The sequence below is a fragment of the Petrotoga sp. 8T1HF07.NaAc.6.1 genome (genome assembly GCF_016772115.1).
GTDB lineage: Bacteria > Thermotogota > Thermotogae > Petrotogales > Petrotogaceae > Petrotoga > Petrotoga mobilis.
Window position 1 is genome coordinate 115,343 of sequence record NZ_AUPG01000003.1, and the last position, 57,671, is coordinate 173,013.

59 protein-coding genes, 2 tRNA genes and 1 pseudogene (2 of these 62 running past the window's edge) are annotated in these 57,671 nt (G+C 32.1%); 37 read left to right on the plus strand and 25 right to left on the minus strand.

The window, feature by feature from the left end; all coding sequences use genetic code 11:
* The 9 genes from NAAC61_RS03205 to NAAC61_RS03245 form a co-directional block, all read left to right on the plus strand.
* On the plus strand, nt 1-863 hold the 3' portion of the coding sequence (locus tag NAAC61_RS03205; protein WP_443146881.1) for a protein-glutamate methylesterase/protein-glutamine glutaminase. It extends 163 nt beyond the left edge of the window; the window shows 863 of its 1,026 coding nt (coding positions 164-1,026); its start codon lies off the left edge, out of view; its stop codon occupies nt 861-863.
* Nucleotides 860-2,227: an N-acetylmuramoyl-L-alanine amidase family protein gene (locus tag NAAC61_RS03210; protein ID WP_202695275.1), complete on the plus strand. Its 1,368-nt coding sequence runs from the start codon at nt 860-862 to the stop codon at nt 2,225-2,227. The genes NAAC61_RS03205 and NAAC61_RS03210 overlap by 4 nt, the downstream gene beginning before the upstream one ends.
* 331 nt (nt 2,228-2,558) lie before the next feature.
* Nucleotides 2,559-5,183, plus strand: coding sequence for an O-antigen ligase family protein (locus NAAC61_RS03215; RefSeq protein ID WP_121959346.1), 2,625 nt, complete (start codon nt 2,559-2,561; stop codon nt 5,181-5,183).
* Complete coding sequence (locus NAAC61_RS03220; RefSeq protein ID WP_103065370.1) at nt 5,183-5,434, plus strand: hypothetical protein; 252 nt, start codon at nt 5,183-5,185, stop codon at nt 5,432-5,434. Before NAAC61_RS03215 ends, NAAC61_RS03220 begins: the two co-directional genes overlap by 1 nt.
* A 43-nt stretch (nt 5,435-5,477) precedes the next feature.
* Nucleotides 5,478-7,823, plus strand: a complete 2,346-nt coding sequence (gene recG / locus NAAC61_RS03225; RefSeq protein ID WP_103065369.1) for an ATP-dependent DNA helicase RecG — start codon at nt 5,478-5,480, stop codon at nt 7,821-7,823.
* A 28-nt stretch (nt 7,824-7,851) separates the two neighbouring features.
* The gene (gene lgt, locus NAAC61_RS03230) at nt 7,852-8,745 is read left to right on the plus strand and encodes a prolipoprotein diacylglyceryl transferase (protein ID WP_202695276.1); all 894 of its coding nucleotides are present in this window, start codon (nt 7,852-7,854) and stop codon (nt 8,743-8,745) included.
* 7 nt (nt 8,746-8,752) lie between these two features.
* Complete coding sequence (locus NAAC61_RS03235) at nt 8,753-9,715, plus strand: calcium/sodium antiporter (protein ID WP_202695277.1); 963 nt, start codon at nt 8,753-8,755, stop codon at nt 9,713-9,715.
* A gap of 10 nt (nt 9,716-9,725) precedes the next feature.
* Nucleotides 9,726-10,577 (plus strand): hypothetical protein, encoded by an 852-nt coding sequence (locus NAAC61_RS03240; RefSeq protein ID WP_147429942.1) that lies wholly within the window; start codon nt 9,726-9,728, stop codon nt 10,575-10,577.
* Nucleotides 10,578-10,595: 18 nt separating this feature from the next.
* Nucleotides 10,596-11,798 carry an alkaline phosphatase gene (locus NAAC61_RS03245; protein WP_012208045.1) on the plus strand — a complete coding sequence of 401 codons (1,203 nt, stop codon included), beginning with the start codon at nt 10,596-10,598 and terminating at the stop codon, nt 11,796-11,798.
* Between the two features lie 188 nt (nt 11,799-11,986).
* On the opposite strand, the gene NAAC61_RS03250 is transcribed toward NAAC61_RS03245, so the two are convergent.
* The 9 genes and pseudogenes from NAAC61_RS03250 to NAAC61_RS03290 all read right to left on the minus strand — a co-directional run bounded on the left by NAAC61_RS03250 (nt 11,987) and on the right by NAAC61_RS03290 (nt 19,353).
* Nucleotides 11,987-12,535: an RsmD family RNA methyltransferase gene (locus NAAC61_RS03250; protein ID WP_012208044.1), complete on the minus strand. Its 549-nt coding sequence runs from the start codon at nt 12,533-12,535 to the stop codon at nt 11,987-11,989.
* Nucleotides 12,536-12,586: 51 nt separating this feature from the next.
* A tRNA-Gly gene (locus tag NAAC61_RS03255) sits at nt 12,587-12,662 on the minus strand.
* Between the two features lie 73 nt (nt 12,663-12,735).
* The gene (locus NAAC61_RS03260; RefSeq protein WP_103065366.1) at nt 12,736-13,851 is read right to left on the minus strand and encodes a tetratricopeptide repeat protein; all 1,116 of its coding nucleotides are present in this window, start codon (nt 13,849-13,851) and stop codon (nt 12,736-12,738) included.
* Nucleotides 13,852-13,862: 11 nt separating this feature from the next.
* Nucleotides 13,863-16,223, minus strand: coding sequence for a hypothetical protein (locus NAAC61_RS03265; RefSeq protein ID WP_123821391.1), 2,361 nt, complete (start codon nt 16,221-16,223; stop codon nt 13,863-13,865).
* Nucleotides 16,224-16,291: 68 nt separating this feature from the next.
* Nucleotides 16,292-17,158 (minus strand): polyprenyl synthetase family protein, encoded by an 867-nt coding sequence (locus tag NAAC61_RS03270; protein ID WP_202695278.1) that lies wholly within the window; start codon nt 17,156-17,158, stop codon nt 16,292-16,294.
* 27 nt (nt 17,159-17,185) lie between these two features.
* Nucleotides 17,186-17,710 (minus strand): bifunctional nuclease family protein, encoded by a 525-nt coding sequence (locus tag NAAC61_RS03275; RefSeq protein ID WP_202695279.1) that lies wholly within the window; start codon nt 17,708-17,710, stop codon nt 17,186-17,188.
* A gap of 29 nt (nt 17,711-17,739) precedes the next feature.
* Nucleotides 17,740-18,516 carry a lysophospholipid acyltransferase family protein gene (locus tag NAAC61_RS03280; protein ID WP_202695280.1) on the minus strand — a complete coding sequence of 259 codons (777 nt, stop codon included), beginning with the start codon at nt 18,514-18,516 and terminating at the stop codon, nt 17,740-17,742.
* A gap of 30 nt (nt 18,517-18,546) precedes the next feature.
* Nucleotides 18,547-18,804, minus strand: a pseudogene (locus NAAC61_RS11320) (tRNA uracil 4-sulfurtransferase ThiI); the annotation flags it as partial.
* A gap of 15 nt (nt 18,805-18,819) precedes the next feature.
* Nucleotides 18,820-19,353, minus strand: coding sequence for a THUMP domain-containing protein (locus NAAC61_RS03290; protein WP_202695281.1), 534 nt, complete (start codon nt 19,351-19,353; stop codon nt 18,820-18,822).
* A gap of 379 nt (nt 19,354-19,732) precedes the next feature.
* On the opposite strand from NAAC61_RS03290, the gene NAAC61_RS03295 reads away from it, so the two are divergent.
* The 17 genes from NAAC61_RS03295 (at nt 19,733) to NAAC61_RS03375 (ending at nt 36,914) form a co-directional block, all read left to right on the plus strand.
* Nucleotides 19,733-20,326 (plus strand): TetR/AcrR family transcriptional regulator, encoded by a 594-nt coding sequence (locus NAAC61_RS03295; protein ID WP_202695282.1) that lies wholly within the window; start codon nt 19,733-19,735, stop codon nt 20,324-20,326.
* Nucleotides 20,327-20,338: 12 nt separating this feature from the next.
* Nucleotides 20,339-21,784: a radical SAM protein gene (locus tag NAAC61_RS03300; RefSeq protein ID WP_202695283.1), complete on the plus strand. Its 1,446-nt coding sequence runs from the start codon at nt 20,339-20,341 to the stop codon at nt 21,782-21,784.
* A 248-nt stretch (nt 21,785-22,032) separates the two neighbouring features.
* Nucleotides 22,033-22,995 (plus strand): 1-phosphofructokinase family hexose kinase, encoded by a 963-nt coding sequence (locus NAAC61_RS03305; protein WP_012208036.1) that lies wholly within the window; start codon nt 22,033-22,035, stop codon nt 22,993-22,995.
* A 7-nt stretch (nt 22,996-23,002) separates the two neighbouring features.
* Complete coding sequence (locus NAAC61_RS03310; protein ID WP_443146878.1) at nt 23,003-23,470, plus strand: CBS domain-containing protein; 468 nt, start codon at nt 23,003-23,005, stop codon at nt 23,468-23,470.
* On the plus strand, nt 23,460-24,764 hold the full coding sequence (mtaB, locus tag NAAC61_RS03315; RefSeq protein ID WP_202695284.1) for a tRNA (N(6)-L-threonylcarbamoyladenosine(37)-C(2))-methylthiotransferase MtaB: 1,305 nt from the start codon (nt 23,460-23,462) through the stop codon (nt 24,762-24,764). Before NAAC61_RS03310 ends, mtaB begins: the two co-directional genes overlap by 11 nt.
* Nucleotides 24,754-25,569, plus strand: coding sequence for an aminotransferase class IV (locus NAAC61_RS03320; RefSeq protein ID WP_012208033.1), 816 nt, complete (start codon nt 24,754-24,756; stop codon nt 25,567-25,569). The genes mtaB and NAAC61_RS03320 overlap by 11 nt, the downstream gene beginning before the upstream one ends.
* Nucleotides 25,570-25,600: 31 nt before the next feature.
* Complete coding sequence (locus NAAC61_RS03325; protein WP_202695285.1) at nt 25,601-25,891, plus strand: DciA family protein; 291 nt, start codon at nt 25,601-25,603, stop codon at nt 25,889-25,891.
* A gap of 23 nt (nt 25,892-25,914) precedes the next feature.
* Nucleotides 25,915-27,840, plus strand: coding sequence for a DNA gyrase/topoisomerase IV subunit B (locus NAAC61_RS03330; protein WP_012208031.1), 1,926 nt, complete (start codon nt 25,915-25,917; stop codon nt 27,838-27,840).
* Complete coding sequence (locus NAAC61_RS03335) at nt 27,840-28,328, plus strand: hypothetical protein (protein WP_012208030.1); 489 nt, start codon at nt 27,840-27,842, stop codon at nt 28,326-28,328. The genes NAAC61_RS03330 and NAAC61_RS03335 overlap by 1 nt, the downstream gene beginning before the upstream one ends.
* Nucleotide 28,329: 1 nt before the next feature.
* A complete protein-coding gene (locus NAAC61_RS03340; protein ID WP_012208029.1) occupies nt 28,330-29,643 on the plus strand; it encodes a cell division protein FtsA in 1,314 nt (437 codons plus the stop codon).
* A complete protein-coding gene (gene ftsZ / locus NAAC61_RS03345) occupies nt 29,633-30,760 on the plus strand; it encodes a cell division protein FtsZ (protein WP_012208028.1) in 1,128 nt (375 codons plus the stop codon). The genes NAAC61_RS03340 and ftsZ overlap by 11 nt, the downstream gene beginning before the upstream one ends.
* 8 nt (nt 30,761-30,768) lie before the next feature.
* Nucleotides 30,769-31,875: a GspE/PulE family protein gene (locus NAAC61_RS03350; RefSeq protein ID WP_012208027.1), complete on the plus strand. Its 1,107-nt coding sequence runs from the start codon at nt 30,769-30,771 to the stop codon at nt 31,873-31,875.
* Nucleotides 31,876-31,903: 28 nt separating this feature from the next.
* Complete coding sequence (locus tag NAAC61_RS03355; RefSeq protein ID WP_103065363.1) at nt 31,904-33,115, plus strand: hypothetical protein; 1,212 nt, start codon at nt 31,904-31,906, stop codon at nt 33,113-33,115.
* A gap of 57 nt (nt 33,116-33,172) precedes the next feature.
* Nucleotides 33,173-34,063 (plus strand): DUF5685 family protein, encoded by an 891-nt coding sequence (locus NAAC61_RS03360; protein ID WP_103065362.1) that lies wholly within the window; start codon nt 33,173-33,175, stop codon nt 34,061-34,063.
* On the plus strand, nt 33,993-34,223 hold the full coding sequence (locus NAAC61_RS03365) for a hypothetical protein (RefSeq protein ID WP_041533992.1): 231 nt from the start codon (nt 33,993-33,995) through the stop codon (nt 34,221-34,223). The genes NAAC61_RS03360 and NAAC61_RS03365 overlap by 71 nt, the downstream gene beginning before the upstream one ends.
* Before the next feature lie 543 nt (nt 34,224-34,766).
* A complete protein-coding gene (locus NAAC61_RS03370; protein ID WP_103065360.1) occupies nt 34,767-35,888 on the plus strand; it encodes a KamA family radical SAM protein in 1,122 nt (373 codons plus the stop codon).
* Between the two features lie 66 nt (nt 35,889-35,954).
* Nucleotides 35,955-36,914 carry a P1 family peptidase gene (locus tag NAAC61_RS03375; RefSeq protein WP_103065359.1) on the plus strand — a complete coding sequence of 320 codons (960 nt, stop codon included), beginning with the start codon at nt 35,955-35,957 and terminating at the stop codon, nt 36,912-36,914.
* Here NAAC61_RS03375 and NAAC61_RS03380 read toward each other — a convergent pair.
* From NAAC61_RS03380 to NAAC61_RS03395, 4 genes are all read right to left on the minus strand, one after another.
* Entirely contained in the window at nt 36,901-37,416 is a 516-nt protein-coding gene (locus NAAC61_RS03380; RefSeq protein WP_103065358.1) for a chromate transporter, read from the minus strand. The genes NAAC61_RS03375 and NAAC61_RS03380 overlap by 14 nt on opposite strands.
* A complete protein-coding gene (locus NAAC61_RS03385) occupies nt 37,413-37,976 on the minus strand; it encodes a chromate transporter (protein WP_103065357.1) in 564 nt (187 codons plus the stop codon). Before NAAC61_RS03385 ends, NAAC61_RS03380 begins: the two co-directional genes overlap by 4 nt.
* A 15-nt stretch (nt 37,977-37,991) precedes the next feature.
* A complete protein-coding gene (locus NAAC61_RS03390) occupies nt 37,992-38,696 on the minus strand; it encodes a GntR family transcriptional regulator (RefSeq protein WP_103065356.1) in 705 nt (234 codons plus the stop codon).
* Between the two features lie 402 nt (nt 38,697-39,098).
* Nucleotides 39,099-39,569 (minus strand): ribonuclease H-like YkuK family protein, encoded by a 471-nt coding sequence (locus tag NAAC61_RS03395; protein ID WP_103065355.1) that lies wholly within the window; start codon nt 39,567-39,569, stop codon nt 39,099-39,101.
* Between the two features lie 141 nt (nt 39,570-39,710).
* On the opposite strand from NAAC61_RS03395, the gene NAAC61_RS03400 reads away from it, so the two are divergent.
* The 3 genes from NAAC61_RS03400 to NAAC61_RS03410 are packed head-to-tail and all read left to right on the plus strand — an operon-like array spanning nt 39,711 to nt 41,882.
* Nucleotides 39,711-40,562 carry a DMT family transporter gene (locus NAAC61_RS03400; RefSeq protein ID WP_233186692.1) on the plus strand — a complete coding sequence of 284 codons (852 nt, stop codon included), beginning with the start codon at nt 39,711-39,713 and terminating at the stop codon, nt 40,560-40,562.
* A gap of 18 nt (nt 40,563-40,580) precedes the next feature.
* A complete protein-coding gene (gene ltaE, locus NAAC61_RS03405; RefSeq protein ID WP_121959328.1) occupies nt 40,581-41,612 on the plus strand; it encodes a low-specificity L-threonine aldolase in 1,032 nt (343 codons plus the stop codon).
* 6 nt (nt 41,613-41,618) lie between these two features.
* Nucleotides 41,619-41,882: an EscU/YscU/HrcU family type III secretion system export apparatus switch protein gene (locus NAAC61_RS03410; RefSeq protein ID WP_012208015.1), complete on the plus strand. Its 264-nt coding sequence runs from the start codon at nt 41,619-41,621 to the stop codon at nt 41,880-41,882.
* Here NAAC61_RS03410 and ispE read toward each other — a convergent pair.
* The 12 genes from ispE to NAAC61_RS03470 all read right to left on the minus strand — a co-directional run bounded on the left by ispE (nt 41,875) and on the right by NAAC61_RS03470 (nt 49,962).
* The gene (ispE, locus tag NAAC61_RS03415; RefSeq protein ID WP_103065352.1) at nt 41,875-42,648 is read right to left on the minus strand and encodes a 4-(cytidine 5'-diphospho)-2-C-methyl-D-erythritol kinase; all 774 of its coding nucleotides are present in this window, start codon (nt 42,646-42,648) and stop codon (nt 41,875-41,877) included. The genes NAAC61_RS03410 and ispE overlap by 8 nt on opposite strands.
* A gap of 12 nt (nt 42,649-42,660) precedes the next feature.
* Complete coding sequence (lysS, locus tag NAAC61_RS03420; protein WP_121959327.1) at nt 42,661-44,169, minus strand: lysine--tRNA ligase; 1,509 nt, start codon at nt 44,167-44,169, stop codon at nt 42,661-42,663.
* Between the two features lie 46 nt (nt 44,170-44,215).
* Nucleotides 44,216-44,695 carry a transcription elongation factor GreA gene (greA, locus tag NAAC61_RS03425; protein WP_012208012.1) on the minus strand — a complete coding sequence of 160 codons (480 nt, stop codon included), beginning with the start codon at nt 44,693-44,695 and terminating at the stop codon, nt 44,216-44,218.
* A 35-nt stretch (nt 44,696-44,730) separates the two neighbouring features.
* Nucleotides 44,731-45,183 (minus strand): transcriptional regulator NrdR, encoded by a 453-nt coding sequence (nrdR, locus tag NAAC61_RS03430; protein WP_012208011.1) that lies wholly within the window; start codon nt 45,181-45,183, stop codon nt 44,731-44,733.
* 27 nt (nt 45,184-45,210) lie between these two features.
* On the minus strand, nt 45,211-46,131 hold the full coding sequence (gene whiA / locus NAAC61_RS03435) for a DNA-binding protein WhiA (RefSeq protein WP_121959326.1): 921 nt from the start codon (nt 46,129-46,131) through the stop codon (nt 45,211-45,213).
* Entirely contained in the window at nt 46,119-47,054 is a 936-nt protein-coding gene (locus NAAC61_RS03440) for a gluconeogenesis factor YvcK family protein (protein ID WP_121514386.1), read from the minus strand. The genes whiA and NAAC61_RS03440 overlap by 13 nt, the downstream gene beginning before the upstream one ends.
* Nucleotides 47,055-47,087: 33 nt before the next feature.
* Nucleotides 47,088-47,942: an RNase adapter RapZ gene (gene rapZ / locus NAAC61_RS03445; RefSeq protein ID WP_158245203.1), complete on the minus strand. Its 855-nt coding sequence runs from the start codon at nt 47,940-47,942 to the stop codon at nt 47,088-47,090.
* A gap of 25 nt (nt 47,943-47,967) precedes the next feature.
* Nucleotides 47,968-48,735, minus strand: coding sequence for a glutamate racemase (gene murI, locus NAAC61_RS03450; RefSeq protein ID WP_158245422.1), 768 nt, complete (start codon nt 48,733-48,735; stop codon nt 47,968-47,970).
* A 14-nt stretch (nt 48,736-48,749) separates the two neighbouring features.
* Nucleotides 48,750-49,064, minus strand: a complete 315-nt coding sequence (gene zapA, locus NAAC61_RS03455) for a cell division protein ZapA (RefSeq protein WP_012208006.1) — start codon at nt 49,062-49,064, stop codon at nt 48,750-48,752.
* A 34-nt stretch (nt 49,065-49,098) separates the two neighbouring features.
* Nucleotides 49,099-49,419, minus strand: coding sequence for a coiled-coil domain-containing protein (locus NAAC61_RS03460; RefSeq protein ID WP_012208005.1), 321 nt, complete (start codon nt 49,417-49,419; stop codon nt 49,099-49,101).
* Nucleotides 49,420-49,558: 139 nt separating this feature from the next.
* Nucleotides 49,559-49,822, minus strand: a complete 264-nt coding sequence (locus tag NAAC61_RS03465) for a stage V sporulation protein S (RefSeq protein ID WP_041534184.1) — start codon at nt 49,820-49,822, stop codon at nt 49,559-49,561.
* 63 nt (nt 49,823-49,885) lie between these two features.
* Nucleotides 49,886-49,962: transfer RNA gene (locus NAAC61_RS03470), tRNA-Arg, on the minus strand.
* Nucleotides 49,963-50,063: 101 nt separating this feature from the next.
* On the opposite strand from NAAC61_RS03470, the gene NAAC61_RS03475 reads away from it, so the two are divergent.
* The 8 genes from NAAC61_RS03475 to NAAC61_RS03510 form a co-directional block, all read left to right on the plus strand.
* The gene (locus NAAC61_RS03475) at nt 50,064-50,627 is read left to right on the plus strand and encodes a 3'-5' exonuclease (protein WP_121514411.1); all 564 of its coding nucleotides are present in this window, start codon (nt 50,064-50,066) and stop codon (nt 50,625-50,627) included.
* Between the two features lie 2 nt (nt 50,628-50,629).
* On the plus strand, nt 50,630-51,916 hold the full coding sequence (locus NAAC61_RS03480) for a PhoH family protein (RefSeq protein WP_202695286.1): 1,287 nt from the start codon (nt 50,630-50,632) through the stop codon (nt 51,914-51,916).
* Nucleotides 51,917-52,070: 154 nt separating this feature from the next.
* Complete coding sequence (locus NAAC61_RS03485) at nt 52,071-52,325, plus strand: DUF4911 domain-containing protein (protein ID WP_121514384.1); 255 nt, start codon at nt 52,071-52,073, stop codon at nt 52,323-52,325.
* Nucleotides 52,300-53,364: a YqeG family HAD IIIA-type phosphatase gene (locus tag NAAC61_RS03490; protein ID WP_012208000.1), complete on the plus strand. Its 1,065-nt coding sequence runs from the start codon at nt 52,300-52,302 to the stop codon at nt 53,362-53,364. The genes NAAC61_RS03485 and NAAC61_RS03490 overlap by 26 nt, the downstream gene beginning before the upstream one ends.
* 284 nt (nt 53,365-53,648) lie before the next feature.
* Nucleotides 53,649-54,641: a LacI family DNA-binding transcriptional regulator gene (locus tag NAAC61_RS03495; protein WP_202695287.1), complete on the plus strand. Its 993-nt coding sequence runs from the start codon at nt 53,649-53,651 to the stop codon at nt 54,639-54,641.
* Between the two features lie 34 nt (nt 54,642-54,675).
* On the plus strand, nt 54,676-55,887 hold the full coding sequence (locus NAAC61_RS03500) for an ABC transporter substrate-binding protein (protein WP_121514382.1): 1,212 nt from the start codon (nt 54,676-54,678) through the stop codon (nt 55,885-55,887).
* Nucleotides 55,888-55,977: 90 nt separating this feature from the next.
* Nucleotides 55,978-57,141, plus strand: a complete 1,164-nt coding sequence (locus NAAC61_RS11180) for a carbohydrate ABC transporter permease (protein ID WP_041533988.1) — start codon at nt 55,978-55,980, stop codon at nt 57,139-57,141.
* A gap of 10 nt (nt 57,142-57,151) precedes the next feature.
* On the plus strand, nt 57,152-57,671 hold the 5' portion of the coding sequence (locus NAAC61_RS03510) for a carbohydrate ABC transporter permease (RefSeq protein ID WP_012207997.1). The gene runs 374 nt beyond the window's last position; only the first 520 of its 894 coding nucleotides appear in the window; its start codon is at nt 57,152-57,154; its stop codon lies off the right edge, out of view.

Here is a 57,671-nt window from a genome sequence, read left to right on the forward strand (position 1 = left end):
GTGAGATAATGTTAAAATCTCCAACAAGGGTTATTATGGTGAGCAGTTTAACTTCAAAAGAGGCCTCTATTACGATAGAATGTTTAGAAAAGGGAGCTTTTGATTTCATTCAAAAACCGGCTGGGAGTACTTCTTGGACTATCAGAGACGTTCAGGATGAATTATTGAGAAAGATAAGAGAAAGTATGAATGTCTCAATAGAAAAATTGAAAAGTATTCATTTTGTCGAAACCAAAAAAGTAAAGAAAAGTAATAGAGTAAATATCTTGGGAGAAAAAGTTTTATTGATAGCAAGTTCAACAGGAGGTCCTCGTTCTTTAGATGTTATAATTCCGCAACTACCTGAAAATTTAAATGTTCCTATAATTATTGTTCAACATATGCCCGCAGGTTTCACAGCTTCTTTAGCTTATAGATTAGATAAAATTTCAAATTTAAAGGTGAAAGAAGCCGAAGATGGTGAATTTTTACAAAAGAATGTTGTATACATTGCTCCAGGGGATTTTCATTTAGGTTTAAAGCAGGAGGATCATAAAATTAAGTTGTTTTTAGATCAAAGCGATAAAATTAATAACGTAAGGCCTTCCGCTGATTTTACTTTTGATTTAGCTGCTGAGATTTTTAAAGAAAATTCAGTCGCGGTTATTTTGACAGGAATGGGAAGAGACGGTGCAAAAGGGGCATTTAAAGTTAAACATTACGGTGGGAAGGTTATAGCGGAGTCTAAAGAAACTTCCGTAGTTTATGGAATGCCGAAAATCGTCGCACAAGAAGGTTATGCGGATTTTGTTCTTCCCAATTACGATATTGCGGAAAAGATACTAGAAATTTTACCTGATCAACCAAGGGGGATAAAAAGATGAGTAAAAGGATAATTCAGCGGTTAGTAATTTTGAGCTTTTTATTTCTCTCTTTTACTACCTTTGCAAAAACGCTTTATTTTCAATGGAGAGAGGTAGATCCGGCTTACTATTTTGAAGATGGAGAAAATCTATATGTTAGTTTAAAAGTCATTTCTGAAAAGAGTGGAAGAACTTTAGATGTATATAACGATACCTTGATTTATGTAAAAGATAGTAAATGGAACGTTTTCATTTTTCCTCAGAATAGTTTAGCAATTATTAACAGCACCGAATCTATTCGTTTCGATCCAAATGATCTAAAAGTGGTTGATGGAGAAATTTATATAACTACAGAATTGATAGTGAAGTTGATCAACTTAGAACTAATTTCTAATGATTCTGCTGTTTACTTGAACTTGCCGCTAACTCAAGTAAGTTCAATAAAAACAATCATACAGAAAACTGATGCCAGAATAATAATAGAACTTTCTTCAAGTCCTGAAGATGTTGGAATATACCCTTTAGTTAATAAATCCGGATATTTAATAAAGATAAAAGGAGCCGAAATCCCTGATTCTTATTACTATGAAGAATACAACAATAAGATCAATTACATAAAGGCATATCACTATTCACCAACAGAAGTTTGGATACAAGTAAAACTGAACAACTCCGCTGATTTAGAAGAATTAATTGAAGAAAATAGAATCATATTAGACCTTTCTTTTAAAGATACAATTACCTTGCCTGTTTTAGTCTTGGATCCAGGTCATGGGGGAATAGATCCGGGAGCTGTTGGTCCTAACCAAACTTTTGAAAAAGATATTACTTTAAAAGTAGCAAAAAGAGCTCAAGAACTTTTGAAACCGTACAGTGTTAACGTTTATTTGACTAGGACAAATGATGTATACGTTGATTTACACGATAGAGCAGTTTTTTCTAATGAAAAAGGTGCAGATTTATTCATTAGTTTACACTTGAATGATTACCCTCAAGATTCTACGGTTTATGGATCAGAGGTTTACTATTTTGATTTTTCAGAAAGTGCATATGCTAGAAGAATAGCTTATCGAGAAAATTTGGATTTGAACACCGATAAGAACCTTATAGAAACATGGGTGACGGATAAAGAAAACAGTCTAGATGAAAGTGAGAAATTCGCCAATATATTGGGAAGTTATCTGAATGTAAATGGGGTTAAATTTAGGGGAGTTCATACAGCAGAGTTCGCTGTTTTAGCTTATACTAGGAGTCCTGCCGTTTTATTTGAAATGGAGTTTATCAGCAATCCTCAAGTGGTAGATGAATTTACGAATGGAGACTATGTGGAAGTTTTTGCAGAAATTATTAAAAATGCAGTTATTGACTTTTTTGGCCTAAAATAGAGGGCGTTGGGGGTGGTCCCCCAAACCCCCAAAGACCAAAAAACAAAAAACAACAAGAGTTAAAATCTAGGTTTGGGAGTTCACCAAACGGGGATACCCCCCAAGACCCCCTTAGAACCTTTTCAAAAACCATATAACAATTAAAAAACATCGTTTGGAAAACCGGCAAACCAAACCCCCTAAAAACTTTAAATTTATTTTAATTATTTGGTTTGCAAAAGGCAGCAAACAAAGGCTTATGCCTTTAAGAACCAAGCCCTCAGATAAATTTTAAATCTATTTTGATTAATTGGTTTGCACAAACCAGCGAACAACAGAGGAGGTAAATTATTTGCAAGAGAAAGCAAAAATTCCCACTGATATATTGATTTTTCTGGTTTTATTTGCTTTAATACCTTTTTTAATGGTACCCAATTTGGTGTATGAGTATTCTACTCAGAAACATTTAGTTTTTTCTTTGTTCATGGTCGTTATTCTAATTTATTATTTGTTCAAATATTTTTCTAAACCTGTTTCAATAAAGTTCACTTATCCACACATTTTTTTATCTTTTTTCAGTATTTCTGCCTTTTTATCTTTGATATCAGTTTATATGGAGAATAAATATTACCTACCCAAGTCTGTCGGAATAGCCTTCTACATAGTGCTTATTGTGTTTTTTTCTTACGTAATTACTACTCGTTTTGGAAAGGATTTTAAATTTATTGAGTACGGTCTTTTTATTTTTATGGTTACAGGGACTGTTATAGCCATAGATGGACTTTTGAACAAGTTTTTAGGCTTTGATTTGTTCTTTGGTAAATATGGGGATCCTTCCCAAAGAATAGTATTAAGAACGACTATCGGAAACCCTAATTTTGTTTCAGACTATTTAGCTCAGCTGTTACCAATTTCTATATATTTTACTTTAAGGAAAAATACTAATACCTACATTAGAATATATGCTTTAGCGAATGTTTTCATAATGTATTGGGTTGTTTTGTTGGCACAAACTCGTTCAATTTACCTTGCGACTTTTGTTGGTTTAGGATTTGCTATAGTATCTTACCTCATTTCAAATAAAAAAGACACCTTGAAAAATTATGTAAAAAGTAATGAGTTTAAAATATGGGTGATTTTGGTTTTATCTGTTTTAGCCTTTTTATTCCTTATGTTTAATTTTGAGACGCCATTCAACAGAGGTGGAGAAGTAATCGCGGCAGATCGTTTCGCAGCAATGGCTTCTGTTTCTTCTTGGGATGAAAGAAGTTTGTCATGGCTTTCCGCTGTAAAACAATTTGCAGATGAGAACCATAAAAACCATTTTATAATTGGAAGTGGAATAAATACATATCCAGTGTATGCGGTTCATTACTTAGCTGAGGTACAGGCAGAAAACCCCGAAAGGTTTTTATATGCATGGAATAATTTTAAAAGGGCTCACAACGACTATCTACAGGTATTGGGAGAGACAGGTATTTTAGGTTTTTCTTCAATAGTGTTAATGCTCGTAAGTTTAATGGTGGTATACTTTAAAGTTTTAAAGCTCGAAAAAGATGATGACAACAAAATCCTTTTATTTCCCTTATTTGGATGGAGTGCCACGATCATGGTAATCCACGCATTTACAGAGTTTGCATTTCACATGCATCCCAACCTTATATTAAGTGTATTTATCCTCTCAAGTGCTGTATCAGAACAGTTCCATCCACATGTGAAAAGCTTAAATATCAAAAAAAGTCAGTTTGTGATTATTCCTTTAGTTGTGGTTGGAGTAGTAGCGTCTTATTACAAAATAAACGAGGTTACATCCGAGGCCCTCTTCGTTAAAGGAAATCGTGAATACAATTCAATGGTATCTCTTATTAACGCTACTGAAAGTCAAATACCAAATATTATAAGCCAACTTGAATCTCAAAAATCCACTCTTCAAAAACAATTAGCAAATTACACTCCAGGAAGTGCAAATTTTCAAAGGATAACACAGAGTATAAACCAGATAGAGACGCAGATAGAAGATTATAAAAATATGCAGTTATCATATGAAAGTAGAGCTGAACAAAGCTATAATAATGCTTTTGAATATTTTCAGAAATCATTAAAATGGGACCCTAATTTTGGTAAATCGGCATTTTACCTGTCCCAGCTTTTAACGTCCAGTATTCGGCAAAATTCTCTTACTTATGAAGATTTACCTAAAATATTTGAAAAAGAAATCGATGGTTACGATTTTATTATCGAAGAGTTTAATGGCTCACTTGATTTAATGCCATTTCCTGATAACATTTTGAGAGACACCGTAGAACCGATTTATTCTATCGACCTAAGCAACAATGCTAAACAGATTACATTAAAAATTCAAACCCTATACGATGGCATAAATCAATTGGAGTATTCATACTTATCATTCAATGAAAAAAATGCCTATAGATTGATAGGCAGAATATATTATAACATCGTAGTTCTATACGAACAGTTAAAAAATTATATACCACTGGATAAGTTAGAAGTAGTAGAAGAACTTCAAAATGAAGCTTACAGTAATTTTCATCATTGGGAGCAGCAAGCTATTTACATCCTTCCTGGTGGTTGGAATAGGTTCCCTGAATGGGAAGACGTTTATTATGAATATTTGCTGTTAACTGCAAGGCTGATAAACATATATCCACAAGATGAATTAATAAACAAAATAATTTTTATAACCCAGAAAGAGGGAGAAGCGGACTATTACATGGCACAAAAATTTAGAGGGATACCAGATAGTTCCTTAAAATTGTTATCTGAGTTATACTCAACCTTGAGGGATGAAAATTTAAAAAATCAACTAGCAGAAAATGTTGTTAGCAATTATGAGGCTGTTTACAACTATTACAAGGGTCAAAAAGAAGAAGGATCTCCTAATTATACTAGATATCAAGATAGAATCGAAAGTTTCTTCAGTGATTACGAATTTTTTACAAGAAGGTTGGTAAAGTAGTGAACAAGGTAATGACATTTTTGTTGCTGATATCTTTGAGTTGGTTTTTGATCGTATTTTCTGTTTATTTGAAAATAAACTCTTATGGATACACACTTGAAGGTAGCTTGAAAGATTTCTACGTTGAAAATGCTTCTTTGATGAAAGTTATGCCTTTTATAGAAGATGGTCACATTGAAGAAGTTGAATTGAATGGATATAAAATTTATAAGAAAGATGATAAAATTATTATAAGGAAAGTTATTGAGTAATGTTGAAAAATATTCTCTCAAAAAGTAGGAGTTTTCATGAGCAATGATTGAAGAAGTTATAAATTCTTTTGATTATATAGTTCAACTGAAAGAAAAGGGTATGATAACTTGGGAAGAGATCTTCCCAAGTTTTTATAGCATTGCAAAAAATAATTTCAAAGTAATTAAAGAAAATGGCCTTTTAGAAGATGTTAAGAAGATTTTGGCTTATACAAAACCTCTTAAAACATTGTCAGAAGAACGTAAAGAAAGGCGTCTAGAAGGCTTAAAGGATTCCTTAAAGATTTTAAAAGAGCGGTATTTAGTTGATGAAGTTTTGGAAAAACCAGAAAAAAAATTGGCACCACTCACCGATATAAAATATATAAAAAAAGTAGGAACAAAAAGGGCTTTAATTCTAAATAAATTAGGTATTTTTTCGTTAAAAGATTTCTTTTACTATCCACCTAGGGATTACGAAGACAGAAGAAAGGTGGTAAAAATATTCAACGCCAAAGAGGACGAAAAAGTCGTAATAATAGGAAATGTAGTAAAAAGTGAAGAAATCAAAATAAATAAAGGTTTAACTATTTACAACTTTTCTGTGGAAGATGACAGTGGAGTCATAATCGTTACTTTTTTCAACCAGGATTACGTTAAATCTTATTTAAAAAGAAGTGTGAAATCCGCTTTTTATGGAAAGATAGAATATTCATACGGTATGAAACAGATGAAGTCTCCAGATTTTCAAGTGATTGAAAGTGATGAGGATTTCAAAAGTGAAATTCTGCCGGTTTATCCATTAACCTTTGGTATCTTCCAAACAACTATGCGAAGAATAGCAAAAGAAGCCATCCAACAGACATATTTTTTAGAAGAATTTTTACCTGAAGAATTTGTTCAAGGGTTCAATTTGTTAGATTTGAAAAAGCGAATAAAGGGAATTCATTTCCCTTTAAGCATTTATCATAAAGAAAGGGCTTGGTACTCTTTAAAATACGAAGAGGCAATTTTATTTGAATTAGCAATGATCTATCTAAAGTTAAAGATGAAAGAAATGAAAAAAGGTGAGACGAAAGAGATAAAGGGAGAATTATCAAAAAAATTTCTCAATACTTTAAATTTTGAACTCACACAAGCCCAAAAAAGAAGTTATGAAGAAATAAGAAAAGATTTAATTTCTCCATATCCTATGAATAGACTTTTACAGGGAGATGTTGGTTCTGGTAAAACCGTTGTTTCAGAACTAGCGATTATAGATGTTTGTGAAGCTGGATATCAAGCAGCAGTTATGAACCCTACCTCTGTTTTAGCTAAGCAACAGTTTAAGAAGCTTTCAAAAGATTTAGAGCCGTTAGGTTTGAAAGTAGTTTTGTTAACAGGAGATACTAAGGAAAGCGACAAAATATTAATAAAAGAAAAGCTAAAATTAGGAGAAATTGATGTTGTAGTTGGTACTCACGCAATTATTCAACAGGATGTTGAATTTAAAAAACTAGGGTTGGTGGTGATTGATGAACAACATAGATTTGGAGTGAATCAAAGACTTGAACTTATTAAAAAGGGGAATCATCCAGATATTTTGGTAATGACTGCTACTCCCATTCCTAGGACTTTGGCAATGACTTTTTACGGCGACTTAGACGTTAGCTTAATTGATGAGATGCCTAAAGGTAGAAGACCTATTAAAACAATACTTATTGCTGAATCCAACAGAAAAAGTTTGTATGAATTTGTTAAAGAAGAATTGGATCAAGGGAATCAAGTTTTTTTCGTGTATCCATTGATAGAAGAATCTGAAGCCTTAGAATTAAAAAACGCTATCAGTATGTATGAAGAGCTAAGTAAAGTATTTGAAGAATATAAAGTGGGGCTTTTGCATGGGAGGCTTTCACCTTCAGAAAAAAATGACGTGATGGACAAATTTGTTCAAAAAGAGTATGATATATTAGTTTCGACATCGGTAGTAGAAGTGGGGATAGATATCCCTGATGCTACGGTAATGGTCATCGAACATCCCGATCGTTTTGGATTATCTCAATTGCATCAGCTCAGAGGAAGAGTGGGCAGAAGTGATAAACAGTCTTATTGTTTTTTAGTAATAGATGATGATGCCAACAATGAGATAAAAAGTAAAATGAACTCCTTTTCTAAGACGTTAGATGGTTTTGAAGTGGCAGAAATTGACTTAAAATGGAGGGGACCAGGAAAATTCTTTGGAGTGGAACAGCACGGGATACCAGAATTTAAATTTTTGGATTTAGTCGAAGATATAAATATAATAGAGAATTCAAGAAAAAAGGTAGAGCGATTTTTAGCAACTATCCAAAGTTTCGATAGATATCCTAATTTAAAACACGAATTGCAAACAAGATATGGAGATTCAATACATTTGGTCAACGTTCTATAGAGATTTTTAAGTCTTTAGGAGGAAAAACATGAAAAGAGATAAAGTCTTTTTAAACACTTTGTTGGTTTCGATAGCCTCTTTTTTAGTCATTAGTATAATTATTTTACCAAAAAGTTTTTCTGGGGAATGGTATTTCAGCCCTGTTTTAGTTACAGTTGGTCCATTAGAAATAAGATGGTATGGACTGTTAATTGCTTCATCCATACTGTTGGCAACTTTTATTGCTCAAAAAGAAGCTGAAAGAGAAAAAATAAATGAAGATGATCTTTTCACCGCTGTTTCTTTGGGAATTATATTTGGGATTATAGGTGCAAGGCTATATTATGTTCTTTTTAATCTTGAATATTTCTCTCAAAAGCCTTCAGAAATTTTTAAGATATGGCATGGAGGATTGGCTATACATGGAGCAATATTGGCTGCTTTTTTGGTAGTTTTTTTGTATACACGTTTGAAAAAAAAGTGTACCTTTACATTTCTTCAAGGGTTAGATTTATTCACCTTTGTTTTACCGTTAGCTCAGGCTATTGGAAGATGGGGTAATTTTTTCAACCATGAGGCATACGGTTCACCAACAAATCTTCCCTGGAAGATGTACATTTCATTACCGGATAGAATGCCAGGGTATGAAGCCTATGAGTATTTTCATCCAACATTCTTGTATGAATCTGCATGGAATTTGTTGGTATTTCTAATATTGTTTTATTTTATTAGAAATAAGAGAAAAACATATGGAGAAGTGACTGCTCTGTATTTAATTCTTTATTCTATTGGGCGAATTCCTATTGAAAGGTTAAGAACGGACAGTCTCTATATTGGGGATCTACGAGTTGCTGTAGTTATAAGCTTTATATTGATAGTGTTGGGTTCTTTGCTTTTTGTATACCTCAGAAATAAAAGAGTAATCGTCGAAAAAAAGGAGTGAATATTGATTGATAAATATTCTATTGATAGCTTTAGGTATTTTTCTATTAATAAGAGGGGCAGATAGGTTAATAGAAGGAGCCCTTGGATTGACAAAAAAACTAGGTGTTTCTGAACTGTTTGCAGGTTTGACTGTGGTGGCTTTTGGTACCAGTGCACCTGAATTAGTTGTTACGGTTTCTTCGTCAATAAGAGGTGCCAGTGTTGGATTAGGAAACGTTCTTGGCTCGAACGTTGCAAATATTGGATTGATTTTAGGGATCTCTTTTTTAATATCTCCAACAAAAGTTCAAAAATCTACAGTAAACATAGAAATGCCTTTTTTGGTTATTATTTCAGTGGTTATATTTGCAATGATGATGGAAGGGAATAGCGTATTAACTCGATACGATGGTATGATACTTATAACCTTTTTTCTTATTTTTACGGCTTATCTTTATTATATGGCAAAAAATGATCAACAACTCAGGAAACAACTTGTAGAAAGCGATGAAATGAAAAAAGTCGAAAAGGAAGAGTCTTGGGCTAAGATAATCACTTTCTCTGCCTTAGGATTAGCTATGTTGATAATAGGAGGAGAACTGACGGTAAGCAATTCAGTTATATTTGCTAAAAATATTGGAATCTCAGAATCTTTGATAGGGGTGACTATTGTTGCAGTAGGGACTTCCCTTCCGGAATTAGTAACCGCTATTGTTGCAGCGATCAAACATTCAGATGATATTGTGATGGGAAATATAGTTGGTTCCAATACTTTCAATATCGCTGCCATACTGGGCATATCAGCATTAATAAATGGTGCCAGCGCGGATAGATCAGTTGCTTTTGATGTGTCATATGGTCTTTTACTGGCTTTAGTCTTGTTGTTTGGTACGATGATGAAAAAAGATAGAAAAGTTGGAAGAGGTTTGGGAGCTGTATTGCTTTCTTTGTATGTGATCTACCTAATAATTAGTATAAGAATTGGATAATATTTTAAGTGTGAAGAAAGGAATAAAAATGGGCATCGATAATAGAAAAAGTGCTCTACTCGCTATTTTTGTTTTTATTTTATTTCTATTTTTTTTCTTTTATCCTGTTACTTTAGTTGATGAAGGAGATAACAATATTAGAGTATTTTCGACGGGATTAACACAGGTGATTTTCTATGATGACATTCAATATACCTTCAAAGAGGAAAACATCTTTTTTTACGAAGAAATACCTTTTGAGGAGTTTATCTTGCTAAATGTACAAAACGGATTTTTGCTACGTCAAAGCGGAGATTCTTTAGTTCAAAGGCAAAGTAACGATTCATCGGCAATGGTTTATTTCAAAAATAAAAATACTCTTTATAACCTTTATAACCTTGATAATTTTTTCTATAATGAAAAATGGTTAGAGGAGTTAGTTGTTGAATCTAAAGACTTTTTAGAAAATATTTCAGAAATCGATGAACCTATGTATATTATTTATATGGATCAAAGTAGGTCTTTTCAAGTTTTGCCAAGTGTCTACGTTGTTAATTCTAGCAAGGATTTAGTTCATGAGTTATCTCATTATTTTTTCGGTTACAAGGTGAAGGCTTCCCCAACGGATACTTGGCATGAAATATTAGCAGAAACTAATTCATTATTGTTTCTTAGAGAAGTTTATCCAGAGGAGTATTTGAAAGAGTTAGAACTCAAAAAATCAGGTTTTTATGATGAACCTTATGGGGAAAGTGTAATATCCTTCATGGAATGGTTGGATTTTGACAAAGAAAAAATATTTGATATAGAAAGATACATTTTAAATAATTTTGATAGATTAGATGACAAAAGGTTTGAAAATTTAGTCGAAAACATTAATTAAACAACGAAGGTGTTAGAAGTGAAAAAAATTCTGTTGGTTTTTCTCCTTGCCCTTTTAGGGTATTTTTCTTTTTCATTTGACTATGTTTTTTTGTTTATAGCCGATGGAATGGGAATTCCACATATGCAGTTATCTAATATGTACAAACAATATTTATACACAGATCAACTGCACATGCTTGAACTACCTTACTATGGAATGGTTGAAACTTCTTCGATTAACGGAGTAACGGATTCAGCAGCAGCCATAACGGCAATTTTATCTAAAGAAAAAACCTACAACGACAGGATAAACATTAATCCTGATGATGAAAAGATACTGCCCATTACTTATGAATTAAAAAAACGAGGGTACAAAATTGGTGTCATAACAACTAACACCATCATCGATGCTACCCCGGCGGGGGCTTATAGTTTCGTTGAAAATAGAAGAGATTACCAAGAGATAATGCAAGATCTTTTAGAAAGCAATTTTGATCTTTTCATAGGGGGAGGAAAAGCTTATTTTAAGGATAGAAACACAAAAGAGTATGGATATTTATACACAGAAGAACTAAGTAAAATTCCGTTTCCTGGTAATGAAATTGTTATGTTGTATTATGGAAATTTTACTTTTTTAACAGACGATCCGAAAAGAGTTACGTTAGAAGAAACTTTAAATTATGCGTTGAGTAAATTTAAAGGTTCTCCTTTTTTCATTCTGATAGAAGGTGGAAGAATCGATCACGCTGCACACGCACATGATACTTATTCATTGATAAACGAAATATTAGATTTTGATAGTGCAGTAAAAGTTGCTATCGATTTTTATAAGCAATATCCTCAAGAAACCTTAATCATAGTAACTGCGGATCATTCAACAGGAGGTTTGAGTTTAGGCGATGGTTTTTTGGCGCTGAATAAGCTTCAACCCACTGAGTTTTCTTATGAAAAGCTGATAAGTACATTTAACCAATCTAAGAACTATGAAGAGTTTCAAGAAAAATTGGGTTTGACGCTTGATTTAGAAAAAGAGTTTTACGATACCAAGAATTCAGAAGAAAATGTAACTTATCAATCGCCAATAATCAAAAGTTTTTATGAAGCGTTAAACGATCCTGTGGGTATAAATTGGAGTACTTTTGGGCATACATTAGATTACGTACCTCTTTTTTCCAACGTTCCATTTGATAAAAATATAATATCAAATAATGAAATTTTTTCTATTTTTGAGATTTATTGACTTAAATGGGGTTAAACGACTTTAATCGCTGCTAATTGAAAGTAATTGCCTATAATTAGATTTTGAGAAAAAAATTTCATGATGTATAATATCTCTACAGAGCACTTTTGTAGGTTACCCTCCCTCCTGGAGTGTTCTGTCCCCGGAAGAATTCATTTCCAAATTAGGGCCTTATTAAGGCCCTTTTTTTAAGGTTTAAAAAAGATTAGAATTTCAATATCACCGTAATCTCTTACTTCTTCTCTAATTAAATTTTTAGGTATATAATCAGATTTTTCATTCTTATATTTTTCAATAATGATGTAGCCGCCGTTTCTAATTAAAAATACATTTGAATCTATGAATTTCAAAAATTCTTGGACATAACTGTTATTAAAAGGTGGATCAGCAAATATGTAATCAAACTGTTCATTTGAAAGTTTTGTAATAGATTTTCTAAAATCTGATTTTATAACTTTTATTTTATTTAGTACCCCTAAAGATTCAGCGTTTTTTAAAATCGAGCTCACGGCCTTAGTCGAAATATCAACCATTGTAGAACTTTTTGCCCCATTACTTAAAACTTCAAAACTCATTATGCCGCTACCTGCAAAAAATTCTAAAAAATTAGCTCCTGTAAAATCAAAAATGCTTATCAGAGCTCTTCTTAAAGTAGCGGGAGTATATCTCGTCCTACGATCATCAACTGTTTCTATATTGGTATTCTTAAATTTGCCGCTTTCAATCTTCAAAGCCATTTTTACACCTCATACAAACAAAGAAGGGCTTCATTAAGCCCCTTTCGTTTTTGGAGCGGATGACGGGACTCGAACCCGCGACTCCCAGCTTGGGAAGCTGGAGCTCTACCAACTGAGCCACATCCGCATTTGAAATTTTTATTTTAAATCAAATATATTATACCAATAATATAAAACAAAATCAATATTTAATATTTTAATTATATTTTATCCTTGTTAACGTCATAAAATAATTTATGAAAGAACTTTTGTATATTATTTTGAGAAATCTTTTTTGTCTCTAATTCCTTAGTTATATCAAAAAGCCCAAGATCTAAATCATCTTCAAATAATAATTCTTTTTCTTCTTTTTTCATTATCGAAGAAAAGTTATTTTTTATCTCAGAATCAGGTTTTATGACATTTTCCAAATGAGAATACGCTTCTTGGTTCTTTCCGTTACTTTCCTCTTCAAGAGTAGTTGGTTCTTGAACTCTACTTTTGTCACCATTACCTTCTAACTCATTTAGAATTTCTTCAATCTCTTCCAGACTTGATTCTTTCAAGATATCGTTTATATCCTTATCAAGTTTATTCTCAAGGTCTTCTATCTCACTTAATTTGCCTTCTTTGTGGTCTTTCGATACATTAGCTTCTTCTAGTGAAGGGTCTTCATTTGAAGTTATCCCAATAAGTTTTTTTAAAGGGGATGATACTTGCCAAACGTTTTTTATGTATGGTTCATCAAATTGGTCTATTGTTTTGTATTTGATTCCTTGAGTTTCGACTTTGTTTATATTGGTCAGAGTTTCCATATTATTTAACTCGTTCTCTTTTTTCTCAAAAGTAACATGCCGACGAATTAAAAAAACAGTAAAAAATGAGGCAGCTAAGGAAATAGCAAATATTATTAGCATTATGGTAAAAAAGGTTAAAAGATTAAAGTTTTGCTGCTCTTCTTCCAACGGTTGAGTATTATTAATTTTTAGGTTTGATGTGTCTAAAACCTCTGATTGTTGAGATGTAGATTCAATAACACTTAGAGCTTCATCCACAATGGGGATACCTTTTAGGGGTTGCAAGTATATTTTAGCTGAGGCATAATCTTTGTTGTGAAATGCAGATAATCCTAGATACATTTTTATTTCGGGTATTTCACTTTCTAATCTAGGTGATAGTTGCAAAGCTTGCTCAAAAAAATCTTGAGCTAAATCATATTGGGCATTTCTATAGTAGTTTAAGCCGTTCATATAGTATTCGTAGGCAACTTCGTAATTATCAGCAAATATTAGCATTATTTGGAACAAAATTATCAACAATGTGATAGCTTTTTTCATATTGACTCACCTCACAACAAAATAGAAAAGGTAAGTATTTCAATTCGGTTATTTTTAGTGACTATCCATCCTTTGCCGTTTTTATCAATAAAGACATCTATTGCGTTAGTATCATATTTTTGAAAAAAACCGGGGAAAGTAGCTTCTTTTAAAAGTAAGTAACTCACATGATCTTTCCCAAATACAAATAATTTATCATTAAATATTTGTAATTTTAATTTTCCTATGTTTCCGTCTTCTATGAGTTGTAACCCATTTTTTGAACTATCCCACAGAACTAATTTATAGTTTGAAAATAAAATAAAATAGTTATTGTTATATAAAGCAAAATCAGTAATCTCTCCTAACTGAGTTCCCAAAACTTCTTGAATTGTAGAAGTATTTATCATTTCCACAATATCCATGTTTTGTAGTTTTGATATTTTATCCTCAAAGATGACATATACTTCCCCATTTATTACTTTTAATGATATAAAATTGCTGCCTTCATTTATCAGAGAATCGTTGAGATAGACATTACAATTGTTTGGTTCATATTCCACACTTAAAAACCCTACATTTGGTAAATAATAAATTTCGGTACCTTTAGAAGGTGTTTGTGAATTAATTTTATCAATTTTGCCGTTTTCATTCAAAATGTATACTCCATCAACAGTAGATAAATAGTATTGGTTGTTAAATAGTAATCCTCCCATAATTTTATTTGAAAATATTTTTTCTAGTTTGCTGTTGTAAATAGCATTAGGACTTTTAAAGTAAATATTTTCTCCTACTTCGATAATGCTCATTGTATCTTCGTCTATTTCTCCTTGCTTCATTGGATTTAGTAAAATTGTACTTTCTTTATACGCTGAAGGGAGTTTAAAAGTAGAAATAATAGTTGGGCGGGGATTTTCACTTTGATCTGGAGTTGGGGTACCTTCTACTGTTTCGTATGTGTATTCGACGAAATTATCATCTGTAAAGGGCTCCACTGAATATGAAGGGACGGATTCTTCTAAAAAATTAACTATTATATTCAAAACATCTGAATCATTGTAAATTTCATAAAAGCTCTTTTGAGAATAGTAAGTTTTATCAATTCCTTCTAAGTTAGCGCTGTCAACACTTACTATTCCATCTCCCTTTCCTCGAACAAATTCTGGATACAGCCTTGCAATGTATTTATTTGATAAATCTTCATCAATTGCGGGACTACTCCCAATAATCGTTAAATATCTGATGTCATTTCTTATGCCAAAAGAGTTTAATTTATTCAGAAATTCAGAGTCAGGAATAAGATCTTCATAGTACGAATTTATTTGATCAAGGTAAGAACCAATTTGCAAAGTGATTTTTAATATCGTGCTATCCTCAACATTAAACAATTGAGATAAAATGTCTGTGTTTTTTCCAAAGAGTAAAGTGAAAAAAAGGGGGTTTGCTAGGTTACTTCCTTTATTTGGAGTAGAAATGAGTACTAAATTTTCAACATTTTGAATTGTTTGAGTAGACTCTAAAGCATATCTAGCAATTAATCCGCCAATGCCATGTGCAATGATGTCAAACTTTTTATTAGGAAATCTAGAAAGTTCTTGAGCGAGACGCCTTCCTTCAAATTCAATGTAACTATCAATCCCTGTTCTTTCAACAAAACTGATAAAAGAATCGTTGTAATTTTTACTTCTAGTAGATGTCAGTGGGTAATTGTAACTCCAAATGGTTCTATTTGGAAAAAGGGAGGACCAAAAAGATTGTGGATAACCATTTTCAGGTACATTCATTATCTTTCCTAAGAAATTAATATCAGTTCCAGAAATTAAAATAATATCAGGTTCAAGAGTTGGTGGTGCTTCTTTTATAACCTTGAGTCCACTGGATGATTCTTGTGGAGATTCAATGACTAGACCTATATAATTTACTTTAGTTATTTGGAATGTTTGTGCTTCTATGTAATACTCGTCATCTATTTTTACTAATTTTTCCCCACTGAATTCAGAGATAACAGGAGGTTCTTCCTGTGTGATGTATGCCAAGGAGAAATTGACGAAGTTATCTCCAAAGTAATTATCCTTTGGAATCTTGTATCTTACGGTAATTGGTAAAATAGAGGATTCATTACTTTCATCTGAGAAAGTAATTTTATATATTTCACCGTAAAAATTTTTGTAGTTGATCAATTCTTGATATTCTGCAGAACTTTTATCCACCACGCTAATATCAATGTGTTTCTTTGAAGGAAAAGCAAAATCAGGAACCATTATTTGAATATTTGTAAAAGAAGGAGTTATCTGATTTGGAGGCAAAAATATGTTTTTAAAAATAATAGAAAAAACAAGAATTAAAATACCTATTACAACAATCGATAAGAGAATTTTGTATTTTTTTTCCATATATTTAATTTTATTTAAAAAGTTGAAAGGTTTAAATTTAATAACTCTGTCAGCTCCTTTAGAAATAGCTATCTAGTTTCTATGATTTTTCGAACTTCTTTCAAAAGTTGAGATAGTTCTGTTAGATTTAGGTCTTCCAATTTTTGTAAAACATTTATATACATATTATCGGCTATTATTTGTGTTTCTTGAAACTTATAAAAATTTAAAAGAGTTTTTTTGTTTACATCTTTATTAGTTTCTTTTCCAATATCTTCTTCTTTAGTGAAGATATCTTTTAAATCATCGAAAATTTGAAAAGAAACACCAAAATCAGTTCCTATTTTATTCATCTCTTTAGCAAGCTCTGCTTCCCCAGCCATTAAAAAAGGAGATGCAAAGCAAAAACCAAAAAGCGCCCCTGTTTTCTTTGAATACATCTCAAGAATTTCTTTCTCACCTACATTTTTATCTTCTTTTTCGAAGATTAAATCTTCCATTTCTCCTTGAAATAATTTTAAAATGGTTTTTATAAAATAATCCATTAAGAGAAGTTTGTTCCCTTCTTTAATATTATCTAAACCGGCAACAATCTGTAGTGGGAGAGTGAACCCATAATCTCCAGCTAGTATGGCTTTATATTCTCCAAACTTTAAATGAGTTGTTAGAGCTCCTCTTCTTAACTTTGCATTGTCTAAGGCAGGTAGATCATCATGTATCAAGGATGATGAGTGTAAAATTTCGACAGCTATCGCAATGTCAATTAAATTCTTTTTATTTATAGAGATTATTTGTCCGAAGTTATATATTATCCAGGGTCTAAGTCTTTTGCCTCCATTTTCTATGTAATAAAACAGTGGCTCTTTTAAATGATCTTCCAGGTCCAAATTTTCGAAAAAATTCTTTATCTTCTTGTCAAAGAAATCTTTAAACTCTAATAATTTTAGAAATGCCATTGATTCACCTCGTGCTTTTAGAAAAAATTATTCGTCATCTTCATCTTCATCTTCAGTTTTATTTTTATTTTCGAACTTCCTTCTCAGTTCGTCTATATCGAAGTTTTCAATATCTTGTCTGAAATCGCTTTGTTCTTCTGCGTTTATAAAAGAAGCTTCAATACCGTGTTCGGATACTATTTCTTCGTCTATGTAAATAGGTAAGTTGTTTTTTAATGATAAAATTATGCAATCAGACGGCCTGGCATCGATATAGATCTCTTTTGAACCACTATCTTTCAGGACTAATTTAGCGTAATAAATATCCTGCTTGAATTGGTCAATTTCTATCTTAATAGGTTGAGCTTTAAGTTGTTCAATAATATTACCAATGAGATCGTGCGTTAAAGGTCTTTCAAAATCTTCGTTTCTCAATATCAAAGCCAAAACACCAGCTTCACATGGCCCAATCCATATTGGTACAACAACGTTTGTATCTTCTACCTTTAAAAAAACTATCGGTGAATTTGAAACTTTATCTATTCCCATAGTAACATTGCTTACTTTTTTCATGGTTGAAAACCTCCTTTAAGAAACTGAAATTACGCTCTTGTTTCTTTCAAAGCTAGTTGAGGTTCGCTTGTAACCTTTTCGCTGATTATGCTTTTGAGACATTCTCTTAATTCTCCTTCGCTAGCGAAAAGTTTGGGCTCGACTGGTTCGTGTATGAATAGATTAACATTCGAAGGTTTGATAAAGACGCTTCCTTTTTTGCTCATTTTGATAGTTCCGTCTATTGTGACAGGTAATATTTTTATATTATATCTAAAAGGGATTAAAAGAGCTCCCTTTTTAAATTCACCTACTTGACCATCTAAACTCCTTGTTCCTTCAGGAAAAATAGTTATAATTTCCCCTGATTGAGATATTTTTGCAAATTTTTTAAGAGCTATAGCGCCACTTTTTGAATTATTCCTATCTATGAAGATAGAGCCAAGTCTTTTGATGAAATTTCCTAATATAGGAATCATAGAAAGCTCTTTTTTTGCAATAAAAGCTGTGGGATATATATATCCTAAAATTAAAGGAATATCGAAAAGGCTTTGATGATTCGCTACTACTACATAAGGGCCTTGCTGAGGAATATTCTCTTCACCATGAACTGAAATCTTACTATTTAAGAATTTAAAAGTAACTTTTCCAAACCAAGATACAACCTTTCTAATATATTCTTGAGAGACTTTGTGTCCCTTTCTTTTTTCCAAGATATTGGCTTTTATCAATACATAACTTCCATATACAATTACAACTCCGAGAAATCCGATAATTAACCATATTGTGAAGAATATTGCCTTTATTGTTTCTAATACCTTTTTCATGAATTGTCCTCCTTTTTTCTTCCCTTTTCTTTAAAATACATGAGACAATGATTCAAAGTGATCAATTTCTGAGACTTTACTATCCTCAATCTTATACTTTTTAGCTTCATCTAAAGCATCTTTTTCCAATTCACTTAGATGTTGTAAAGAATCCTCAATTGAGTTTATGTAATTTGTATTTGATTTAGTGGCAGGTTTAGAAGGTATAAATACGCTACATGAATCTTCGTATGGTAAAATAAATGTTTCATACAATCCGAATTTTTGGGATAATTTAATTGTTTTATTTTTTGTAAAACCTTTTTAAGATGTACCAACGGGTAATCCGCTCAGTCTTTTTAAACGATTGCCAAATATAAACGTACCATCTTTTCTAATATCTATTTCTATATTAAGCTCGGGGTTATTTAAGTCAACTTTTAGTTTAGGGAAATTGTTCAATATAAATTCACCTATTATTCCAGCAAATTCTTGACTGTTGTAGGGGAAAGATTTATTGGCTCTATTGACGCCTATTTTAAAAGTACCATAATTGTTGTTTTCAAGAGATTTTTTTGCTACTTCGTAGACTTTATTTTTAATTGAATCTATATTTAATTCAGTTTTTTCAGCTATTGAAGATGAATGCATTCCAAAAATCTTTTTTAGAATATCGATATCTTTAACGGTTATTCCCTTATTTTGTTGAGGAATTAGATATATTCTATTGTTGTTAACCTTGAAAATGAAGTTCCCGGAAATTTTGCTTTGGATGTTGTTTTTAAGTTTATGCATAAAAGACATTTTATTTTTATTTTTTAGACTGATCTCGTCAACCCTTACTACTAAAAATAGCATTCATTTGCCACCTTATAATTTATAAAAAATATTTTCTTCAACTAAATTATAACATAACTGGGTTTTTTCAACTATATTTTTTTAAGAGTCACTTTGGAAAATATTGAGGAAAAGAGTCGACCAATTCAAAAAAACAAAAAAGTAACTTTTTCAACGAAAATATGTAATTAGAATATCTTTTCTGAAAATATTAAGTTAAGAACATACGATTGTTATTTTATTTAATATATGTGCTTTCTATTGACTTTAAATAAAGGGTTATTTCTTATTATAAAATGTACGTTATTAAATTAGACAAATTCAGTCATATTTGAATTATTTTTCACAATAGTTTATAATTTAACTGACTGACCAGTCAGTCAGAAAAGAGGTGATCCAAATGAACCAGGGGTTAAAGATTTTGGATAAGCAAGAACGAAAAAAATACATTGCTGAAAAAACGTTGGAATTAATAAGCGAAAAAGGTTTGTCAAATCTAACGATGGAAGATGTTGCCTCTTCGTGTAACTTATCGAAGGGTTCTATATACAACTATTTCAAAAATAAAAATGCACTAATTGTTTCTGCTTTTAGTGCTCTTTTAGAAAAAGTCCAAGGTTTTTTCGAAGAAAATGAATCAGTGCCCTCTCAGGATTGTGTGGAAGCAAGTGCTGATTTTTATGCAAATCTTTATTCGGAAATTTTAAATACTTTTCCTTCAAAAGAATTGATGCGATTGTTTGAAATTTTAATAAATTCTACACATGATCAAAGTATGATGAAAATTTTAACTCAAACATTCAAAGAAAATTACGGAAAGATCCTTGGCAAATTTGAAAAATTATTTAATTCAAAAACGAAAGCTTTTATGCTGCAAGCGATGTTTGATGGTTTAGTTATATACAGGGCCGTAGGAATAGAATTTTCTAATGATGAAATAAAGAATAATTTTAAAAAAATGATTTTATGTTTTACAGAAGATGACAAAAATTAGGAGGTGTCCGGTATGGCAGTTGTGGACTCAATGAAAAATATGTTACTTAAACAAAGTTCTAAATTAGTAGCAAACGTTGTAAGGCATTCTGATGTGGATCAACTTGGGAAGTTGTTATGGACATTATCAAAATTCTCTAAGGAACCTGCAAAAAGTGGGCTTAGAAAATTAGCAACTGGGGCAGAAAATCATGATCCGATGCTGGAGAATTGGGCTAATTTGTTCAAGAAATCTAATCCCAAAGTTGTTGAAAAAATAATAAACAATCTAATCATCAACGAATTTGCAGTTGGCGAAAAAACGAGACAGGATAAGATGCATGAATATGGGATCGTCCTTCCAAAATTAGCTGTGCTTTCTCCAACATATGCATGTAACCTCAGATGCGTGGGTTGTTACGCTGCTATGTATGGTCACAAGTATATGCTTTCCAAAGAAGAAATTTTTGATGTAATAAGACAATTCAATGATTTAGGCATCTATTTCTTCATTATAACAGGTGGAGAGCCATTTGTATATCCTTATCTATTCGATGTACTAGAAGAGTTCAGCGATTCTTACTTTTTGCTTTATACGAATGGAACGTTAATTAATGAAGAAAACGCTAAAAAATTAGCTGAATTGGGTAACGCTACATTGGCTATATCAGTAGAAGGATATGAAGCTGATACCGATTGGAGAAGAGGTAAGGGTGTTTTTGAAAAAATTCAAAACGCTTGGAAGCTCTTAAGTGAAAATGGGGTAATATATGGAGCCTCTGTCACAGCAACAAGAAAGAATCACGATGCAATAATGAGTGATGATTTTTGGGAATATTTAAAAGAAAACAATGTGAGTTATGCATGGGTTTTCCAATTTATGCCCGTAGGAGCAGATGCTTCGATGGATTTAGTACCTACTGCCGAACAAAGGTATGAAAGATTCTACAAATTGGAAGAGTTAAGGTTAGGTGGAAAGTTTGCGTTTGTTGCTGATTTTTGGAATCATGGTTTCTTAACTAACGGTTGTTTAGCAGCGGGAGCTAAATATTTACATATAAACGCCAAAGGTTATGCTGAACCATGTGTCTTCCAACAGTTTGCCGTGGATAATATAAGGGAAAAACGAATTATAGATATTTTAAAATCACCATTTTTTGAGGCTTATAAGAGGACCATTCCCTATTCCAATAATTTATTTAGACCATGCCCCATAATAGACAATCCAAAAGTATTCAGGGCAATGGTAAAGAAGTTCAACGCTATTCCACAACATCCTGGTAGTGAGCGAACCGTGAATGAATTAGCTCCTGAATTAGACCAACTTGCCGAAGAATGGAAAAAATATGCCGATAAACTTTGGTACGAAGAAGGCTACGCTGAGAAGTATCCTTCAAAAAGAGGTGTATATAACTACAAAGTAAGGATGAGAAGATATTCAGAAAATGAAGAAAAATTAGCACTGGATAAAAAAGCATAATATTGATTCTTCAAAAGTAGTATTATCTTTTAAAATAACGGGTATTTTCTACCCGTTATTTTAATTTTTCAGTTAATAATACTTAGGTTTGATATGGTATAATATAAAAAATAAAAGATTATTCTAATAAGATAGAGAGTTATAGTACATAGTCCTTTCTTAGAAACGAGGGGTGGGAAGAAAAGGGCATTATAGCAAGTGTGGGGTTTCCATAATAGTAAAATAATAATGGTATTAGGAGGAAATCGATGGAGTACGATTTTTTATCTGTCACATTAAATCCTTCGCTGGATAGAGAAGTTATAATTGATAATTTTGAAGTAGGTAACATGTATAGAATAGAAAATCCTTCAAATTCCAAAATGGAACCAGGAGGTAAGGGTATTAACGTTTCAATAATGCTATCTAATTTGCAAATGAAATCGATAGTAACAGGTTTTTTGGGGGGACACATAGGTAGGGTTATTCAGAGTAAGCTTTCTGCGTATGAAAATATAACGATGAATTTTGTTTATTCAGAAGAAGAAAGTAGAGAAAACATTGAAATAATAGATCCCTTGAAGGAAGTAATGACTCTAATAAACAGTAAAGGTCCCTTCATTAATGATGAAGATTACGATCATTTTTTAAGGAGATATAAAAATTCTCTTTCATTAGTGGAACATGTCGTAGTGTCAGGAAGTGTTCCTCCTGGCTTGAAAACTGATGTTTATTCCGATCTGATGTTTGAAGCTAAGAAAAGAGGAAAAACTACTTACATGGAATCAATTGGACCGTGTTTTGAAAAAGCTATTTTAAATAATTGCCCTACCGTTGTTAGACCAGACTTTAGAAGAAAAGCAGAAATTTTCGGGAAAACCCTTGAAAGTATAGATGATTTTATTGATGCTTCAAAAAAAATTATAGAAAATGGTGCCAGATTAGTTGTTATGAGTTATCAGATTTTTGGTGATGTGATAACAACAAATGAGGGTGTCTGGCTTTTTAATCCAGAAGAAAGGATTGAGAAATCACATCTTTTTGGAGCAGGAGATGCATTTATGTCGGGAATAATATATTATATTATAAATTATAATTTTAATTATTTTGAAGCTGCAAAATTCGGTATGGCTAGTGCCATTTCCAAAACGGATTATATAGAAAAAAAGATAGGAACTTTAGAAGATATAAAAAGAAGTTTAAGTAGGTTTTCCATTGAAAGATTAGAATAACAAAGAGGTGTTTACCTTGAAAGCTAAGGAAATAATGGAGAGAGATCTAACGTCTTTAATGGAAGATGAGAAAGTAGAGCGTTTTATTACGGTATGTCGTAGGCATAATTTATCTGCGCTTCCCATAGTTACAAGTGATTTTAGACTGGTGGGATATTTAAGCGAAAGTGGTATCATTGACGCCTCACTTCCGGGGTATTTGAAGCTTATGGAAACTACTTCTTTTATACCGGATAGCCATCAATTTTTTAATGGATTAAAAAAAATATTGGATCGTCCAGTATCTGATTTTATGATAAAAAAGCCATTTAAGGTTTACTTTGATGATACGGTTTTACATGTAGCAGATGTAATAATAAAAAATAAATTAAAGGTTCTGCCAGTTGTTGATGACAATGAAAGATTAGTGGGGGTTATTAGAAGAATAGGTTTACTTAGTAGAACATTGACTGGTGAAATAGAATATGAAGCGTAAAGTTTCTTTTATTACTTTTGGATGTAAAATGAACCAAGCTGAAAGTCAAGCGATGGCCGAGAAACTATCTCCTCATTTTGATATTGTATTTGAAGAAAAAATGGGTAAGAGTGATATCTACGTTTTAAACACTTGTGCCGTAACTTCAGAGGCTGAAAGAAAGGTAAGGCAAACAATTAGGAGATTAAAAAAATCAAATGAAAATTCCAAGATTATAGCTACAGGCTGTTATTCTGTATCTGATCCCGAAGAATTAAAAAAAGTAGGCGCCGATTTGGTCTTAGGTAATTTAGAAAAAAAACAAATAGACCGTTTATTGTGTGAAGAAGGTATATACTCAGATAAACATTTTTGGTTCCATAATGAAAAATATGACATATTAGTTCCCAACGAACCGTATGGTGACAGAACACGGATCTTTTTACCTATTGAAGAAGGATGTATTAACTCATGTACATTCTGTAAAATAAGATTCTTGAGAGGATTAAAAATAGTCAGTTTACCAACAGAAGAAGTTATAAAAAGTATAGAAAAATTTATTGAAAAAGGGTATAAAGAAATAGTGCTAACTGGAACAAATTTGGGATATTATGGAATGGACAATTCAGAAACCTTAGAAGAACTATTAAATCAAATCGGGAAGAGTTTTGCTGATAAAGAAATTAGAATAAGAATAACGTCTCTATATCCTGAAATAATTACTGACAATTTGTCTACCATATTGAATTCTTATCCAATATTTGAAAAACACATACACCTTTCGATTCAACATTTTTCTGATAAAATTTTACAATCAATGCATAGAAAATATAATAGAAAAATGATTTATACAGCCATCGAAAACTTAAGAAAATACGACTCAAAGTTTTCTATTACTTGTGATCTCATAGTTGGTTTTCCTGGTGAAGATGAGGAAGATTTAAGAATCCTGTTTGATTCAATTGAAGAACTGAAGCTTTTAAAAGTCCATAGTTTTAGGTACTCATTACGTGAGGGAACTGTAGCAGCTAAGATGCAAAATCAGATACCTGGAAATGAAAAAAAAGACAGACTTTCACAAATGGATAAAATTGCTGATCTCTCAAGAAAAAATTACTTGAATGATATGTTAGGGTCTAGAGTTAAAGTATTAACAGAAAGTAGCTCAAAAAAAGGTCTTTTTGGATACGATGAATATTACATCCCCCATAATGTTCAATTTCATGAGAAAAAAATTGAAAAAGGTGAGTTTTTTAGTACGGTGATATCTTCTTTGTCTAAAGAAAATAAAGGGGTGGTATCGAATGTTCTATAATGGTAAAGAGTGGGTAGAATTTCCATTGGTTAGTGGAGATGATGAAGGGTTCGTGAATGGTTATTCGATTTATGATGTACTTAGAACTTATTCAGGTATTCCTTACAATTTAAAAAGACATTATGATAGATTGAAACGATCTGCTGATTTTATGGCATTTGAAATACCACCTCTTGAAAAGATAAAAATAATTTTAAATCAGGCAAAAAAGATTCATAATTATGAAGAATTCAGATTTAAAATATATGTAACTCCTTTCACTTCTAAATATAAAACATTTTATTGCTTTGTTGAAGAGTTGAAAGAGGATGTAGATTTGATCGAAGAAGGTGTTGTAGTTAATATAGCGAGAGAAAGAAAAACTTCGTCTCCTATTATTCCTTATTATGTAAAAACACCTTTAAATGGTTCAATCAAATACATCCATAAAAAATATGATTATTATTATGATTCCATCGTTTTAAATGAGTTCGGTAATGTAACCGAAGGTACATACTCTAATATTTTTTATGTCAGTGGAGGTGTTTTATTGACGCCTCATATTTCATCGGGGATATTACCAGGGATAACTAGAGAAGATGTCCTTGAGTTAGCAAATGATTTATCTTTAGAAGTTGAAGAGAAAGCAAATGTTCAAGTATGGGAACTTTTATCTGCCGAGGAAGTATTTCTTACCCACACTTCAAGAGGTGTAGTACCTGTTAGAAGAATTTTTCCTGATTTTACTTTTACTGTACCTGGTGTAGTAACGGAAGCTATTCTTGACAATTGGAAAGATTTTATAACAGAAAAAATAGAAGATTGAGAGGAATACTTTACTATTAAGATGGTCTAAAATGGAGAAAAAATTTGAAGGTGTTTTAAAACAACTTTCTAAAAAAAATTTGGTTTACAAAAAAATATATATAATAAAAAGATTAAGAGAAGAATTACCTAAGTATATTCCTGAGAATTTATCAAAAAATGTAACAGTTAAAAATTATCTCTTAAAAGATAAGATAGTGGAAATAGCCTGTGCTGACAATTATGTTAAACAGGAAATACTTTTTAGGGAAAAATTATTATTGAACGCGATAAATTCTATTCTGGAAAATGAAACGATAAATAGAATTAGAATTGTTTCTTGAGAAACGCTTGTGGAGGTGTTTAAATGGTAGAAAAAACTTATTCTGGAAACGATATAAAGGTCTTGAAAGGGTTAGAACCTGTTAGGTTAAGACCTGGAATGTACATAGGATCAACGGGTAAAACAGGGTTAAACCATATGGTTTATGAAATAATCGATAACGCCATAGATGAGCATGTTAACGGGTTTTGTGATACAATTCGAGTTACTTTGAATGAGGATGATTCTATTGAAGTTGAGGATAACGGAAGAGGTATACCTGTAGATATACATCCAACTGAAAATAAAAATACATTGGAGTTAGTTATGACTTCGCTTCATGCTGGTGGAAAGTTTGATAAAAAAGCCTATAAGGTTAGTGGAGGACTTCATGGAGTAGGAGCATCGGTTGTTAACGCTTTGTCCGAATATATGGAGGTAAAGGTTTACAGAGACGGGAAAATATACTATCAAAAGTATGCAAGAGGTGTTCCTCAAACAGATGTAATTATTGTAGGCGAAACAGACAAGAGTGGGACTGTTGTGAAATTTCTCCCTGATAAAGAAATATTCGATGATGGAGATATAACTGTTGAATCACGATTAATAGAGAATAGGTTGAAAGAAATAGCCTTTTTAAATCCTAACTTGAAAGTTATCTTTGAAGATAGAAAAAGAGATTACAAGCAAGAATTTCATTTTCTTGGCGGTTTGAACGAATTTATAAATTACATCTTGAAACGGCGGAAGATGAATTCTATTTCCGAGCCGGTTTACATGTACGGATCATATCAATATAGTAAAGTGGAGTCAGAAATTCAAGTGGAAGCAGCTTTTGTCTATACGGATTCTGAAGAAAGCGAAGTAATCTCTTTTGTGAACAACATTAGGACTATCGATGGCGGGGAACATGAATCTGGATTCAAACAAGCTCTAACAAGATTATCAAATGAATATGCAAGAAAGTACAATGTTTTAAAGGAAAAAGACGAGAATTTTAGTGGAGAAGATGTGAGAGAAGGATTATTAGCCATAATACATATAAAAATGCCCAATCCTGTTTTCGAAGGTCAAACAAAGGGAAGATTGGGATCTAAAGTTGCCAGAGAAGCAGTAAATCAAATAACTACAGAGAAATTATCTTTATATTTTGATGCAAATATAAAAGAAGCAAAAAATATTTTTGAAAGAATGTTTTTAGCATATAAAAAAAGACTTGCTGCTAAAAGAGCCAGAGACAGCATTAAAAGAAAAACAATATTCGAAAATACAACTCTACCAGGCAAATTGGCAGATTGTACATCGAGGGATTTAAACGAATCAGAACTTTTTATAGTTGAAGGAGATTCGGCTGGGGGAAATGCCAAACAAGCTAGGGATAGAATGTACCAGGCGATTTTACCTTTGAGGGGGAAAATTCTAAATGCAGAAAAAACTGATTTTTTAAAACTTTTAAAAAATGAACAAGTTTCGAATATTATCATTGCATTAGGAACTGGTATAGGAGAAGAGTTCAATTTGTCTAAATTGAGATACGGTAAAATCATTATCATGACTGATGCAGATGTTGATGGCGCACATATTAGAACTTTAGTGTTGACGCTTTTTCACAAATACATGCGTTCTTTAATAGAGGAAGGATATGTATACATTGCTCAACCTCCTCTGTATAGATTTGAGATTGGTAAACAACATTTTTATCTTTATTCCGACGAAGAACTTGAAGAGTTGAAGAAAAAATATGGGGATAAAAAATGGAGAATACAAAGATATAAAGGATTAGGAGAAATGAACCCTGACCAATTGAGAGAGACCACTATGGATAGAGACACTAGAAAACTTGTAAAAATAAAGATGGAAGATTTAGAAATGGCAGAAGAGATGATAGAAATACTCATGGGATACGATCCCTCTATTAGAAGAGAGTTTATTGAATCTAATGCTAATAAGGTGAAAGAGCTAGATATCTAGTGCAATGGAAAAAGTTAATCTTAACCTTTTTTTACCTTCTACTTTTAATAATTTGTGTTTACAATCTCCTCCCTTTTTTTGAAACTCAAGAAGAATTTTTTGTTTATAAAGATAAAGTAGAAATTGAGAAAAGTATTTATTACGTAGAAATAAATAATAGATATTTTTATTTTGATATTTATGATAAAATAACATTTGTTAGCGATCATCCCTATCCAAAATTCATCAAAGTAATTTTTTCGAAAGATAAAATAAAAAAAGAAGAAGAACTCAATTTTGTCAAAAGTATTTGTTGTAATACGTCGATTAGAGAAATAAATTTTCCGAATAAAGAAATACTTTGTTATAATAACATTAGAATTGAGTACCTTGAATTACCAGAAATTAAAGATTTTTTGATCACTCTTAGTAATATAGAATTTTTGGGACCTGGGAATTATTTCATTAGTAACCATAGTTTCTTTAAAATCGATGATCGGGGGCTTTAGTATGGCTAAGAATTATTTGATTGGAATAGATATCGGTAGTTTTTTTCTAAAGGGAGTACTTTTTGAAATAGAAGAAGATGGAAGTATTGTGCCAATTTCACTGAGTAAACTTCCAGTGGACGGTATCATTAATGGTGAAATACAAGATATGGAATCACTACGTAGATCAATTGAAACGCTTATAGAAAAGTTGAACCAGGAGTCTCCAAAGAAGATTAAAAATCCAGAAATTATTGTAGGATATTCCACTAACTCTTTGAATATCACAGAAGAGCATTTTACTGTTGAGTTTAGCAAAAGGACAGAAATAAGAGAAGAGGAACTCAGAAACATCAAGAAAAGCATTATCAAAAAATACACAGACGAGGGAAAAATAATTTTAGATTCAAACTTTGTGAAGTTTCATATCGACGAAAAAAAGGTAAAAAATCCAGTTTCTTTTTTTGCTGAAAAATCTTTAACTACAACACTAAACATTGTATGGGTAGATGAAAATTCCTTTTCGCTGTTAATTAACGTCTTAAAAGATATTGTCTATACTTCTGAAATTCCTATATACGATTCAACTTTATCGAATAGTTATATAATTACCACCCCCAACGATAGAAATGTCGGCATCACTGTGATAGACTTTGGGTACAATTCTTGTAGAATAATCATCTTTAAAGATGGAATTCCAAAATTATTCTACACTTTTCCGTATGGAATTAAATATGTATTAAAAGATATCTCCAATATACTCAAGGTTTCTGAAAGAGAGGCACATAGGTTATTGGAAGAGGAAGGGGCATGTTCAAGAGAAACGAAAACAATGAAAAAGGTGAATTTCCAATTATTGACAGGTAGTGGGTATTCTTATGTTCCTCTAAGTCTTTTAAATAAAATTATTTTTGCTCGAGTCAGAGAAATTATAAGCAGGTTAAATGGCGAACTCTCAAAAATAGGTTATGAAAGAACTTTTGAAGTAGGTGCTTTACAGGGAGGAATAGTATTGACCGGGGGAGGCTCGAAAATAAAAAATATTGAAATCACCGTTAAAGAACTGATGGGTGAAAATTTCAGGAAAAGTTCCATAGTATCTTTTGACTCGTTCAAGAACATTCCAGAAGAATTAGCTAAGGATCCGGAATTTCAAACTGTTTTTGGGTTAATAGAAAGGTACAGAATCGATTTGTTAGAAGAAAATCTTTATGAAAAAAACAAAGAGACGCGTTCAGAATCCTCCAAAAGAAATAAATCTTCCAAAAAAACAACATCCACCTTAAAGACTTTTTTTAAGAAAATAACGGGAGGTGAAGAAGAAGATGCCCTTTGAAATGGAAGAAATCAACAAACGAAATAAATTGTTTAGTAGGAAAACGAGTTATAAGATAAAAGTAATAGGCGTTGGAGGAGCAGGGAATAATGCTATTCAAAGAATGATAAAAAAAGGCATTGATGATGTAGAACTGATTGCTGCAAACACGGATGTACAGGTATTAGAAAATAATGACGCACCTACAAAAATTCAATTGGGTAAAGAACTGACAAAAGGTCTAGGTGCCGGTGGAGATCCAGAAATTGGTAAAAAATCAGCTTTAGAAAGTCAGGATGATTTAAAAGAAACTTTGAAAGATACAGATCTTTTATTTATAACCGCGGGTTTAGGGGGAGGTACAGGAACAGGGGCTGTACCTATTATAGCTGATTTAGCTACACAAATGGGTATTTTGACTGTGGCAATAGTTACCTTACCTTTTCACTTTGAAGGATCAACAAAAGAAAGAATAGCTTTGAAAGGGTTTCAAGAAACTAAAAAGTATGTGGATAGTTTAATTAAAATATCAAACGATAAACTTATAGATAACGATGATGATATTCCAATTGACAAAGCCTTTGAGAAAGCTGATGAAATACTTATTCAAGCAATTACTGGTATTTCCGATTTGATAACCAAACCAGGTATGATCAATTTAGATTTTGCAGATGTAGCGTCGGTATTACGCATAAAAGGTTCTGCGATGCTTGGTATTGGACTTGCAAAAGGAGAAAAAAGAGCTGAAGAAGCTATAAAAAATGCATTGAATAGTAAAATTTTAGAGGATCCTGTAAGGAATGCAACAGCTGCTTTAGTAAACATCGCGGGTAAGACTCCAACCACACAAGATGTCAAAATTGTCAATGAAATTTTACGTTCATACGCAATTGATGATGCACGACTAAAAATGGGAATTACAATTATAGATTTGCCTCCTGAAGTTATTAAGGTAACGGTTATAGCATCCGGTTACGACAAATTGCCTGGAGAAGAAAACTATCTAGATCTTTATGAACAACCAGCATTATATAGACAGTTTGGAAAAGGTGTGGTTGCCGAAGAAATATCCAGATTGAACAAGTATTTGCAAGATCATGTAGAAGAAATTCCAGGAGAAGAAGTCCAACAACAATAACAATAATAATGAAAAAGAAACCCTCTAATTTCTACCTCTTGTATAATAAAGACCTAAAGAATTATGAAGTAGAAGAAAATATTTTAGACAACTTTTTGAAAAAATATGACGATGAAAATATTACAGATTTTCATTTTGAACCTCATGACGAAAAGGTAGGCGTTAAAGCCAGATACTGTGGAGATTTAATAACTTTAGAAACTATGGGGGCATATGAATACGAAGTAGTGCTAAACAAATTGCTTATCAATTGTGGGTACGATATAGTAAAAGATTTTGAAAATATTGATGGTTCTTTTCGTTTCCAGAACATCAATTATAGAGCTTCCTTTGTTAGATCTTCTGGAGGAATAAGTTGTGTCTTAAGAAAATTGAGAAACATAAACGACATAAAAGTTTTCATGGAACCAATGATTCTTTCTAACGTCGAAAAATTAATTGATCAAAAATCAAAAATGCTTATTTTTTCTGGTCCTACAGGGTCTGGCAAAACTACAACGATGCAGTACATAGTTAATAAGTTCAAAAAAAGGAGAAAAGTTCATAGCATAGAAAATCCAGTAGAGTATATTAATCCAGGTATAATTCAAATAGTATCAAAAAACGAGGAAGACAAAGCAGATATTTTAAAATATATATTGAGACAAGATCCTGATTTAATAGTTGTGGGCGAAATTAGGGAGGAAAATTTTGCAAAATTGTTATTTGAATCTTCGATAACAGGTCATTTGGTATTTTCCACGTTACACGCTAAGAATGTTTTTTTAGTGCTTCAAAGGTTGAAGATGTTTGGAATAGAAGTAAGAAATCTCTCTGAAAGCTTAGATCTCATCCTTAATCAAAGATTAATCCCTAAAAACTGTCCTTTTTGCCAAGGAAATGGATGTGAACACTGTTATAATACAGGGAAAAAAGGTTTTATAACTGTTTTTGAAGGTTTGATAATTTCAAAAAATTTGAAAAGAGACATATCACAAGGTAAGAGTATTAATTTTGTAAGTGAAAAATACAAAGATTCTGATTGTTATATAGATCCGTTGCCCACACTTCGGGAATTTTTTAATAAAGGGGTAATCAATGAAGATCAGTATTTAAGTAACTTATCTTCCTTCTAAATAATATTGAAAATAGTGAGATGAATTCATGCAATATTTTTCAAAAAGCCCGGAAGAATGGCAAAAGTATGATGAAGAAAGGAAAAAAGAAAGAGAAAGAAGAGAACAATCTAAAAAAAGAATAATTAGATGGACATTTTACATCGTTATATTTTTGTCCATGTTAGTGTTCATATTTATTATTATGGGGCGTAGAGGTTCAAGATTTGATTTACCTTACAATGTAGTTATAAAAGGGATTCATATCAATTTAGAATCAAAAGAAGAATATTACTATCCAGATAATTTAGATATAAAAGTTACTATACAAAATACCAACAACAATGATTCTCATGTAGAAATTAATAACTTTTCATTTTTGATAGTAAATCAGGAAAGTTCTGAGGTTGAATACAGTTATGTGTTCTCACAACCTGTAGAAGCTGATATCTCACCGTATAAAACAATTTTAGTTTTTGACCTGTTAAGAGAAAAGGAGATTTCAGATTTAGAAAAAGGAACCTATGAAGCCCGAGTGTCCTTTATCTTAAATGACGAAAGTGTAAATCTTGTTAAAACCTTTGAATACAATAAAGGATTGATTATAGATGTTTCTGCTAAAGAGATGTTTTACTTAACTACGGAATTCCCTTCTATTAGCATATTAGCAATAAATGGGACCAATGAAACCTTTAACAAAGAATTATTTGGAACGCTAACAATAAAACAAAAAGAAAAGGTTATCCATTCACAGAAATTTTCCTTTGGAACATTAAATTTGAATCCTCTGTCTTCGATACCTTTAGATTTTGAAATCAATAAAAATTTCGATCCAGGAAATTATTATTTATTATTCGACTTTGATTCTTTTGAGCAAACTTATGTAACCACTTTGAATATAGTTAATCAAATAGATAGAAATTACAACGATATTTCCCTTTTAGTTTATGTTATTTCGGCGGCCTCAAGAGGAGATCAGCTTTATTTTGAAGGTTTACTAAGAAATTCTAATGAAGAACCAAAAGCCTTTGAAATTTCACAAGTGATCTTTAGGTTATTCTATGAAGGACAGCTAATTTATAATTACGAGAATAACGATTTATCTCGAGTATATATAACAGAATTGGGAACGGCTAAGGTATTTGATTTATCAAACGTTAAGACTATAAATTTAGATAGATCAGGAGAGTATGAAATTCAATTCAGTGTTAATATAGGGGATAAAACATTTTCAAAGAAACATAGATTTGAGGTTTATTAAGTTCACCTAACTCCTTTATCCTAATAGAGGAAAATTAAAACAAATGAGGTTGAAATAATGTACGGATACATATCTATATATTTTACTCCAACAGAAGAAGAGAGGAAAAATTATCTATATTACTATTGTGGATTATGTCACTCTTTAAAGGAGAATTTAGGTGAGTTCTATAGACTCACGACAGTAAAAGAAGTGGTTTTCTTTTCCATGTTGAACAACCCTGTTGAGAATATAAACGAATTCAGATGTCCATATGTAGGATTAAAAAAACGATTTAAACCTGAAAATAATTCTTTTATGACACCTTATGCGTATCTCAATTTGCTTATAATCTATGGAAAACTTTTAGATTACAATTTAGAAGGGAAACCAGTTCCAAAGAAAATTTTGAAAAAGTTGGAAATGAAGTTACTTGAACAGTTTGATCCCATAACTATCAATGAATACAAACATCTATTAAAAATGCAACAAAGGGTAGAAGAACAAAATTTAGATTTGGATGATTATGCCAAACCATCTCAAGGAATTATGGAGATGTTATTCGATGAATTTTTCCCTCAAGGATATCCAGCAACCATGCCTGTTGTGACAGCTTATTTGCTATATTTGGTAGATAGTGTGTACGATTTTAACAAAGATATAAAAAAAAGAAATTTTAACTCTATAGCAAACTCTTTTGGGGTAAAAAAATTAGATGAATTAACTCAAGATCAAAAAGAAAGAATTTTATTTACTTACGATTTATGTTCAAAAGAGTTCTTAGAAAATGTTGAAGAAGTCGCAAATTTTAACAAGCATTTAGTAAAAAAGCTAGCGACTTTTTCTTTAATATATCACAGAAATTCTGTCACAAAAATTTTAGATGGAGGAGAAATTGATGAAAGAGCAACAAACCATTCTAGAGCAAATAAAAAAGGGAGAGTTCAAAAACCTATTTTTAAAATATAAGGAAGATGAAAAGTTTAGAGAAAAAATGGATACTTTTAGAGCTGGTTACTATAGCTATGGAAGAAGTGGATGTGGTAATTGTTTAGAATGTTTAGGAGCCACTGTCTGTTTAGATACCCTTTGTGAATGTGGTGGCGGAGATCTTTGTAATTGGTTTTAAAAATTTATGAATTTAGTTATAAAAAATCCCCTTATAAAGACAGCTTTTTTGGTTATCCTTTTTTTCTTGCTATTCCTTATGTCAAGATATTTGAGAATTGCTCCCACTGTTGTTAGTTTAATTCTTCCTCTGGGAGTTTTCTTTTTAGAAAAAAGATATGCATTTATTTTCAGTATTTCAATTTTCTTTTTAATATTTATTAGTGGCTTTGTTGTTGAAGCGATTGGGGTTTTTTTGCTCTTTTTTGTTCCAATTCTAACTTTTATTGTTGTAGAAAAAAGGTTGTTAAAGCATTTATTCATTACCTCTCTTTCAATCCTTTCTTTTTATCTTATGTATACTTTCTTTGGGGAGCTCCTTCCTGATTTTGTAACTATGGGAAAAGGTTTATTCATAATAATACTTCTTTATTTATTTTTTACTAATGTTTATGGCTACTTATTAAAAAGATTGAAATATGAGATTTCTTCGTTACTGGATAATTTTTTTCAAAAAGAAAATTATTAATAGAGTACATTAAAAAATATAAAAGGAGTTGTTTCTATGTATCCAGAATACATAACTAAATTAGAAAAAGTAAAAGGAATTTCACAAGAAGAGCTAAAAGAACTTCAACCTGTTGAGGAAAAGTATAAATTCAGAGCTAATGAATATTACTTGGGCTTAATCAACTGGAAAGACAAAAATGATCCTATAAGAAAGATCATAATTCCAAGTGTTGAAGAATTAGAAGAGTGGGGATTAGAAGACGCCTCAAAAGAACATTCATATACAATAAGTAAAGGTCTACAACACAAGTATAGGGATACCGCTTTACTATTAGTAAATGATGTATGTGGAAGTTTCTGTAGATTTTGTTTTAGAAAAAGATTGTTCAAGAGCATAGGTAAAGAAGTTGTTAGAACCCGTGAAATTGATCAAGATCTTGATTATATCCGAAAACACGAAGAAATCACAAATGTTCTCCTGACTGGTGGAGATCCTTTACTTCTTTCAACAAATAAACTTAAATCAATTATAGAATCTATTTGTGAAATAGATCATGTAAAAATTATTCGAGTAGGTACAAAAACTCCAGCCTTTAACCCTTTTAGAATAATATCGGATGATACTCTACCGAGTTTAATTAAAGAAATTTCCAATAGTGGTAAAAAATTATATTTTATCGTTCACTTTAATCATCCCAAAGAATTAACCACTTTTTCTATGCAGGGAATAAATATACTCCAAAATGCTGGAGCCATAATGGCAAATCAAACTCCTCTTTTGCACGGTATTAACGATAATCCTAAAACATTATCAACATTATTTAAAAAGCTATCCTTTAACGGTATTCCTCCTTATTATGTATTTCATAATAGGCCTGTAATGGGAAACAAAGGTTTTAGTATTCCTTTAGAAAAAGCTTATTCAATATTCCTAGAATCCTTAGAAGATATTTCAGGTTTGGCCAAAAGACCAAGATTTGTAATGTCACATGAATCCGGTAAAATAGAGGTTACCGCATTGACAAGTAAAAATATTATCTTTCGTTATCATAGAGCGCACAATCCTGATAACTATGGTAAATTTTTTGTATTCAAAAGAGATCCACAAGCCTATTGGTTTGATGATTACAAAGAATTAGTGGAAGTATATAATTACAAAAGTTTTCAAAATATATAGGCAACTTTTCGTTTCTTGAAGAAGTAAAATTCCCAGATAGTTATTTAAAAAAGGAGAAGATTAGATATGTTCAATTGTATAACTGACGTTCCGGGGATAAAAGTAGGACACTACACTGATTATAAATCCTTAACAGGTTGTACGGTAATTCTAGCCGAAAATGGGGCGGTAGGTGGGGTTGATGTCAAAGGTTCAGCCCCAGGTACAAGAGAAACTGACTTACTAAAACCGGGGAATCTTGTTCAAATGGTACACGCTGTCTTATTAACCGGGGGAAGTGCTTTTGGCTTAGATGCAGCAAGTGGGGTCATGCAATTTTTAGAGGAAAATAGTATAGGTTTTCAAACAAGTACCGTGAAAGTCCCCATAGTACCTGCTGCAGTTATTTACGATTTGGATATAGGAGACCCAAACGTTAGGCCAGATAAAAGATCTGGTTATATTGCAGCAAATTTAGCAACATCAAATTGCGTTGAAGAAGGATGCGTTGGTGTAGGAACCGGGGCACTCGTTGGTAAGGCGGCAGGCGTTAATAGTGCTATGAAAGGTGGGGTAGGAAGTTACTCCATTGAATTAGGTAACGGGATAATAGTCGGGGCGATAACGGTTGTGAACGCTACAGGAGATGTTTACGAAGAAGGGGAAATAATAGCCGGAGCTATTGATAAAAACAATAAATTTTTGAATATATCTGAATATATGAAAAAATCGAGTTTTAAAGCTAATCCGGGTGAAAATACAACTCTATCTGTCGTAGCTACAAATGCAAAATTGTCCAAAGAGGAAGCAAACAAAGTGGCTCAAATGAGCCACGACGGAATGGCAAGAGCAATAAGACCTGTTCACACCATGTACGATGGAGATGCTATTTTTTGCTTGTCTACGGGTGATTTACCAAGTGACGTTACTTTAATTGGTGAAGTGGCAGCAGAAGTGGTAGAAATATCCATTATAAGAGCTATCAAATCGGCAAGAAAAGTTGGTAATATTCTCAGTTACAAAGATTTGAATCCTAGTAAAAGATAATTCCCACTATTCCTGTCATAATTATTATAAAAATCGGATTTAATTTTGTGAAAAACAGGAGCATCAAAACCCCAATAAATATGAGAAAACTCGCCAAATTTACGATATTAGTGATTCCAATTGTATACGCTGAACCAAGTATCAACCCGATAACAGCAGGTTTTAAAAATTTAAGAATATTTTGTTGAGTATCGCCATTTCCATTCTTAAAATATCTGCCTACCAGTAATCCTATAATTAACGAAGGTAATATAACAGCAGTTGTTGCGACCAAAGAACCAACTATCCCAAAAACCCTATACCCAACAAAAGTAGCACTATTTACTGCTATTGGGCCCGGAGTAACCTCTGATATAGCTATTAAATCGAGAAATTCTTGAAGCGGGATCCAACCTCTTCTTTCCAATTGTGTTTGAATTAGTGGAATCATAGCGTAACCACCGCCAAATCCAAATAACCCAATTTCAAAAAAAGAAAAGAACAGGCCAAATAAAGTTCTCATGACTTTTTTCTCCCTTGTGGCATAGAGTAAAGGCTCCCTAAAATGAAGGCGATAACAATTATATAAATAGGATTAATTTTAAATATTCCAATTGCAACAAAAGCCCCTGCAGTTAATAAAACTAAAACGATGGACCATTTAACTGATTTTGATAAACTTATCCCCGCGTATACAATAAGTGCCGCTATAGCAGGTCTTATTCCTTCAAAGGCACTTTGTAAAACGCTGAGTCCCGCTGTTTTCGTAAGGGTAAAAGCTATCGCCAATATTATTATAAAAGAAGGTAAAGAAACCCCTATTACTGACATAACCGCTCCTAATACTCCCTTTATATCGTATCCTACTAAAATAGAAAGATTGATAGCTACAGCTCCAGGTATAGTTTGAGTTAAAGAAACCTTGTCTGTAAACTTATCCTTTTCCACCCACTTTTTATTTTCTACGACTTCTTTCTCTATCAAAGGAATCATTGCGTACCCACCACCAAAAGTGAAGAGCCCTATTTTAAAAAACGTAATGAACATTTTTAACAATATTTTTGATTTGTCTTTTTCATCCATTTTTATTATTCTCCCCTACAATTTCAATTCAGTAAAGAATCTAAAATGATCAGCTCTTATCAAACTTTCCCTGAATTCTACCAATCTATTTTCTGAATCATATGTGTATCTTGTGGTTTGAAAAAGGGGAATATTTTCTTCAATTTCTAGCAGTTCTTGGGCTTCTAGTGAAGGAAGAACTGGTTCAAGATATTCTTTTGCATTGACACATCTTATTCCTTCTCTGGCAAGTAAATCATACAGAGGTTTTGTTTTCAGATTTTCATTATCCACTTTTTTTAAAAATTCGACAGGGATGTAAGAGCTTTCCAATATTAAAGGAATTTCACCAACTAATCTCAACCTTGTAATCTCCCATAATTCTAGGTTTTCAAATTCATCAACATCTTCCAAGCCAGAGACGTTTTTTACCGATATTAGTTTAGTATTAGAATTTTCAACCTTGCTAGCTATACTTTTTCCAAAACTGTAAAACTTTAAAAGACTTTGCTCCCATAAAAGAGTTTGAACTTTATACCCTCTTCCTTGGTAACTTTTAATTGTTCCTTGCTGTTTCAATAAACTTAAAACTTTTCTTATCGTAGTTCTTGTTACATGAAATTCCTCGGCTAACTCATTTTCTGACGGAAGAAATGAGTTCATTGGATATTCCCCTTCATATATTCTTGAAACTATTTTGTCAGCAATCCTTTGATAGATTGGCGTCTTATAATCGGCCATTTTAGTTACCTTCCTTCGATTAAGATATACAAATATGTCTACTCACACTTGTATACACAAATTATAACAAATTAAAGAAATTATATCAAGAATTCTCAGAGTAATCTGAAAATATGAATGATTTTCTAAGCAAATTGATTGTAGTGAGATAATATTAGCAAAAATTCGAATGCTATTGTTAATCAATATATTAAAAAAACATTGATTGCCGTAAGTGTGGAAGCCACACAAAAATTCAAAAGATAAAAATAAGATAAGTTATCAGCGACTTTTTTATAGAAAGACATTCTGACTAGTGGTTTTATGGAGATTTAAAGAGGTTCAAATGCAAAATATGTTTTGAAAAAGATGAGAATTGAAAACGACCATAATCCTATTGAAACATCAATCGCAGAAATATTTTCACTTGGTATATAAATGAGCAACATTGGTAGCTGCAAATGATTCCGGTTTTATTTTATAATCATATCCCAGACCCTTCACATAGCCAGTGACAACATTAAAGACCTCTTTTGATCTACCGTTTAAACCTATATCAAGGTGTATTTCTGGCTTTATTAAATTTAAGTGATTTTCGATAAATTCTGCGGTGTTTAAACTAAATTCTGCTTCTCTTATCAATCTTGAGTACATATCATATGATCTACGTTCGTGAGTGACATAATAAAAATAAGTAGCCCCATTGCCTACTTTGTAAATTACTATAGCGGTAGCAAACGTTACCACTCCGTCTCTTGCATGGCTATCTGTTCCCACCCAAACTTTGTAACTTTTGTTTTCTAAAAATAATTCAATGAAATTAGTCAAATCTTTGAATTCTATAGTGCCTATAGTTGGATTTTTTAACTTGAAAACGTTACCCCCTTTTTTCAAAATAAGTTTTTTTCAATTATACACCAAAATGCAACGATTTTTATTAAAAACTTTTAAGATTAATTAAGAATGATACTAAAATTCGAATTAAAATTTTGATATAATACACTAAAACATGTGAATAAGATGAGGGATTATAGGTTGATTAGAGCGTTTTTTTGGCTTTTGTTAGCCACATTAATATGGGGTACTACTTTTCCGATTCACAAGGTGGTGTTGACGGATCTTCAAACCTTGCCTTATTTGTTTATCAGGTTTGGTATTGCTGCCGTTTTGTCTTTTCTTATTTGGAAAAAACATTCTTTCAAGTACGGGGCAACCTTAGGAATAATTTTAGGACTAGCACATGCCTCGCAAACTTATGGAATTAATTTTACAGATGCTTCCAAAAGTAGTTTTATTACCTCTTTATATATTCCACTCACTCCCATAATTTCTTATCTAATTGAAAAAGAGAAACCCAACTTTATTCAGTGGGTATGTTTTCCTTTGTCTTTGTTAGGTTCTTACATGCTTTTTGGAGGTATTTCGGGATTTAATTTTGGAGATTTCTTAACGTTTTTGAGTGCTGTTTTGTTTGCCGTTCATATTGTTTTAATAACAAAATTTTCAAAAGTTGTTGATGAAACTTCGCTTTTAGCTTATCAGTTTCTATTTGCTGCTATAATCAATTTGTCAATGTCATTCAATTCTAACTGGAAGTTAGGTGTTCCGATTTGGTTAACAGTTATATATACAGCGATCGCTGCAACCATAGTAGTGAATTTTTTGCAAGTTAAATATCAAAAGGTAATTGGTTCTAATTCCACCGTTCTTATATTCATTGGAGAACCCATATTTGCTTCATTATTTTCATTTATTTTTTTGGGAGAGAGATTTTCTGGATTGCAGATAGCCGGGGCTTCAATTATGATTGGAGTAATAATTTTAACTACTTTTTCGTACAGGGTTAATAAATATTTGAAAAAGAAATTAGATTTAAAAGAGCTTTGAGAAAGAGGAGGAGTTTTAGTGAAATACATAGACATCAGAAGTGATACCGTTACGCAACCTACTCAAGAGATGAGAGAAGCCATGTTTAAGGCAGAAGTTGGTGATGATGTATACGATGAAGACCCAACAATGAAAAAATTAGAAAAATACGCTGCAGAAGTAGTAGGAAAGGAAGATGCACTTTTTGTTCCTAGTGGAACGTTTGGTAACCAACTTTCCATCTTTACACATTGTGAAAGAGGAAATGAAGTTATCCTTGATGATAGTTGCCATATCGTTGTTCACGAAGTCGGTGCGGCTTCAGTAATAGCTAGCGTACAATTGAGAACTATAAATAGTGATAAGGGGGTTATGTCGCCTAAAAGTATTAAAAAAAGGATAAGAAAGGGAGAAGAGGATCTTCATTTCCCATCTACAGGTTTGATATGTCTAGAGAATGCTCATTCCAATGGAACGGTTGTGCCGCTTGAAAATATGAAAGAAATATCTGAAATAGCTCACGAGAATGAGATCCCCGTTCATTTGGATGGAGCTAGAGTATTCAACGCTGCAACCTACTTGAATGTTGATCCTACGGAGATAACTCAATACTGTGATTCAGTCATGTTTTGCCTTTCAAAGGGTTTATGTGCACCTGTAGGTTCTATTGTGGCTGGGAGTAAAGATTTCATTCAAAAAGCCAAAAAGAAACGCAAACTGATGGGTGGAGGTTTAAGGCAAGCGGGATTTCTAGCTGCAGCAGGGTTAATAGCCCTTGAAAAGATGAGATTCAGACTAAAAGAAGATCATGAAAACGCCAGATATCTGGGAGAAAGGCTGAGCGAGATCCCTGAAATTTCTTTGAACTTAGACGATATTCATATAAATATGGTTTTTTTCACAATAAACGAAGATATAAATTTTAGGGAAATGGTATCATTTTTTTTAGAAAAAGGTATCAAAATAAATCCCCCAGAAAATGGGGAATTCAGATTTGTAACTAATTATTGGGTAAGCAAGAAAGATGTGGATTATATTGTTGAAACAATGAAAGAATATTTAAAGAAGTGATAAAAAATGTCTAATTCAAAAAAAGCAGTAGCTTTACGGTATAAACAAGGAACGGATCAAGCACCTAAAGTAGTTGCAAAAGGTATAGATTCAATAGCCAGGAGAATCATAGAAATTGCAGAAGAGGAAAACATACCAATAGTTAAAAGTGAAAAAGCCGTAGAAGAGTTTTATGGTTTAGATTTGGATGAAGAAATTCCTCCCGAATTGTATGAGCTAGCGGCTGAAATAATTGCTTTTGTCTTTAAGTTAGATAAAGAGTTCAGTTAGCATAAATTACTTTGTATAATGTACTACCTGAACCAGACATCAAAGCAAATATAATTCCTTCATCCTTTTCCATGTCTTCCTTTTTTTGCTTCAATTTAGGATATTCTTTGAATGCCACTTGTTCGAATACGTTAAACGCATTTTGTTTAGCAGTTATAATGTCGTTATTTTTTAAAGCTTCGTACAAGTTGTATGGATCACCGAAATGGTTTATACTTTCCCAATTTTGATCAAGTTTTTCGTACATTTTTTTAGTATCAATATTATATTTCATCTGGAATATTTTTATATTTAATTTTAAAGGTTCCAAAAATTCCAAAATTTCTCCTTTTCCTTTACCTATAGCGGTTCCACCTTTTAGCAAAAATGGGACATCACTCCCGATTTTGCAACTTATTTCGAATAAGTCTTTTTCTGATATTTTAAAATTCTTTGAAAGGAAGTTTAAAACAGCAGCAGCGTCGGCACTTCCACCCCCTAGTCCTCCACCCATAGGTAAATTCTTAATAAGCTTAATTTTTAAGTTAAAATTGTCAAAACCCGTTTCTTTTTTAAAGGTCTCTATGGACTTTTTTATTATATTATTATCCCATGAAATATTTAAAGGAGGTTCTGATTCGAATATTTCACTTTCAGAAAAATCAATAAAAATATCGTCGTGTTCGTTAATAGATTGGAAAAGGGTTAAAATATTATGGTAATTATCTTTTCTCCTACTAATTACATCTAAGTAAAGGTTAACTTTTCCAAAGGCTTTTAAATGCATTTAACTCCTCTTTCATTCGTTTGTCTCTTCTTCTTTTAACATGGCTTCTTCGTCTTCGAAAGCCATGGGTTTTACAATTGGAAAAGGTATAATGTCGCGAATAGTTGGAGTATCAGTAAGCAGCATACAAACCCTGTCAATACCTATTCCTAGTCCTCCAGTTGGAGGCAAACCATATTCTAATGCCCTAATGAAATCAAGATCCATCATTTGAGCTTCTTCATCGCCCAACTCTTTCAGTTCCATTTGCTTTTTAAACCTTTCAAATTGGTCTTGAGGATCGTTCAATTCAGAAAAGGCGTTCGCTATTTCATTGCCCTTTATTATTAATTCAAACCTTTCGGTTAACCTTGGATCATCTTTTTTTCTTTTTGCCAGTGGAGATAATTCGATAGGATAATCCATAACAAAAGTAGGTTGAATTATCTTATCTTCGACTAAATCCCATATTTTATCGAGGTAATGGTATCTGTCTTCTATTTCTACCTCTTCACCCTTGTTTTTCAAAAACTCTTTCAGTTCCTGATCACTCGCCTCGACTATATCTATTCCAAGATTTTCTTGTATGAATTCTCTCATCTTTATTCTTTTGAAAGGAGGTGTGAAATCTATTTCTTCTCCTTGGTACATAATCTTTGCTTTGTTGTGAACTTTTTTGGTAATGTTGTACAAGAGATCTTCGGTTAGTTCCATCATATCGTTGTAGTCAGCGAAAGCTTGGTACAATTCAATAGATGTGAATTCAGGATTATGTTTGTTTGAAACACCTTCGTTTCTGAATATTTTCCCTATTTCATAAACTCTCTCCATCCCACCGACGACTAGTCTTTTTAGATGTAATTCCGTGGCTATGCGTAAGTACATATCTATATCATATACGTTTAGATGGGTAATAAAAGGTCTTGCATTTGCTCCACCCATTATACTTTGAAGAACTGGGGTTTCAACTTCTAAAAAACCTTTGTTGTTTAAATACTCTCTGATGTATTTTATGATTAAAAAACGTGTTCTGAGGGTTTTAATGGTGTCATCGTTTGCGATCATATCCACATATCTTTGCCTATATCGAACTTCTTTATCTTTAAGGCCATGCCATTTTTCAGGAAGAGGGCGAATAGCTTTTGAGAGTAATTCTATATCTAAAGCCAAAAGAGTTAATTCGCCAGTTCTCGTTTTGAAGGGATAACCTTTTATTCCTATCCAGTCTCCAATATCAATATATTCTTTGAAAAAATCATAGTTTTCTTGCCCTACTTGATCCAAACGGATATATACCTGGATACGTCCAAATTCATCTTTTAAATCAGCAAAAGCAGATTTACCATGTTTTCTCAAATTCATCAGTCTTCCGCCGAAATTAAAAACTTCATCCGGTAATTGTTGGCCAGCCTCTATTTTACTATCGAAAAGGTCTTTGATCTGTTGGGAATTATAATTTTTTTGAAAATTGTACTTATACGGATTGTATCCTTTTTCCCTCATTTCTTTTAATTGATGCATTCGTATATTTCTAAGGTCCATACTTTGCCTCCTGCTTGGTAAGGTTAGTTTTGTGATCTATGAAATCTTAGCTTATCTCTTTGATTTCTATTTTTTTTGAACTTCCTCTGGCGGTTTTAATGTTGATAACTTCACCTTTTTTCCTTCCTAGTAATGATCTTCCAATAGGAGATTCAATACTGATCTTATTTTCTTCTATATTTGCCTCTTGAGGGGTAACTAGAACGAATTCCTGCTCTCTATTCAATCTATAGTCTTTTATTTTCACTTTTTTCCCCAAACTTACGGTAGAGTTATCGTGGTTGCCTCCATTTTCAATTATTTCTGCATTGTCTAATATATAATCTATCTCTTTGATTCTGGAATCTATCATTCCTTGTTCGTTTTTTGCCTCTTCGTACTCACTGTTTTCTGAAAGATCTCCCAATTCCCTGGCTTCTTTAATTCTTTCGGCAACTTCTCCCATAAGTCTTTTTTTAAGCTCTTCTCGTTCCCTCTTTAATTTTTCGTACCCTTCTCTGGTTAGTTGGTATACTTGTTCAGCCACTTTTGTATCGCTCCTCCCATTTCTAATAATGGTGATTAACTATTTTTTAATTCTCTTATAGCTTGTAAAAAGCTGTCTAAATCTCTAAATTCTTTATACACGGAAGCAAATCTCACATAAGCTACCTGGTCGATTGATTTCAATTGCTCCATAACCTTATCACCAATTTCAGAAGAATAAATTTCTGAATTGCCACTTCTTCTTAATTGTTCTTCTATATTATCAACAATTTCTTCGATTTGATCAGTACTTACAGGCCTTTTTTCACAAGCTTTTAAGATCCCGTTCATTAGTTTTTTTCTATCGTAAAGTTCTCTTCTGCCATCTTTTTTTATTATTCTTATCCTTGTTTGCTCGTATCTTTCATAAGTTGTAAAGCGCGCTTGGCATTGCAAGCACTCTCTTCTTCTTCTTATGGAAGTGCCGTTACTAACTGGTCTTGAGTCCAGAACTTTAGTTTCCTCGTAACCACAGAAAGGACATTTCATAATTATTGCACCACCATTTTACCTAAATTAGGTATTTTTTAGAGATTCGGCAATTTTTGAGATTTTTTTTAGTTTGTTGTACAAGGTAGATTTTTTCATTGATAAAGATTCTGCCATGTTACTCAAACTTGCATCTTCATTTTCTAATCTAAAAGCAGCAATTTGTTTTAGGTCGTTTGGTAAACTATCTATACCAATGCTTTCTTGAATAATTTGTATATCGTTAATTTGCTTTATTGAGCTATGAGCCGTTTTTGATGAATTAGCAGATATTAAATTAATAGTCCTTGTGACGTTGCTACGTAAATCCCTTATATCCATTAATTCACTAAGTTCTTTTACTTTTTCTTTGGCGTTGAGAAGCTCAAGGATATTCAAAATGTCATCGCGTGATTTTATGTATACTTTTGAGCCCTTACTTCTATTTAAAAATCTGGCATTTACCCCTAAAAGATTCTTAAATGTTCTAACTAAATCCTCTTTAAATACATTGTTAGTTTTCAAATTAAATTCTAAATGATAGGATTCTTTTACTGATATAGATCCACAAGACAACAATAAACCTTTAATAAAAGATCCAAAAATTACTGGATCTTTTTTTAAAGGTGGGGAAAATTTAGTTTCATTTAGATAAAGGTTGTTTTTCTTTAATATTTTATATATCGTTTGATAGTTTAAGAATATAGAACCTGTTCCACCAAGATTTAACCTTTTTTCGTTGTTAAATTTTACTTCAAATTTTTCTGTGAAAGAAAATTTGCACAGTTTGTATAATCTTTTAAAACTATTCAAAGATGTTATGGATATTTTTATTAATTTTTCAGTTTCTTTTTCAATAATTTCACCTTTTCCTATGAAAAAACCATAGAACTCAGCCTCTGGGAAAATGTAATCACTGTTCACAAGGCTTAATTTTAAAGCTTCTGAAAATGAATTCATAGAACGCATTTTAAAATCAACTCTGATGTTTTCTTTGGATCATGTCTAATTTTCGGTTCCTCATCGTTTATAATATAAACCAAATCAGATACCACTACTCTTCTATCTTCTTCCATATCCAACTTTACCGGACTAGATCCCATTTTCTGGTATCTTTGAATTATTTCATTTGGTAAATTTGATTTATTGGCTATGATGTAATCTAATTCTTCGCCTAAATAATTTTCTAGTTCTTCAACATGATCTTTCAAAGAATAATTGGTCGTTTCCCCTGGCTGTGTCATAATATTTGCTATATATAATTTCTTTGCTTTGCATAAATTGATTGCGTTTCTTATTCCGTCTACCAATATATTGGGGATAATACTCGTATATAAACTGCCAGGTCCAAAAACTATTATATCAGCTTTTTGAATTGCCATAACGCTTTCATCAAATGCTTCGGCATTGCCGTCCAACCAGATTCTTTTTATATTTTTGTTTTTCAACACAATTGATGTTTCCCCAAAAATGATTTCGCCATCGTCAAGTTCTGCTACAAGTTTTAGAGAGTCCAAAGAAGCAGGAAAGACCCTCCCTTTTATTTTCAGAGCTTCCGACAATGTTTTGATAGCTAAGGGAAAATTATTGCCGTTAATTCTAGTTAATGCTAGCAAAATTATGTTACCGAGATTATGATTTTTTAAGAATCCTTCATTAAATCGATATTTAAGTAATTTAGTCAGAAAGGTTTCTTGTTCAGCCAAAGCTAAGATATTGTTCCTAATATCTCCTGGCGGTAATATATTAAAATCTTCACGCAATATACCGGAACTTCCTCCATCATCTGTAACGGTTACTATGGAAACAATATCTATATCTTGATTCCATTTCAATCCCCTTAATATTTGACTTGTTCCCGTTCCACCACCAATAGTTACAATATTTTTCACAGCATATCTACCCACCTGACGAATATTTCCATGTTATCGTTCTATATCTCTGTGATCTATGCTTACTTCTCTTCCTTCTTTTTTTAAAATTTCATAAACCTTTTGGGCAATGTAAACCGATCTATGTTGGCCTCCGGTGCAACCTATGCAAAAATATGCTTCTATACGGCCACTTTCAGAATATTTATCTTGAATAAACTTCGCTAAATTAGCAATCTTATCAACGGTTTCATGAGTTTCTTTAAATTTTTCAAGGAATTCCATTACTTTCATATCTAAACCAGTTAGTTCATACATCTCTGGAAAATAAAAAGGATTTGGAAGATATCTCACGTCAAAAACATAATCAGAGATTGGCGGAATACCATTTTTAAATCCAAAGCTGATAAAATTTAACTTTAGTTTTTTCATATCTTCTTTTATCATCTGAAAGAATCTTTTTTTAAATTCAGTTGGTTCGGTTGAGGAAGTATCGATAACTATGTCACAAGAACTCTCTATTTCTGACATAACTTTTATTTCTTCATCAATGGCATTCTCTAAGGAAAGACCTAACGGGTGGGTTCTTCTCGTTTTTTTGTATCTATTGATTAGTTCACTTTTATCAGCTTTTAAAAAAACTTTATGAATTTCCATAGTACATTTGGCTAAACTTTCAACATTTTTAAATAATTCGATCAATTTTTGGGGATCTTTCCATCTAATATCACTTACTATAGCAAGTTTTTTGACATTGCTAGTGCATAAAATATTTAAAAAAGATTCTATTAAATGAGGGGGTATGTTGTCAACTGTATAGTACCCTTCGTCTTCTAGAGATTGTAACAATAAAGTTTTACCTGCGCCAGATAAACCGGTAATTAAAAAAACTGTTGGTTTTGTTAGCAATGTTATCAATCGCCTTTTATATAGTTTATAATACGATTTTTTTAAAAATAGGGTGATACTTTACGTCTTTCATAAAAACTTTGGAAAGAAATTTGAATTTTTCTAGGTTGCCAGTAACTAAAAAATTTACTTTAATTTTCCCATCTATTCTCTCTAATTTGATCTCATTTTTTAAAAAATCAACAACCCCATCTGCAGGATCAACGATGGAAGAATTTGTGTATTTTCTAATTTGCTTTTCTAAAATTGGATAATGGGTGCATCCTAATATTACTTTGTGGTACTTAGATTTGGAATCTTGTAAATAAAATCTCAAAACTGACTCTGCCATCTGTCCATCCCAATAACCTTCTTCTATAAGTGGAACGAACAATGGGCATGCCTTTTCTTCGAGATTGGTTATTTTTTTGCTTATAAGAGCTTCCTTATAAGCCCCCAAATTAATGGTGTTCTCGGTGGCTAACAAAAGAACAGTATCGTTTCTTTCTATTGTTTTTATAGCGTTGTCAATTATACTTACATATGTGAAGTTATAATTTTTCGTGTCGAAATTGGTTTTTTTTACAATGGAATCTGTTGTATTACATGCAGAAATTAGAAAATCAACTTTCATCTTTTGAAAAAAAGAAAGTATGTTTTTTAAATTTTCTCTTAAAAAAGGAATAGGCTTTGAACCATAAGGTACATTTAAATTATCAGCTAAATAAAAATACTCATGATTACCAAAATTTTCTATCACTTTTTTTAAAACCGTTAAACCACCTATTCCTGAATCAAAAAGTCCTATTTTCATAATTGGAAAATATCTTACCCCCATTGAATACTTTTACTTTGTTCATCGCTACCTTCATCATTGCTTTTAAGTGCGGTATTCAACATATCACTGAACTTATCAACCATTTGTTTGATTTCTTGTTTCGTTCTTATACTGTTTAATCTTTCATTTAGAAGTAATAGGAGAAAGATATAATCCACTTCTTCTCCACCGATTTTTTTTGCATAGGTTTCAACTTCCGATTTTATGTTTTCTAAAATTTCTTTTATAACATCCTCGGGTTCGTCCACTTTATATTTATAATCTTTTCCTAAGATTTTTACTTCAATTGAGCGATAATTCTTCATGATTTTTCATCCTTAAATGATTTTAATGAATCAATTAATAACGATTTTGATCCGGTTCATCTTGGAATGAAGTATTTGAAGATGCCGGATTATCAAATTCTCCAGTTCTAAACTCATCTCCTAATCTTGATATAAGTGAACTTTTTAACTGGTTTAGATGGTTTTCAATTTCATCATTCTTTCTTCTTAATTCTTCCAATTCACGTCCCATCTCTTCTTTTTCGTTGTTTATTTTTTCGTATTCGCTGAACAATTCATCGTACTGAGTTTGAAGATCGTTTTTTTCTTTTTTTAGTTCGTTGTATTTGTCGGCCAACGTTTCTAACATATTTTCCAGTTCCTTCAAAACGTCCATTTTGTACATTCCCCCTTTATTAAAATAATTTGTTGAAGTGAAACTAAAGCAATTATAACACAGCTAGATGAAAAAAAACTAAAAATACGCATATTTTTTAATTCTAAAACTAAAAAAACTAAAAGAGGCATAGCCTCTTTTAGTCTCTTGCTTTAACCAAAAATTTAATTGCCGTTCTCTCTTCCCCTTCAATTTCAACATCTGAAAACGCTGGAACACAAACTAAATCGATTCCGCTCGGAGCTACGTACCCCCTGGCTATTGCTATAGCTTTAACAGCTTGATTAACTGCGCCGGCTCCTATAGCCTGTAACTCAGCGCTTCCTTTATCTCTAATGATAGCAGCTAAAGCACCGGCAACAGCAACAGGATTTGAATTAGCAGCTACTTTTAGTACTTCCATTTCTGCCATGAATGATACCTCCCTGTAATGTTTTGTTTGTAATTTTGACTTATATAGAGCATATGGCGCATCTGGTGGGATTTGAACCCACAACCTTCGGATCCGAAGTCCGACGCTCTATCCAGTTGAGCTACAGACGCTCATCACTAATGATAATTATACCTTAAAATGACTATTTAAATCAAGACCAAAAATTTTTTAAATCATATGATATAATTTATTCGTGGAGGTAAAGATTGTGATGAAAGTTAAAGATAAAGTTTTTTTAGCTTTAGATTTTGAAACAACCGGTTTGAACCCTGAGTTAGGAGATCGGATTATAGAAATAGCAGCGATCCCCATATACGATAAAAAAATTAATTTCAAATATGCATTTCATACCTTGGTAAATCCAAATATATTCATACCTGGAGAGGTCTCTAAATTTCATAAATTAAATAATCAAGATATTTCTAACGCTCCATCCTTATCAGAAGTTTTCCCAAGATTTAAAGAGTATATTGATGATTCTATAATTGTATCACATAACGTAAAAATGGATCTGAGGTTTCTAGATATTGCTGCAAAAGAAAGTGGGATGTTTTCAATTGATAATTACTATATTGACACCCTCGAGATTTCAAAATACTATTTTGATAAAGGCCCATACAATCTTGAATTTCTTTCGAAAAAGTTCAATTTAGGGATAAAGCAATTTCATAGAGCTTGGGATGATGCATTATCTACAGCTAAACTTTTCCAAAAATATATAAAACTTTTTTCATTCGAAGCAATAACCAATTTTATTAAAAAATGGGGTGATTGATTTTGATTAAGAACTTTATTATCGATACAAATGTTTTGATTCATGATCCTAACAGTATTCTCAACTTTCAGGATAACAATGTTTTGATCCCATTTCCAGTAATAGAAGAAATAGATAAGTTAAAAACAAGAAGTGATAAAGTGGCTAAATCTGCCAGAGAGGTCAATAGAATTTTAGATAGTTTTAGAAATGGGACACCATTACATAAAGGGATAAAATTGCCTGGTGGAGGCATATTGAAAATCTTGGCGCTGGAAAAAAACGATGAAAAACATAAAATTCCTACTTACCTTGGGGAATCAAAAGATGATTTCATATTATATTACGCCATGTTTTTAAAAAGAACAGACAACTTACCAACGATAATTGTAAGTAAAGATTTAAATCTGAGGATCAAGGCTGATGCGTTAGGATTAGAAAGTCAAGATTATTTGACTGATAAAATAGACATAAAACTTCTGCCTGATGGGTATTATACGATAGAAAACCCAGATAAAGAGGTTGAAGAGAAGGGTGAGTATGATTTTTCAGAATTAGGGTTCAAAGAAGAACCTCTTCCAAATTCATATCTTAACTATGGAAACTTATTTTTAAGATATGATTCTAAGCTAAAGAAGTTTCAATCAATTTTGATAGATTTTGAAAGCGAAATTTTTGGAATAAAACCTAGAAACGTAGAACAAGTTTTTTCCTTGGATGCACTTTTAAACCCTGACATACCTTTTGTGACGCTAGTTGGTAAGGCTGGGACGGGTAAGACGTTACTAGCGTTAGCAGCAGGCTTATATTGTGTGCAAGTTGAAAAATTATACAATAAGCTCTTGGTTTCAAAGCCTGTTATACCGATGGGGAAAGATATTGGTTATATACCCGGAGATATAGAAGAAAAAATGCGACCCTGGTTACAACCTATATATGATAATTTAGATTTGTTATTCAAAGGTAGCGGGAAGAAACCAGAAGAATACCTAACTAAGAAAGATTTATTGGAGATAGAGGTACTTTCATATATAAGAGGAAGAACAATCCCAAACCAATACATGATAGTTGACGAAGCCCAAAATTTGACTCCTGCTGAAGTAAAAACTATTTTGACCCGAGTTGGAGAAGGCACAAAGATTGTATTAACGGGAGATCCATATCAAATAGATAACCCGTATTTGGACAGTTCATCTAACGGCTTAGTCTATACAGCTTCAAAATTTAAAGATAACCCTTTATCAGCTAATATTACAATGAAAAAAGGTGAAAGGTCAGAATTAGCAACAGTGTCTTCTGAAATTTTGTAAGAGATGGATGGGGGAAAGATGGGTGGGGAGCGAGGCAAAGGGATAAAACTCTTTTTTCCTTTAGGATGGGCTGCGGAGCGAAGGGGGCGCTAAAGTAAGTATTAGAAGTTCTAAAGAAGCCAAAAAATAAATAACTAGGAGGAAAAATAAGTTAATGAAGAAAGAAAAATTGCATCTTGAATACGATATCTACATAGACATTGCAAAAGAAGATATTCACCTTTTAATTTATCTGGTCGAAGCTGAAGCACACATAATGAACGTTAGAAAAAAACAAGAGAATGGGTATTTTAAAATAATAGTACCAGCAGGCTTGGTTGATGAAGCATTAACTTTACTCAACTCTTTGAAAAATTCCGACATAAAAGTGGAGGTTGTAAGTATTGAACCGCACAATGGGATTATTTAAGTACATTCCAATACCTAGAGAATATAGTCCTGATATATACTCTATTGATTATGAAAAATTAAAAAAACTTGGTTTCAATACTATTCTTATGGATTATGATTTTACTATTACTGTATGGAGAGATGACAATATTCCTGATAAAACATTAAACCTTTTAAACAAATTAATAAACGATGATTTTAAAGTTGCAATAGTTACCAATGCCAAAAGGGAAAAGGTAAAAAGAATTGAAAAACTGACTAACGGGAAGGTAAAAGTACATACAAGTATGAAAAAGCCTAATCCTAAAAAATTGAAATCCGTTTTAGAAGAGCTCGGTTCAAAAGAGTCAGAAACTGTTATTATAGGTGATCTTTTTATCACAGATATTAGCGCAGGAAATCGTCTGGGGTTGTATACGATTTTGATAAATCCGTATACTTATGGACTCGAAAATAAGTTTAAACAGTTTATGGCTGGATTCACGAAATTTGCTTACAACGTGTTTTTTTATACTATAGGTTGGTTTTTTAGAGCTATTGATTTAGTAGGTCCAAATGAATTTGAAAAAAGTGTATTTGATATTGATTATTTGCACCTCAAAGATAAGGGGTATAAAATTTTAATTTTTGATTTCGATAATACCCTCAATGAATGGCATAGTGATTATTTACAACCAGAAGTCATCGATCTTTTTTTAAAATTAAAAGATCTCGGATTCTATATATTAATAGCAAGTAATAGCTCAAAAAAGCGTTTTATGAATTTATATATACAATTAAATGAGTTAGGAGTAGATTTATTGACTTCTGCAATGAAGCCATTAAGATTTAAAATCAGAAAAAAAATAAAGTTTCATGGTTACAAACCTGGGGAAGGCGTGGTGATTGGAGATCAACTTTTCACTGATGTTGCGCTAGGGAATGCCTTAGGATTTTACACGATAAAAGTTAAGCCTCTATCTAAAAAAGAAGGACTATGGACTAGATTTATGAGATTTTTTGAAAAAATAGCTTTGAAATGGATAAGAAAAAAGCCAACTTTGATAAAGAACGAATAGTTATTTTGAAATATCAAAAAAAATATAGATATTGAGGAAAATAAAGGATTTTCAAAATAATCGACTTTAAATGGTTTTAATCGTCCTTAAATGCCTTTAATTGGACTTGCTAGTTTTAAAGTTTTTTTATATAATTAATGTAACCGATTACATTAATGCTCTTGATTCTTGAAAATAAATTAAAAGTATAGAATTCAAGTTCAATATTTAAAGGTATTAAAGAAATTAAACTCATTCTATTTTTATGTAAACGATTACAAAAACTGTTTTAAGGGGTAATTATTATGGCTCTAAAAATAAAAGATATTGCTAAGATGGCAAATGTATCCGTAGCGACAGTTTCCAGGGTATTAAACAATTCTGATAAAGTAAGCCTTGAAACAAAAAACAAGATTATAAAAATAATTCAGAAATATGATTATAAACCAGACAGGATAGCGACTTCCTTAAGAAGCAAAAAAACGGGAATTTACGCGGTTATTTTTTCGGTGAAAGGTGGAAAGGTTTTAGAGGATACTTACTCCACAAAATTTTTAAAAGGTGTTTTAAATTACTTTTCTTCAAAAGGTCTTAAACTAATCGTAGATATCCATGAAAATGGCAACGTCGCTGAATATTATAGTAATACGATAAAAAGTAAGATTGTTGATGGTTTTATTCTATTAGACATCAGAAAAAATGATGAAAGGGTTGATCTTTTAAATAAAGAAAAATTTCCATATGTTGTTATAGGTAGAAATGATGAAAACAATTTTGTATACATAGATAGTGATAACGTAGCTGGAGCTTATATGGCTATCAAACATTTAAAACAGATAAAATGTAAAAAGATTCTTTATATTAGTGGTAATATGGGAATCCCTGTCTCAGAGCAAAGATTAGCCGGGGTAAAAAGTGCTCAAAAAGACCTAGGCGTTGAAGTAGATGTAGAATTCGGCGATTTTGATGAAGAAAAAACAGTCGAAATATTAAAATCTATTCTAAAAAAAGGATTTGAATATGATGGAATATTTTGTGCCTCAGATATTATGGCTTATGCAGCTATGAAATTTTTGAGGGGGTTGAATATAGAAGTACCAATAGTTGGATACGATAATATTCCCCTTTCCGAATTTGTAGGTTTAAGTACCATCGACCAGAACATTATAAAAATAGGATACAGTGCTGCGCAAGCAGTAGATAACATAGCAAATGGGAAAGATACAATTTCTATGGTTGTTCCTTCAAAATTAATTAAGAGACAAAGCACATTGAGTTTTATTCAGAAGCATATTTAGTACCATAAAAACATTTTAAAGGAGGTAGTATTGTATGAGAAAGTTAGCTTTATTTGTTCTAATGGTTTTGTTAGTTGGTTCATCTTTTTCCGCAGTAACTATTACTATCACTGGATGGCCTGGAAACCCTGCTGAAGAATCAGCTATAAACGAGATTGTTCAGAAATTTAACTCTTCGCATCAAGATATCCAAGTCAGATGGGATCCCATTGCAGGAGATTATAAACAAACTCTTATGACTAGGTTATCTGGGGGTCAAGGACCTGATCTGTTCTATGTAGATGTGTATGTTTTCGAAGAACTTGCTAGAGCCAATGTTTTGCAACCTTTAGATCTATACATACAAAGAGATAACTTTGATATCGACGACTTCTATCCTAACTTGGTAGATGCATTCACGTTTAACAACAGAATATACGGAATAGCTAAAGATTTCTCAACTCTTGCGCTTTTCTACAACGAAGAGATTTTTGATGAATATGGTGTTCCATATCCTACTAACGATGATACATGGTTTGATTTGTTGTACAAAGCGGCCTTGTTGAAAGAAAGAGGATTTGATGCACCTTTGTCTTTGGCAGCAGATTTTAACAGATTGATTCCATTTATTCATAGTTTTGGTGGAAGTTTGGTGAAAGAAGATTTATCAACTGCTTTAACCGAAAAAGAAGCGGTTGCTGCCATGAAGTTTTATACTGAACTAGCTACAAACTACGATTTAGCTTATTTACCTTCCACGTTGGGTGCAGGATGGCTCGGAGATGCGTTTGCTAAAGAGATGACTGCTATGGTTATGGAAGGTCCTTGGGCTTTGGGATATATAAGAGAATCTTTCCCAAATGTTGAAGAAAAGACAGGTATAGTTGAAATACCAAGTCTTGTTGAGGAATCCACTATGATATATACCGTTGCTTGGGGTATGAATAGGCAAACCCCACATAAGGATGAAGCATGGGAGGTTTTAAAATTCTTAGTAACTGAAGGACAAGAAATTTTCGTTGAAAAGGCAGGAGTTCTTGGTTCAAGGCAAAGTGTTGCCGCTGAAGATACAGATCCTATGAAGAAAGTATTCTATGATTCAGTTGAATTTGGTTACCCATGGAGAGTTCCTACTCCTACCGGGATATTTGCCAAAGCAAACGATTATTTGAACTCTTTACTAAATGATCTTTTTGCAGGAAGAATTACAATTGAAGAAGCTGTAAATTCTATCGAAAAGAATTATAATTCTTGGGTGACTCAATAGATCAGACTAGGTGTCTTCAAGGCTTTTATTAAAGTTAATTAAATGATGAGGGGCAACCCCTCATCATTTTTTAAGAAAAGAGGTGATTTTGTGAAACCTAAAACTAGAGAAGCAATATCTGGGTATCTGTTCGCTTCTCCTGTTATAATTATAGTCTTATTATTTGTAATATATCCAATTATCATGATATTTTATTATAGTTTTACTAATTTTAATCCTTTAGAAACACAAAAATTCAAGGCACCGCTTAACCCACAAGAAGCCATTGAGCTTCATCTAGGTATGTTTCAGACAGATGTGAAATCTGTTGATGAAATAGAAAGCTGGTTTGACGTACTCACTTTTATCCAATACGACGTTGGCATTAATTTAAATGAGGAACAAAAAGAAGCGATATTGAAATATTTTGATAGTCAGAAACTTTTGGAAGATTTTATCGAAGGTAAATTAGATACAACTATGACAAGTTCTGAATTTATGACAACCTATATGAAAGAAGAAAAAGATCTATTTAAAAAATATAAACCCCAAATTGTCGGATTGGGAAATTTTCAGAGAATGTTTAATGATGATTATGTCAGAATATCTCTTTTTAATACATTATTGTATACTATTATCGTGGTTCCTATACAAACTTTTTTAGCTGTTTTGTTAGCAGTCGCAGCGAATTCAAAAGTTAAGGGTGTTAAATTTTACAAAGTTGTATTTTTTCTTCCAGCCATAACATCATCTGCTGCTATCTCTATGATTTTTTGGTTGATTTATTCTAAACCAGGAGTCTTAAATCGAATTCTTGTTGGACTTTTCGGCAATTTTGGATATCAACCGATAGATTGGCTTAATAACCCAAATACCGCATTATTTTCAATAATGCTCATGAACATATGGTCTACCGCGGGATATTTTATGATTACCTTTTTAGCAGGACTGCAAGACATTCCCAATTCATTATATGAAGCTGCAGAGATAGATGGTGCTTCTGGGGGACAGAAATTTTGGAGGATTACTCTACCTCTTTTAAGACCGCAGATATTGTTTGTTATAGTCATGGGAACTATTGGCTGTATGCAAGTGTTTGATCAGATCTATTTTTTAATCGAAAATATGAGAAATATCACGATCTCATTTTACATATATAAAAATGCTTTTGAATACGGAAATATGGGTTATGCTTCATCACTAGCATTGATACTTTTTGCGATCATTATGTTCATAACGTTTTTACAACGGAGATACATCCCTGAAGAATATTGAGGTGAAATCAATGACAGAGAAAAAATGGAAAATTGCAAGGATAATATCTTATATTGTTTTAATTGTCTACACTTTAATTTCTCTTTTTCCCTTTTTATGGGCAGCACTCGTATCGTTTGTACCTATGAATTATGTTGACGAAAACGGTATTACTAAAGGTACCGATGTAATGAGTTGGCCACCCAAGATACGAGTTTTTGAATGGCCACCTAAGGCTTTTGGTGCTCCTTTAACATTTGAAAACTATGCGAAGGTTTTTGAAGTAGTTCCGTTGTATTCGAGATGGTTTTTAAATACAGTTTTATACGCAGGGTTTATTACCATTGGGAACATTCTCATAGGTACCCTTGGAGGTTATGCTTTTGCGAGACTAAGATTTCCCTTAAAGGAAGTGTGGTTTGCTCTTTTTTTAGGGACCATGATGGTTCCAGCTCAAGTTACCATGATACCACAATATACTTTAATGGTAAATTGGGATTTAGTCAATACGTATTATGGGATGGTGTTTCCAAAATTGGCAAATATTTTTG

Bases quoted from the DNA above. Each gene is read 5' to 3' on its own strand.
- NAAC61_RS03210 (WP_202695275.1), top strand. From the start codon at position 860: ATGAGTAAAAGGATAATTCAGCGGTTAGTAATTTTGAGCTTTTTATTT.
- recG (WP_103065369.1), top strand. From the start codon at position 5,478: ATGATTGAAGAAGTTATAAATTCTTTTGATTATATAGTTCAACTGAAA.
- lgt (WP_202695276.1), top strand. From the start codon at position 7,852: ATGAAAAGAGATAAAGTCTTTTTAAACACTTTGTTGGTTTCGATAGCC.
- NAAC61_RS03250 (WP_012208044.1), bottom strand. From the start codon at position 12,535: ATGGCTTTGAAGATTGAAAGCGGCAAATTTAAGAATACCAATATAGAA.
- NAAC61_RS03260 (WP_103065366.1), bottom strand. From the start codon at position 13,851: ATGAAAAAAGCTATCACATTGTTGATAATTTTGTTCCAAATAATGCTA.
- NAAC61_RS03265 (WP_123821391.1), bottom strand. From the start codon at position 16,223: ATGGAAAAAAAATACAAAATTCTCTTATCGATTGTTGTAATAGGTATT.
- NAAC61_RS03270 (WP_202695278.1), bottom strand. From the start codon at position 17,158: ATGGCATTTCTAAAATTATTAGAGTTTAAAGATTTCTTTGACAAGAAG.
- NAAC61_RS03275 (WP_202695279.1), bottom strand. From the start codon at position 17,710: ATGAAAAAAGTAAGCAATGTTACTATGGGAATAGATAAAGTTTCAAAT.
- NAAC61_RS03280 (WP_202695280.1), bottom strand. From the start codon at position 18,516: ATGAAAAAGGTATTAGAAACAATAAAGGCAATATTCTTCACAATATGG.
- NAAC61_RS03290 (WP_202695281.1), bottom strand. From the start codon at position 19,353: ATGCTATTTTTAGTAGTAAGGGTTGACGAGATCAGTCTAAAAAATAAA.
- NAAC61_RS03295 (WP_202695282.1), top strand. From the start codon at position 19,733: ATGAACCAGGGGTTAAAGATTTTGGATAAGCAAGAACGAAAAAAATAC.
- NAAC61_RS03300 (WP_202695283.1), top strand. From the start codon at position 20,339: ATGGCAGTTGTGGACTCAATGAAAAATATGTTACTTAAACAAAGTTCT.
- NAAC61_RS03305 (WP_012208036.1), top strand. From the start codon at position 22,033: ATGGAGTACGATTTTTTATCTGTCACATTAAATCCTTCGCTGGATAGA.
- mtaB (WP_202695284.1), top strand. From the start codon at position 23,460: ATGAAGCGTAAAGTTTCTTTTATTACTTTTGGATGTAAAATGAACCAA.
- NAAC61_RS03320 (WP_012208033.1), top strand. From the start codon at position 24,754: ATGTTCTATAATGGTAAAGAGTGGGTAGAATTTCCATTGGTTAGTGGA.
- NAAC61_RS03325 (WP_202695285.1), top strand. From the start codon at position 25,601: ATGGAGAAAAAATTTGAAGGTGTTTTAAAACAACTTTCTAAAAAAAAT.
- NAAC61_RS03330 (WP_012208031.1), top strand. From the start codon at position 25,915: ATGGTAGAAAAAACTTATTCTGGAAACGATATAAAGGTCTTGAAAGGG.
- NAAC61_RS03340 (WP_012208029.1), top strand. From the start codon at position 28,330: ATGGCTAAGAATTATTTGATTGGAATAGATATCGGTAGTTTTTTTCTA.
- ftsZ (WP_012208028.1), top strand. From the start codon at position 29,633: ATGCCCTTTGAAATGGAAGAAATCAACAAACGAAATAAATTGTTTAGT.
- NAAC61_RS03350 (WP_012208027.1), top strand. From the start codon at position 30,769: ATGAAAAAGAAACCCTCTAATTTCTACCTCTTGTATAATAAAGACCTA.
- NAAC61_RS03355 (WP_103065363.1), top strand. From the start codon at position 31,904: ATGCAATATTTTTCAAAAAGCCCGGAAGAATGGCAAAAGTATGATGAA.
- NAAC61_RS03360 (WP_103065362.1), top strand. From the start codon at position 33,173: ATGTACGGATACATATCTATATATTTTACTCCAACAGAAGAAGAGAGG.
- NAAC61_RS03365 (WP_041533992.1), top strand. From the start codon at position 33,993: ATGAAAGAGCAACAAACCATTCTAGAGCAAATAAAAAAGGGAGAGTTC.
- NAAC61_RS03370 (WP_103065360.1), top strand. From the start codon at position 34,767: ATGTATCCAGAATACATAACTAAATTAGAAAAAGTAAAAGGAATTTCA.
- NAAC61_RS03375 (WP_103065359.1), top strand. From the start codon at position 35,955: ATGTTCAATTGTATAACTGACGTTCCGGGGATAAAAGTAGGACACTAC.
- NAAC61_RS03380 (WP_103065358.1), bottom strand. From the start codon at position 37,416: ATGAGAACTTTATTTGGCCTGTTCTTTTCTTTTTTTGAAATTGGGTTA.
- NAAC61_RS03385 (WP_103065357.1), bottom strand. From the start codon at position 37,976: ATGGATGAAAAAGACAAATCAAAAATATTGTTAAAAATGTTCATTACG.
- NAAC61_RS03390 (WP_103065356.1), bottom strand. From the start codon at position 38,696: ATGGCCGATTATAAGACGCCAATCTATCAAAGGATTGCTGACAAAATA.
- NAAC61_RS03410 (WP_012208015.1), top strand. From the start codon at position 41,619: ATGTCTAATTCAAAAAAAGCAGTAGCTTTACGGTATAAACAAGGAACG.
- ispE (WP_103065352.1), bottom strand. From the start codon at position 42,648: ATGCATTTAAAAGCCTTTGGAAAAGTTAACCTTTACTTAGATGTAATT.
- lysS (WP_121959327.1), bottom strand. From the start codon at position 44,169: ATGGACCTTAGAAATATACGAATGCATCAATTAAAAGAAATGAGGGAA.
- nrdR (WP_012208011.1), bottom strand. From the start codon at position 45,183: ATGAAATGTCCTTTCTGTGGTTACGAGGAAACTAAAGTTCTGGACTCA.
- whiA (WP_121959326.1), bottom strand. From the start codon at position 46,131: ATGCGTTCTATGAATTCATTTTCAGAAGCTTTAAAATTAAGCCTTGTG.
- murI (WP_158245422.1), bottom strand. From the start codon at position 48,735: ATGAAAATAGGACTTTTTGATTCAGGAATAGGTGGTTTAACGGTTTTA.
- zapA (WP_012208006.1), bottom strand. From the start codon at position 49,064: ATGAAGAATTATCGCTCAATTGAAGTAAAAATCTTAGGAAAAGATTAT.
- NAAC61_RS03460 (WP_012208005.1), bottom strand. From the start codon at position 49,419: ATGGACGTTTTGAAGGAACTGGAAAATATGTTAGAAACGTTGGCCGAC.
- NAAC61_RS03465 (WP_041534184.1), bottom strand. From the start codon at position 49,822: ATGGAAGTACTAAAAGTAGCTGCTAATTCAAATCCTGTTGCTGTTGCC.
- NAAC61_RS03475 (WP_121514411.1), top strand. From the start codon at position 50,064: ATGAAAGTTAAAGATAAAGTTTTTTTAGCTTTAGATTTTGAAACAACC.
- NAAC61_RS03485 (WP_121514384.1), top strand. From the start codon at position 52,071: ATGAAGAAAGAAAAATTGCATCTTGAATACGATATCTACATAGACATT.
- NAAC61_RS03495 (WP_202695287.1), top strand. From the start codon at position 53,649: ATGGCTCTAAAAATAAAAGATATTGCTAAGATGGCAAATGTATCCGTA.
- NAAC61_RS03500 (WP_121514382.1), top strand. From the start codon at position 54,676: ATGAGAAAGTTAGCTTTATTTGTTCTAATGGTTTTGTTAGTTGGTTCA.